Below are 57,671 nucleotides of genomic sequence, written 5' to 3' on the forward strand. Positions count from 1 at the left end.
TTCTTATAACTAACTGATTTATATGAGATATTTCATAAACAACCAAAACAACCCACAAAATCCACCAAAAATACCCGGAATCCAACAGCCAAAATCTTTCCCAAACGGGTAAAATTGCCAATTGCACGGTTGGTGTATGAAAGGCGCATAAAGCACCGTCACGGAACGGTGCGCCGAAGATGCCGGCAGCGGCGGAAAATTCGACCATTACCGCTGGACGGTTGGCCGCGCCCATTACCGGCCTGCTCGACAATTCCAACCTGCGCGATACACTCTCAGCCAATTCTGCGGCGATGAAAAATGCTGCCGACGTGGCGACAGCCAACAAGGCGATACTTGATCCGATTTGAAGAAGGACGGCGACATGCAGGACAGGCTTTACATCGACGGCGCGTGGGTAAGGCCCGAGAAGGGCGGCACTCTGGATGTCATCGATCCCGCCACCGAACAGGTCATTCACAAGGCCCCCGCCGGGACCAGCGGCGATATCGACAAGGCCGTCAAAGCTGCCCGCTACGCATTCGATTCCGGCCCGTGGCCAAAATTCACCGGCACCGAGCGCGCCGCCTACCTGCGCGCCATCGCCGCCAGGATCACCAAAAAGCGCGAGTTCCTGGCGAAACTCGAAGTCGCCGACAATGGCAAGCCATTACCAGAAGCCCTGTGGGATATCGACGACGTCGCCGGCTGTTTTACCTATTATGCCGGTCTCGCTGAAGAACTGGATCAGCATCCGGAGGAAACGATCCCGCTCAGCGAGCCGCGCTTTTCCTCGCGGGTGGTGCACGAACCGCTCGGCGTCGTCGGCGCCATCACGCCGTGGAATTATCCGCTCTTGATGGCCTCCTGGAAAGTTGCGCCGGCCCTTGCCGCCGGTTGCACAATGGTGCTGAAGCCCTCGGAACTCACACCGCTTACCGCGCTTGAACTCGGCGTGATTGCCGAGGAAGTAGATCTCCCGGCCGGCGTGCTCAACATCGTCACCGGCACGGGCCTTCAGGCCGGTGAGCCGCTGACTGAGCATCCGCTGGTCGACAAGCTTGCCTTTACCGGCTCGGTCGCCACCGGCCGCAAGGTGATGATGGCCGGTGCGCAGGACATCAAGACCGTCAGCCTCGAACTTGGCGGCAAATCGCCCTTTGTCATCTTTGCCGACAGCGATATCGAAAAGGCCGTCGAATGGATCATGTTCGGCATTTTCTGGAACCAGGGCCAGGTCTGTTCTGCCACCTCGCGCGTACTGGTCGAGGCGGAAATCTATGATGCCGTCGTTTCGCGCCTGTGCGAGGAAGCAGCCAGGATCAAGATCGGCAACGGCATGGAGGGTGGAACGCTACTCGGGCCGATTGTCTCCAAGGGCCAATATGACAAGATCGTCTCGGCCATAGACCGCGCCCGTATCGATGGCGCCACGGTTGCCTATGGCGGCGCCCGGCCGGCGGGTCTCAACAGCGGTTATTTCCTTGAGCCGACGGTGCTGACCGACATGAGCGAAGACAGCTATGTCTGGAAGGAGGAGATTTTCGGGCCGGTCGTCTGCGTCAAGCCGTTCAAGGACGAGGACGACGCCATCCGCATGGCCAATGACAGCCGCTTCGGGCTTGCCGCTGCGGTGATGTCGAAGGATGTCATCCGCGCCGAACGCGTCGCCGAAGCCTTTCACGCCGGTATCGTCTGGGTCAACTGTTCTCAGCCGACCTTCGTCGAAGCCCCTTGGGGCGGCTACAAACAATCCGGCATCGGCCGCGAGCTCGGCCATTGGGGACTGTCGAACTATCTTGAAACCAAGCAGATCACCCGTTTCAACAGCGATGAGCCGTGGGGCTGGTACATCAAGGAATGAGGTGCTCGCCGTCCAGATACGGACGCGGGATTTGCAAATCGGCAGGGCTATTGCAAGCCCTGCCCTTCGCTGAGCTGATTAACCGCTTCAACCTGCACTAGTATGGCGATATGCATTGACGCCGGCTACCGTTATACGGCTGGAACGTATTGTCATAAGCCCGATACGAGCGATAGCGCGCATAACACCAATCTGCGTGCGAACCGCCGGTCCGATAATAGCGCCGCCCACCGTCATAGTATCTCGGTTGTGCGAGAATGCCGCCGATAATCGCCCCGGCAGCCAGACCACCAAACGCTGCGCCGAAGTTGTCGTCATAGTCATGGTAGCGCCGATAATTGCCGTAGTCACGGTAATAGCGCCGATTTCCATAGTAGCCACCATTGCGGTAGTGGCGCCGGATGTAGGGGCCGCGATTGCCGCCATAGCGGCCGATACCCCACGAACTACGGTAGGATTCGACCTGTTGAACATCCGAAACCTGGATCTTCGGGCGTTCAGCGGATGGGAATGCCTGTGCCGGCACAACGCTTGAAAAGGCGGTGGCCAGCGACAGACCAATGATTGCGAACATCTTCATTTGAATCACCATTTTGCCTTTCCAAGAGGAAACGTTTCAAACAGTGCTTTTGTGCCATACCTAGAACAAAAAAATAATAGCGCGATGATTACGCCCACACGAGAGGCCTTTTTTCTTCAGCGTTTCAATCAAGACGCTTGAATGTCCATTTCACGGTATACTCGCCGCTACGCTTCATCTTGGCCTTGGTCCGCACCCGCACCGGGCCACCAAGTGCAATCTCCGCGTCTTCAAATGCCTGGCGCGCCTCCGCCATTGCCCGAAGATAGGCGCTGTTGTCGCGCTTCGGGCTATCGGCAATCGCCTTGAGAAGGGCAATCGTATCAAGTTTGTCCTTGGCCATGAACTCTTACCACTCCTTCTGCTGCTGGCTGTGCCGGACGCGCCGGTTCAATACACCCGACAGACCACCTATCTCAAGTCAAGCCCGTGGATCAGGGCAGGATAGCAGATGCCACCCTGCCCGGCCGATTAAACCGGCGTTTGCTGGTGGCGAAGTCGTGCCAGCGCAGCCAAGACGACTGTAGCCGTGAGCGAGGAATAGGCCACAAGCGGCCATGCTGTATCGCCTTGCAGCGCCACGACCGCCAGCGTTCCGGCAATGCCGGTGATCAGGCTCTGGATGCAGAAATAGACGGCAACGGCCGAACCGGCGATATCATCAAAGCCTTTCAGCGCGCCGTTTGCAGTCACGGAAACCGCAAAAACGATACCGATCGCCATGACCCACATCGGCACGATGAAGGTCAAAAAGGATGCGGAACCGAAAATTTGACCAATACTCAACAGGAACGCGCCCAACAGCAGCATCCCCATGCCTCTTGCGAGGCTACCGGGATTACCCCATTTCGCCACGAATTGCCCGGCGAAGCGCGAGGTGATGATCATCGCGCATGCCGCAGTCGCGAAAGCCAGACTGAATGTTAGCTCAGTAAAGCCCGCACCGTCGATCAGCACTCGAGGGGCGATGGAGAAGAACACGAAGAACGTGCCCATCGCCGCGCTAAACCCGAGCGTATAGGTCCAGAACGCAAAACTCTTGAAAATCGGCCCGATCGAGCGGCGCGAGGGTGCCGAAGAGGCCGGCCGCGTTTCGTGCCAGCGAAAGACCGCATGGACGAGTGCCAAGAGGGCGCCTGCACCAAGCGCAGCGAAGATCGCCCGCCATCCCAATCCATCGGCGATCACGGCGCCTGCGATCGGGCCAAGAGCCGGCACGAAGGACAGCATGGCGCTGAAAAGACCGTAGATGACGGCGCTTTCCGGGCGGTCGGCATAGACATCGCGAACAGTCGCAAACGTGGCCACAAGAGCTGCCGACGCACCGGCAGCCTGAAGGAACCGGAAGAGGACGAACACGCCTGCCGTCGACGATGCTGCCAGGCAGAGCGACGCGGCAGCAAACAGCAGCGCGCCGCCGATCAGCACCGGGCGCCGGCCGATGCGATCGGAGACCGGCCCGAACAGGATCTGCCCGACGCCGAGCATGACCATGTAAAGGCTGAGAGTCAGCTGAATGACCGCCGGGCTGGTGTTGAGGATGCCGGGCATTGCAGGAACGACTGGGAGATAGATATCCATCGCCAGAGAGGCGAGAATATCGAAAGGGGCCATCAGCAGCAGCGTTGCTGGCAGGGAATAGGCCCAGATACGGGGTTTTGTAGACATGGGAAAACATCCGCTCAAATGAGGTACATTTGGCGGCGTCTGCCTGTCAGCTTCAGCTGGAATTGGTTCGACAGACCGCCGCAACAACATGAAAAAGTTGTTGCGGCTTACTTATCTGCGGATTTTGCGGTCCCCATGCCGATGCTCCAAGATCCGGAATTCGAAGAACGCTCCTATATCAAAACAGGAGCGGCCAAACAATGTCCCGGAAAAGCGACATCTATTCCGCCGCCTCAACCCTCGGCGCAGGGACATAGTTCAGGATCGGCCCGAGCCAGCGTTCGACTTCGCTAATCGGCATGTCCTTGCGGTCGGCATAGTCTTCGACCTGATCGCGCTCGACCTTGGCGACGCCGAAATAGTAGGATTCCGGGTGAGCGATGTAGATGCCGGAGACGGAGGAGCCGGGCCACATGGCAAAGCTTTCGGTCAGCGTCACACCGATTTCCTCTTCAGCCTTCAGCAGATCGAACAGTGTTGCCTTTTCCGTGTGATCCGGTTGCGCCGGATAGCCGGGCGCCGGGCGGATACCCGCATAGGGTTCGGCGGCGAGTTCACTGGGATCGAAGGCCTCATCGGCCGCATAGCCCCAGAGCTCCTTGCGCACATATTCGTGCATGCGCTCCGCAAAAGCTTCGGCAAACCGGTCGGCCAACGCTTTCACCATGATCGACGAATAGTCGTCATTCGCCCGTTCGAAGCGTTCGGCGATTGCCACTTCCTCGATACCGGCCGTGACGACGAAGCCGCCGAGATAGTCCTGCCTGCCGCTATCGACCGGAGCAACGAAATCCGACAGCGCCACGTTCGGGCGGCCGTCGCGCTTGGTCATCTGCTGGCGCAGGGTATAGAAAGTCGCGCGTTCCTTCGCCCGGCTTTCGTCGGTGAACAAGCGGATATCGTCACCGACCACGCCGGCCGGCCAGAAGCCGACGACCGCTTTTGGGGCGAACCATTTTTCCGCAATAACCTTGGCCAGCATCGCCTGCGCATCGGCAAACAGTGCACGGGCAGCTTCGCCCTGACGTTCGTCGTCGAGGATCTTTGGATAGACGCCCTTCAACTCCCAGGTCTGGAAGAACGGGGTCCAGTCGATATAATCGGCCAGTTCAGCGAGATCCCAGCTCTGGAAGACCCGGGTGCCGAGGAACGATGGCGTCTTCGGCTGATAGGCATCCCAATCGACTTTCTGGGCATTGGCGCGGGCTTTGGCCAGCGGCAGGCGCTGCTTTTCCAGTTCGTTGCGGGCATGCGCATCCGCGACCTTTTTGTACTCAGCCTTGACGGTATCGATGTAACCGCCCTTCATTTCTGGCGACAGCAGGCTGGAAACCACGCCGACGGCGCGGCTGGCGTCGGTGACATAGATCGCCTGACCCTGATTGTAGCGCGGATGGATTTTCACCGCAGTATGAACACGGCTGGTGGTCGCGCCGCCGATCAACAGCGGGATGTCAAATCCCTCGCGCTCCATTTCGGCCGCCACATGCGCCATCTCATCGAGCGACGGCGTGATCAGACCGGAAAGGCCGATGATATCGACGTTCTTTTCGCGGGCGATCTCGAGGATTTTTGCCGCGGGCACCATGACGCCGAGGTCGATGATTTCATAGTCGTTGCAGGCGAGCACGACGCCGACGATATTCTTGCCGATATCGTGCACATCGCCCTTCACCGTCGCCATCAGCACCTTGCCGGCGCTCTTGCGCTCGCCCAAGCCGCCACCGGCCAGCCGTTCGGCCTCCATGTAGGGCAGCAGGACGGCAACAGCCTGTTTCATGACACGGGCAGACTTCACCACCTGCGGCAGGAACATTTTTCCTGCGCCGAACAGATCCCCAACGACATTCATGCCGGCCATCAGCGGGCCTTCGATGACATGCAGCGGCCGCTCGGCATTCTCCCGGGCTTCTTCCGTGTCGGCCTCGATGAATTCGGTGATGCCATTGACCAGCGCGTGCTCCAGCCGCTTTTCAACAGCCCATTCGCGCCATTTCAGGTCCCGCTCCTTGGCTTCCTTGCCTGCCGTACCCTTGAAACGTTCGGCAAGCTCCAGCATGCGCTCGGTCGAATCAGCGCGGCGGTTGAGGACGACGTCCTCGCAGGCTTCCTTCAATTCGGGCTCGATCTGGTCGTAAACCGCCAGCTGACCGGCATTGACGATACCCATGTCCATTCCCGCCTGAATGGCGTGGTAGAGAAACACGGCATGCATCGCCTCGCGCACCGGCTCGTTGCCGCGGAAGGAGAAGGACAGGTTGGAGACGCCACCTGAAATATGCACATGCGGCAGGGTATCGATGATCTCGCGCGTCGCCTCGATGAAATCAACGCCGTAATTGTTGTGCTCCTCGATACCGGTCGCGACCGCAAAGACGTTCGGGTCGAAAATAATGTCTTCCGGCGCAAAACCTGCCTGCTCGGTCAGCAGCTTGTAGGCGCGGGTGCAAATCTCGACCTTGCGGGCCCGTGTATCCGCCTGCCCCTGTTCGTCGAAAGCCATGACCACGACGGCGGCGCCATAGGCGCGGCAAAGCCGGGCGTGATGCAGAAAGGCATCTTCGCCTTCCTTCATCGAGATGGAGTTGACCAGGGGCTTGCCCTGCACGCATTTCAGGCCGGCCTCGATGATCTCCCATTTTGACGAGTCGATCATCACCGGAACGCGGGCAATATCCGGCTCGGCGGCGATCAGATTGAGAAACTCGACCATCGCCTCCTTCGAATCGATCAGGCCCTCGTCCATGTTGATGTCGATGATCTGGGCACCATTGGCCACCTGATCGCGGGCGACATCAAGCGCCTCGGCATAGTTTCCGGCGGTGATCAACTTGCGGAACTTGGCCGAGCCGGTGACGTTGGTGCGTTCGCCGACATTGACGAAAGGAATGTCCTTGGTCAGTGTGAACGGCTCCAGACCGGAGAGTTTCATCAGTCGCGGCACGTCGGGGATTTCACGGGGCGCATGTTTTGCGACGGCCTGTGCGATCGCCCGGATATGGGCCGGCGTCGAACCACAGCAGCCTCCGACGATATTGACCAGGCCTTCGCGGGCAAAGCCTTCGATCTGGGCCGCCATTTCATCCGGCGTTTCATCATACTGGCCAAATTCGTTGGGCAGGCCGGCATTCGGATAGGCGCAGACGAAGGTATCGGCGACGCTGGAAATCTCGGCCAAATGGGCGCGCATGGCATTGGCCCCGAGCGCGCAGTTTAGACCGATGGTGAAGGGATCGGCATGGCGCACCGAGTGCCAGAAGGCTGTTGGTGTCTGGCCCGACAGTGTGCGGCCGGAAAGATCGGTGATCGTGCCGGAAATCATCACCGGCAGGCGGATACCTCTCTCGAGGAAGACTTCTTCCGTCGCGAAGATCGCCGCCTTGGCATTCAGCGTATCGAAGATGGTTTCGATCAGAACGATATCCGTGCCGCCATCGATTAGACCGCGCAGCTGCTCGGCATAGGCGATGCGCAGGTCATCGAACGAAACAGCGCGGTACCCTGGGTTATTCACATCAGGGGAGATCGACGCCGTCCGGTTAGTCGGCCCCAAGGCGCCAGCGACGAAACGGCGCTTTCCATCAACCTGTTGCGCGCGCAAACCGGCGCGCCGGGCAAGACGCGCTCCATCGCGGTTGAGCTCATAGACCATCGCTTCCATGCCGTAATCGGCCTGAGCAATCGAGGTGGAAGAGAACGTGTTGGTCTCAAGGATATCAGCGCCGGCAATGGCGTAGTTGTAGTGAATTTCCTCGATCGCGCCCGGCTGTGTCAGCGTCAAAAGGTCGTTATTGCCCTGCAGATGACACTCGCAGCTAACAAAGCGATCACCGCGAAAATGATCTTCGCCAAGGCCAAGCTGCTGGATTTCCGTGCCCATTGCGCCATCCATGATCAGGATGCGTTCACGTGCCGCCGCTTTCAGCGCGGCCATGACCTCGGATCCATCCGGTTGGGGTGAAACGGCGCCGAAAAGGGCATCGATGGCGGACATGGGAAATCTCCCGTTCTGAAAACGACATTAAACTGAAAATCAGAGATCACATAAAGATATCTTTATGTCAATATATCAGTTGGAAATTTGATTGCCCCGAAATTGAAACGGCCCGCCTCTGCTTGAGACGGGCCGCTTGAAAAAATCGTGCAGATATCTTGGCTTAGAGTCGTTTCAGGCAATCGTCCAGTTCATAGACCGCGCACAGAATGTGATAGAAGCTGCTGGCCGGCGCAGGTTCGTCGACAAAGCTGCCGTCGGCCTTCTGCTTGTCACGCCAAAGCCCCTCGACCGGCGTATCGAGAAAGCCTTGCAACGCTGTAGCGGCGCGAACGGCAGACCGCAGATACCGCTCACGCTCCTCGCCCTGTGTCAGCGCCGCAAAACGAACAGCGGCCTTCAGCCACTCCGTTTGCGGCCAAAGCCGCGCAATCGGATCGGCGACGGAGAAATCGTCCAGCAGCGTCATGACAGCGACGTCGCGTGGCTGGGCAATGCCATATTGTTCGCCAATTTCGAACAACCGCCGCGCCTTCACCAGTGCATCGGCATTGCCGCGCCGCTCGGCCCAACGCAGCAAGAGCCAGGCCCATTCGAACTGGTGGCCGGGCTCGACGATACGGCCCTTGTCACCAGGCATTGGCGCCCAGTCCTGATCGAAGAATTCACGCAGCGCGCCGGTTTCCCGGTCGATGAAATGCTCCATGCAGAGAAAGGCGATTTCATCTGCCAGATTGGTCCAGGCCACGGTGTCGAAGCCCTCCACCGTCTCGCTGGCAAGGCATGCCTCGAACAGGTGCATATGCGGGTTGGAGCAAAGCGGCAGGCGTGATGGATTGTCTTCTTCAAACCCTGCCGACGGATGCTTGCAATGCGCTTCCAACCTGCCGTGCAGCGCATTGCTACGGTCGATCATCTCCGCCTTGCGATCAGGAAAGACCTGCGCCAGATAGGCGAAGGACAGAAGCGCAAAAGCCTGATTGTAGAGATCGAATGACGCGTCGATCAGAGTGCCATCGGCGTCGGCAAGAGCGCCATAAAAACCGCTTGGCTGCAGATAGACCCTATCGAAATAGGCGATGCCATCGCTGGCCACCGTCTGCCAATCGCCGGACCAACCACGTCGCCCGGCTTCCGCGAAGCAATAGACCTGACGAGGCTGGACGCGCGAACGGCGATTGGCCCGCGTCGGCTGCCCGGACATGTCGATCGTCTCGACAAAGCCGCCGCCGACACCATCAAAACCCTTGTCCCGCCAGAGCGGCAAGGCTTTTTCGGAAAGCCACGCGTTCAGTTTTGCGGAAAAACCGGCAATATCCATTGTCATCAATCCGTTCAATCTTATTCGCTCAGCTGCAACTCACCAAGATTTTTACCGAGAAGTTTGGCCAGCGCTTCGATGACCATGGTGTGATCATCACGCTGCGGCAAGCCCGAAACAGTCACCGCGCCGATACAACCAGTACCCTTGACGACGATCGGGAAGCTACCGCCATGCGGCGCAAATTCCGCATCCGGCAAGCCGAACTTGGTGGTGATATCGGTGCCTTGCTTGGCGAGCGACAAGCCCACCGCATAGCTGCTCTTCAGGAACCGGAAGACGCAGTTTCGCTTGCGGCGCACCCAATTCGGATTGTCGGGCGTCGAGCCTTCCAGCGCCGTGTAGAATACCGGCATGGAAAACAGCGTCACATCGATGACGACGCCGAGCTTGCGCTCCACCGCCATCTCGCGCAGCAGCGAACCCAGCGCCCAGCCGGTTTCCAGGCTGAAACTGTCGAACTGAAGTTCGCGTTCCTGCAGTGCAATCTGCTCCAGATCCGCCTCGATAATCATCGTAATCCCTCCATCAATCCTTCCAGAGCCAGGCGGCACCGCGCACGCCGGAACTGTCGCCATGCACCGCCTTGCGGATCGGTGTTTCGAAGCTGTCGCCGAAGATGTATTTGACGATCAGGTCCGGCAATTCGTCGTAGATCTCATCGACATTCGACATGCCGCCACCCAGCACGAACACATCCGGATCGACGATATTGGTCAGAAGCGCCAGGCTGCGGGCAAGCCGGTCGACGAAACGCTCGTAGACGGCGGCCGCTACCGGCTCGCCGTTGCGCTTGTCGGCAATGATATCGCGACCGCGCCGGTCGGTACCCGTGGTCAAGCGATAGTCCAGCTCTACCCCGGTACCGCACGCATACATGTCGAGACAGCCATGTTTGCCGCACCAGCATTTGTGGCCGGGATATTCGTCCCTGGTCATCCAGGGCAGCGGATAATGGCCAATTTCAGCGGCAATGCCCTGATAACCGGCATGTACGTGCTTGTTAATCGCCAGCCCGCCGCCATGGCCGGTCCCGACAATCACGCCAAAGACTGTATGCGCATCCTTGCCGGCACCGTCGACAGCTTCCGAGATCGCCAAGCAATTGGCGTCGTTGGCAAGCCGGACCTCACGGCCGAGTGCGGCGCCAAGATCGCGCCCCAGCGGCTGGCCATTGAGAAGCACCGCGTTGGAATTGCGTACTATGCCGGTGCGCGGATTGAGGCTTCCGGGAATACCAATACCGATCGTTCCCGTTTCGCCAGCGCTCTGCTCGGCGGCTGCGACAAGCTCCTGTACCGCGCGGATACAGGCATCATAGCCGCTGGTCGGCGTGGCGATGCGATGCCTTGCCCGTGTTGCGCCATCGCGATCGAGCGCGATGACTTCCATTTTCGTGCCGCCCCAATCAATTCCGATGAACATGCTGGATCAAACTCTATGGGTGTCATTGTCAAAGGCGGCGCCATCGCGGCCGGGTCTCCTCCCCGTTTCGCCGCACCCTGCTTATCATCGGAAAACCGTTCCGCGCCAGCCCCGGCCTGCATCACACACGTTAGAAAACCCAGTTCGCAGAAAACCACTCAAACCACACCGGAAACACTTGGCTTCCACGCCCACCTTTTGTAAGGGTTCTTCAGGTTGGTCCCATAGCTCAGCAGGATAGAGCGCAAGATTCCTAATCTTGAGGCCACTGGTTCGAATCCAGTTGGGATCACCACTTTTGTCCTGCCCAATACTTGGGGAAAACGCGGACACGACCACCAGCATTGCCTTGGACGATATCGAACCGGCTGGAACTTCGCCGTGGCCGATCAACCTGTTTCCGCCCGCATCAAGGATTTCCATGAACTCGGCGTGAAGAACCGTTCAGAACGGCTACTCTGTGTTTCTGACGATGGCAACGCCGCTGAACAGCCCAAAAAAGAGCACGCCGGAATGAGTGCGGCGATAATCCAGACAGGGGTGCAGCAAGCCCGCCGTAAAGTTTCAGCTGGCGCGCACACAGGAAAACCTTGTTCAACGCCGCCGCATCAACTGTCATGCACGGCTTGCAGGGGCATCCACAATGCCCCTGCAAGCCGTCACCTCAAAAAACGTCAGTAACCGATGCGCACGCCACCGGCATCAGAGGGACCGAGGTCCGGTATCGGTCCATAGCCCTGGTATTGCGCGTAGGTCGTGTTATTCGCGCCGGTGCTGGCGCATCCCGAAAGCGCCAAAAGCGCCAGCGCCGCAACGGCCATCAGAGATTTAAGGGACATAATTTTCTCCTGTCGAGGGGATTGGCCAGCAGGCCGGACGGCCATGGCAAATGTTCGTCTATATCATCGGCAATGACAAGTGGGATCATCCCCGCGAAAGGCGAGATACAAACGACAGCGTAAACACACCTTGAAAGGCAAACCAGACGGCGGGAAATCCGCAAGCATCCGGACAAAGAAAAAGGCCGGGTGAAAACCCGACCTCTCCGACCCGTCTCGACAGCGATTGCCAGTACATCCGTGGTCAACCGCTGGAAACGAATTCCGTATGCCCAATATGGCAAGGGAATGTAACCGTTTCAAGACAAAGCGAAAAATAAGAAAAAAACGGGGCTCTCTGTCAGGCTGCATCCAGCGCAATCGTCAGGTCGGCGATCAGATCATCCGGATGCTCGATACCGATCGAAAGCCGGATAGTCGATTCCAGCACGCCGATCCGCTGGCGGACCTCCAGCGGCACGCCGGAATGGGTCATCGTGGCCGGATGACTGGCCAGCGATTCCGTGCCACCGAGACTGACGGCGAGCTTGAAGATCTGCAGCGCATTGAGAAACTTGAAGGATGCAGGCTGGCCACCGCGGATATCGAAGGAAAAGGTCGAGCCAGCGCCGGTACACTGCGCAGCAAATGTCTTGCCAAGTGGCGACTGCGGGTCATGATAGGGCAGATAATGAATGCCCTCGACCTTGGGGTGATCGCGCAGGAAATTGGCAACCTCGAGTGCATTGTTGTTGGCCTTTTCCATGCGAATCGACAATGTCTCAAGAGACCGGCCAAGCATCCAGCAGGAATGCGGATCGAGTTGCGTGCCGATGGCGCCGCGCAGTGCCTTGACCTGTTTCATCACCGCCTTGGCACCGAGAGCCGCACCCGCGATCAGGTCCGAATGACCACCGACATATTTGGTCAGCGAATAAAGCGAGATATCGGCGCCATGTTCGATTGGCCGCTGGAAGACCGGGCCAAGCAGGGTATTGTCGCAGGCGACGATCGGCGTATGCCCCTGCTTGCGGCCGATCGCATCGGCAATCCGGCGGATCATCGCGACATCGACAAGGCTGTTGGTGGGGTTGGCCGGCGTTTCGATCAGGATCATCGAGACCCGGCCTTTGGTCATCGCCTCTTCAGCCGCCGATTGCACCGACGCCTCGTTGACGCCATCGGCAAATCCAACCGCAGCAACACCCATGTTGAGAAAGGTTTTTGCCAGCAGCGTTTCGGTTCCACCGTAGAGCGGCTGGGAATGAAGAATGGCGTCGCCCGGCCGTACGAACGCCAGAAGCGTCGTTGCAATCGCTGACATGCCGGAGGAAAACAGCGCGCAGCTTTCCGTCCGCTCGTAAACGGCGAGACGGTCCTCAACAATCTCGCTGTTGGGATGATTGAAGCGGGAATAGACCAGCCCCGCCCCGGTCCCCGCAGGCGGCTCGCGGCGGCCGGAAACGAAATCGAAGAAATCGCGCCCTTCTTCGGCCGACTTGAACACGAATGTAGACGTCAGAAAGACCGGTGGCTTGACCGCGCCCTCGGAGAGCTCCGGGTCATAACCGTAATTCAGCATCAGGGTTTCGGGATGCAGTTTGTGATTGCCGATATGAGTCTTGGAGGGATGTGGAGCAGTCATGACGGTCTCCGGGATTTGCGGCCAATGACGCAGTCTACATCAATTTTCGACACCGCTTCTTGCCATTCTTCGGGTTTTTTCATCCGAAAATTGCGCTACAGCGATGGATGACCGGAAAAACCGGATAGTGCAGCACTGGCCCGTCGTCTGCGAGGCCAACGTTTCGCAATCAATCCACCGCACCGCTCTTGAGACTGCCAGGAACATTCATCTTCTTACGCTCACGGGCCATGTCGCTGACGGCGGCACGCAGCCGCGGGTGCCGGGCCATGAAGATATTGAAATCGCGCCGGTCGAGTTTCAGGAACTGGCAGAAATCCACAGCGATCACGTCGGCGGTGCGCAATCCGCCGCTGAGAAGTGCCATCTCGCCGAAAAATGCGCCGGCTTCCAGCATGATGGCATTGCCCGGCAAGCGGACCTCGGCAGCACCGGCCGAGATGAAATACATGGCATCGCCACGCTCCCCAACCCGGATGACCTTGTCGCCCGGTGAGGCCGAGGCCGGACGGAACAGGAGGAGAAGCTCCTCGAGCGCATGCTCGTTGACTTCGGAAAACAGCGGGAAAGTGTGAACCAGCTGCTGTTTCTTCAGCTGCTGTTGGCTTTCCTTTTCCTCCGTCCGCGCCTTGATGATGTCGAGCTCGCGGCTCAGTGTTGCAAATTTCCGCTGGCCATAGTTCGGCATGGCGCCGCTCAGCGCCGTCTTCAGCTTTGCCGCAGCCCAGAAAATCAGTGCGTTGAGGGTAATCGACAGGATGGCGCCTGCCAGGATGAGGTCATATCCCTCCTGTGACATCAAGCCCAGGGAGACGCCGAGACCGGCGACGATGAAGGAAAATTCACCGATTTGCGCCAGGCTCGCCGCCACGGTCAACGCCATCGACAGGGGATAGCGCAGCATGAGCACGAAGGCGGCGGCAATCAGCGATTTTCCAAGCGTGATCAACGCCACAATGGCGAGGACTGCAAGCGGCTGATTGATGAGGATCATCGGGCTGAACAACATCCCGACGGACACGAAGAACAACACCGAAAAGGCATTCTGCAACGGCAGCGAATCGGCTGCCGCCCTGTGGCTGAGATGTGATTCGCTCATGACCACGCCGGCAAAAAATGCGCCGAGCGCAAACGAAACACCAAAAAGCGTGGCCGAACCAAAGGCGATGCCCAACGCAATGGCAAGAACCGTCAGCGTGAACAATTCGCGCGATCCGGTGCGGGCAACCAGCGTCAGAAGCCAGGGAACGATTCGTGGCCCAAGAACAATGGCAAGAACAGCGAATGCACCAAGCTTGACCAGGGTCAGCACGATCGTCAGCGCAACCGGCGTAGAGCTCGCTTCTGCTCCGTGCGCCGCGGCACCTTGAGCGCCCAGAACCTCCGCGACGATCGGCAGTAAAACGAGTGCCAGCACCATCGCCAGGTCCTCGACGATCAGCCACCCGATGGCCACCCGCCCATTCGGCGAGTTGACCAGATTTCGCTCCTCCAGCGCCTTGAGCAGAACGACAGTACTGGCAACCGAGATGCTCAAGCCAAAGACCAGTCCGGCGCCGAGGTTCCAACCCCAGAGTGTGCTGAGACCAATTCCCAGAAGCGTTGCCAGGGCAATCTGCCCGATGGCGCCGGGGATGGCCACGCCGCGAACGGCGATAAGATCGGCAGCAGAGAAATGCAGGCCGACACCGAACATCAGAAGGATGACGCCGATCTCGGCCAATTGGGTGGCAAGGCCGGCATCCGCCGTAAACCCGGGCGTAAAGGGTCCCATCAGAATACCGGCAACGAGATATCCGACCAATGGCGGCAGGCGGAGCCGATCCGCGACATAACCGCAGCCCGCAGCCAGCACGAAGCTGATTGCGACGGTTGCTACCAACGCCATATCGTGATGCACGCACTACCCCCCGGCTGCCTTCATTCCATTCATCTGATGTATTTGCATCGGAAGCCTCCGGCAAGCGCTCGGCCAAGTATCAAATGGGGGAAGGATGATTTATCGTTTTCCAGGTGCCAGGAGGGTTGATGCCCGCATCAGGACCAACCTTGCGGCCGCCGCTTTTGGAACAAGCCTTCGATCCACACGTTTGCGGGCAAGCTTAAACAGGAAAAAGCACAATGCAAATGACCATGCGCGCCGTTGTCTTCGTTATCGTCGGATCGATCCTCAGCATTCTTGTCATCAAATATGCCGACAACGATCTCAATGCGGCCGTGCCGATGATGGACCCGGCCGCAGAAGCAGCGCCTGTCTGATCCACAACGATAAAAAACCGCCACAATCAACCGTCACTCGTATCGCTCAAGGGCGCGCAGCAACTCTGAACGCGGCGTAAGCCTTGTTGCAGTCCGGCATTGGCAGGTCCGCCTTAGCTGGCACCAGGAGACGAAGCATGACGAAATGGCGCAATGAACCAATGCTCCCCAACCATGTGCAGTTGTGCCAGCGTGTCTTCGACAAAGCAAAGTCGGCCCGCAATATCGCCCCTGACAGCGACGCCAACGACCCGGTGGCGGCGCTGGTGCTGACATTGTACCGCCACGGCGTTCGCGGCGAAGAAGAATTGTTGACCCGTGTTCTCCTAGCACTGGACGAGAAGTCCTGACCGCGATCAACGCCTGCCTCACCATGCTTAAGGCTTGACCGCCGAATAATATTGATAAAAACTATAGACTATCAAACGGCTCGACGGTGAGGTGTGATGAACCAGTTGATCGTCAACCCGATGACATTATCCGGCACCGCTGCCAGCGAAGCGCCGGTGGGATCGCAACGGCCAGTCGTCGCCATTATCGGCGGCGGCGTGTCGGGTGCGGCAACGGCCTTTCATCTCGCGTCGTCAAACCAGACCTGCGCGCCGCAAATCATCGTCTTCGAACCGCGCGAATGTCTTGGCAAGGGCCTTGCCTATGATACGACCGAACCTGCCCATCGTATCAACGTGCCAGCCGCGCGCATGAGCCTCTTGAGCGACGAACCGGATCATTTTCTGCGCTGGATTGCGGCGAATTCGGCAACAGCCGGCGATGTCGATGCCCTGCGGCCGGATGGCGCTCTGTTTCCACGCCGCAGCGTGTTTGGCGATTACGTCAATGCCATGCTGCAGCCACTCGTTGCCAGCGGTGCCATCCAGCATCGACGCAACGCCGTCGCCCATGTCCTGCGCGAGGATGCGCACTGGTGGATCAGCGGCGACGATGGCACGCAGACCAAGGCCGACATTGTCGTCATCGCCACCAGCCACCCGCCACCGGTGGCGCCGGGCCGGCTTCACGCCCTGCTGAAAGACCATCCCCGTTTCGTTCCCGACCCAACCAGTGCGAATGCGCTTGCGGCCATCCGGCCATCAGACCGGGTGCTTATCGTTGGCAACGGCCTCACCTCCGCCGACGTCATCGCAGCTCTCGCGCTGAAGGGTCACACCGGCCCGATTACCGCGATTTCACGGCGTGGACTGCGCTCGCGCGGCCATGCGCCGGTGGCGCAGGACCCCACCGGCGACTTTCTCACGGAACCGGCCTTTACGGCGCGGGCATTGCTCAAAAATATCCGCCGCACAATTTGGCAGGCCGGTCTGGGGGGCCGGACTTGGCACGGCGTCATCGATCAGGTCCGCGCACAGGGACAGGCACTGTGGCAGGTTTTGCCGATGCAAGAACGACAGCGCATCGTCCGGCATTTGCGGCCGTTCTGGGACGTGCACCGGTTCCGCGTCGCGCCGCAGGTGGAAGCAGCACTTGATACGGCGATCGCTGAAGGGCGCCTTGAAATCCTCGCAGGCTCGGTTGCGGCAAGCCGGATTGAAGCGGATGTGATTCATTGCGCGCTACACCTGCGGCGCTGTCCCGGCACCATCGAGAAGAGTTATGACGCCGTGGTCGTCACCACCGGCCCCGGCCATGGCGGCATTCTCGCCAGCCAGCCTTTCCTCGTCGAGCTTTCGCACAACGGTTACCTCGAACTCGACCCGACCGGCCTTGGGCTCTCCTGCACGCGTAACTCGGAAGCCATTGGTCCGGCGGCGGGCGTGACATCGTCCCTGCTGATCGCCGGACCCCTGGCACGCGGCACGTTCGGCGAGTTGATGGGCCTGCCACAGGTGACCGACCATGCCGTGTTTGTTGCCACGAAGATTGCCGAATTCTTGTCGGCGCAAAGGCCAAAGGCGGCGCAAAAACCGCTTTAAGAAAAGACTTTTCTTAGTATAGTGGATCTATAGAAATTATAATCTTATCTTTCCGCCCGACTTCTTCCACCCATGGTCCGTACAAAAAATGGAGCGTGCGATGGAAACCATCCTGCAGTATCAGCCAATCGTCAAACAAACGGCCGGTCGCCTCCGCAGCGATTTCGAAGCCATCGAAACTGCCCGGGCACTGGCCGCCGATTTCGCCACCCGAGCCGCCGATCGCGATGCCAACCGCACCCTGCCCTACGACGAACTCGAGGCGATCGCCGAGTCCGGGCTTCTAGCGATTACCGTTCCCGCCGAATATGGCGGGCTGGATGTGTCCAATGCGGTGCTGGCGGAAGTGACTGCCATCCTGTCCGAAGCGGATGCATCGATCGGCCAAATTCCGCAAAACCATTTCTACATTCTGGAAGCCTTGCGGGTGGACGGCAGCGAGGAACAGAAGCGCTACTTCTTCGGCCGTGCGCTGGCGGGCGACCGTTTCGGCAACGCACTTTCCGAACGCGGCACCAAGACGGTGGCCGATTACAATACCCGCATCACGCCGGAGGGACCGGGCTACCGCGTCAACGGTGAAAAATTCTATTCGACCGGCGTCCTTTTCGCCGACTGGATCACCGTGTTCGCACTCGATCCCGAGGATCGGCTAACCATGTCCTTCGTCGCCAAGGGCACCGAGGGTATCGAGATCATCGACGATTGGGATGGCTTTGGCCAGCGCACCACCGGCAGCGGCACCACCGTCTTCAAGAATGTCTATGTCAATGCCGATGTCATTGTCTTCCATCACAAAGGCTTTGAGCGGCCGACCACCATCGGTTCGGTCGGCCAGATCATCCATGCCGGTGTCGATCTCGGTATCGCGCGTGCCGCCTTTGCGGAGACGCTGGATTTCGTCCGCACGCAGAGCCGTCCGTGGAAAGATTCCGGCGTCGAGCGCGCCACAGACGATCCGCTGACCATCGCCAAGATCGGCGAGATCGCAATCAAGATCGAGGCCGCTACAGGGCTGATCGAGCGGGCTGGCCGCAAGGTCGATGTCGCCCAAATGGACGCGACCGAAGCCAATGTCATCGACGCTACACTCTCGGTCGCCGCGGCAAAAGTCCTGACGACCGAAGTCGCGCTCTCAGCGTCCACGACGCTGTTCGAACTCGCAGGAACATCGGCCACCCGCATCGGCCTCAATCTCGACCGCCACTGGCGCAATGCCCGCACGCACACCCTGCACGACCCGGTGCGCTGGAAGGCCCATGTCGTGGGCAATTATCACTTGAACGGCGTCGTACCACCGAAGAACGGGGCGTTGTGAGACAGACAATTGCGGCGGTGAAATTCTGCGGCCGCAAACGGCTAGGAGACCCGAAAGCGATAGACTGATGAGGACCGCCCCTCACTCCCTGTCATGCTCTCCTCAGGTTTCAACTTGAGGACCTGTGGCGGGCATCCAACGATCCAACGTCCGCCCGGTTAAAGACTCTTCCACTCGAAGACCTAAACGGCACCCCGAATCGGCAGGGCTATCGCATATGGAAGGAGGCAGTCTGGGAACGATCCTATCTTCTCCCCAGCGGGCAGAAGTGCCGAGCGGATGCGAGGCGATGAGGGGGCTTCGGCGAAGCCGGAGCCGGACAAAGGTGGCCTTCGGCCCCTCATCCGGCGCTTCGCACCACCTTCTCCCCGCTGGGGAGAAGAGGGAGGGCGCCGCCAATGGCACATGCGACGGCCCTGCCCACATTCGGGGATACCGCATCGCTCACGCCGCATCCCAGCTGAAAATTGCGATTTCCCTTCACGCTGCTCAGCTGTGCAAACTCACCACCGGGATTTTATCGTTCAGCACGAACTCGCCGACCTCCTTCGCCTTGTAGAACACCGGATCGTGCAGCGTGTGGGTGCGCACATTGCGCCAGAAGCGGTCGAACCGGTATTTTTCCGCCGTCGACCGAGCTCCGGTCACCTCAAAAACGCGCGCGGTGATATCGAGGGCGACATGGGTGGTGTGAACCTTGGCAGCGTAGGCCTCGGCCGCCGCCTCGCCGCGTTCGCGCGCGGTCACATCCCGTCCCTTCGAAAGGGCGGTTTGCACCGCCAGCGCTGCACCGTCCGCAAGAGCCACGGATGCCTTCAGCGCGGCCGTGAACTCACCCACGCGCTCGAGAATATACGGATCGTCCGAGGCGCGTTCGACACCCGACGTCACCCAGGGACGGGTCGTGGTGCGGACATAATCGACGGCGGCGGCCAGCGCGCCTTCAGCGGCGCCCAGATAAAAATTGACGAAGACCAGCTGAATCAGCGGCGTATTGAACGTTGCCAGAGCCGGTGGCGGCGCATTTTCATCGGCAGGTGCTGCGACGAAATCTTCGTCGTAGACCGGAAAGTCGTGGAACTCGACGCTTCCGGAGTCGGAGAGCCGCTGGCCGATATTCTCCCAGTCGTCATTCGCGACATAGCCAGGCCGATCGGTTGGCACGGCGAAGTTGGCGATCTTGCCATCCAGCGTCGCGCTGGCATTGATATAGTCGGAAACCCGGGCGGCGGTGGAGAAGGATTTACGGCCGTTCAGCACGTAACCGGTGCCACGGCGCGTCAATGTCAGGCCGGCGTCGCGGGGGTTGACCGCCGCACCCCAGTAAAGGTTCTGTGCCACGGTCTCAGCGCCCAGCACCTGCGCGCGCGCCTGATCCGCAAAAGACCAGTAGATCGACTGGCTGTTGACATAGTGGTAGCCGAGCAACTGGCCGACAGAGCTTTCGCCGCGTGCCAGGATGCGAACGAGCTTCAGCCCATCGACCCAATTCAGCCCACCGCCACCAACCTCACGCGCATGCAGGGCATTGAGCAGGCCCGATTTCTTCAGTTTGACGATCTCGCCGATCGGCGGGCGCCCTTCCCTGTCGAGGTCTGCCGCGCGCAGCGACAGGTCGTGGGAGATTTCGGCGGCACTGGCAAACAGGCTATCGCGGGTGACGCCGAGACCGGCGGCATAGACGACATTGGATTGGCTCATGGGAAAAGCTCCAGTTCTTTAACGAGGAAGAACGGCGGAACCGTCGGCGGCTCCGCCATCGCGATGCAAAAGCTCAGAACAGCTTGGCCGGAATCCAGTTTGCCGTAACCGCATCGCTGGCGCTGAAAGCCGGGATCTTGGCGGCGAGTTCCTCGATGGTTTTGACGCCGGCGTCTCTCAGGCTTTTCTGGGTCAGCAGCGTCGGCTCGACGGTGATCTGGCGAGGAACGTCCTGTCCGGCAATTTCAAGCGCAGCCGCGCGGATCGAAACGGCGCCAACCACGGCCGGATTGGTTGCGACCGTTGCGACCCAGGGACTGCCTTCCTCGACAATCTCCTGGATATCGGCAGTGGAAACATCCGCCGAATAAATCTTCAGCTTGTCGGCGATGCCGAGATCGGCCGCCGCCAGCTTCACCCCACGGGCAAATTCGTCATAGGGCGCGAAAACCACGGTAATATCCGGATTGGCCCGCAGTGCCGCTTTCGCCTGATCGGCCGTGGTTGTCGCTGTCGTGTCGCTGACATTGCCGAAACGCGCCTTCTCGACGACCCCCTTATTCTCCGCCTTGAACGCATCCCAGACCTCGTTTCGGCGATCGAGCGGCGCAAAGCCGGCGACATAGACGTAACCGGCATTGAAGCTGGTGCCGTTATCCTTGACCGCCTGTTCGAGAGCCTGTTTTGCCAACGCGTGATCGCTTTGCTCGACTTGAGGCACTTTCGGATTGTTGAGATTGACATCAAAGGCGACGACCTTGATGCCCTTGTCCAGCGCCTGCTGCACGACATCGGCGAGCGATTCGGGAACACCGTGATCGATAACGATGCCTTCGACGCCGAGATTGATCGCCTGCAGAATCTGCTCGCGCTGTTCCGCCGCGTTCTGGCGTCCAGGGAACACCCGCAGATCGACGCCGAGCGCCTTCGCCTGTGCCTCAGCACCGGCCTGATAGGCCTGGAAAAAATCACCGGTGGAAATGTAGCTGATCAATGCCAGCTTGACGCCGCCCTTGTCGAACGGCGCCGGTGCGCCTGCAACACCATCGGCCTTGGCAGCAGAGACGAACAGGAAGGGAATGAAGGCGGCGGTTGCCGCCAGACGGAGAATGGTTTTCATAAAAAGCGTTCCTTCTGAAGACAATCGGAGACGTCACCGGCAGCAGCCTTCTCGGGACGCAACATCTATTAAATATTCAATCAATAAATTTAATAGACTAATTAGTGCCAATTTTCTGGATTGATAGAGAAACGTGTTTCACGGAAACCGAGCTCACCGGCAAAGTCCTACCGGCATCGCGCCGCTCGACAGCCGCTGCCCGCGCGGCGCGAACTTTCTGCCGCACTCCGTCCCTCAGCAAAGAAATTACCGGCTCAGACGGTACTTCGCAAAGCTGTTCCGCCAGCCCGGCTGTCACCAGCAGGAAATATATGACAAATTATATAGATAATAAAGATATCAGGATTCCCATTCATGCCATTGCTTCACATCGATGCGCTCAACCGCAGCTTTCAGTCCACGCGCGCCCTCGTAAACGCAATGCTGAAGATCGATGCCGGAGAGATCGTGGCATTGATGGGGGCAAACGGTGCCGGAAAATCGACACTGGTGAAGATCCTCTCCGGAGTGTTGCCCGCCGATAGCGGCGTAATCACGCTGAACGGCCGGCCCTATGTCCCGCGCACGCCCGCACAGGCCGCCGCTGCAGGCATCGTCACCGTCCATCAATCAACTGATCTGGTGGGCGCGGCAGGCCTCACCGTTGCAGATACGCTGCTGCTGACGCAGTTCAGCCAGCGCGGCCAACCTTTCTTCATCTCCCGCGCCAGCGTCAGACGGCAAGCACAGGCAATTCTCGACGCCGCCGGGTTCGATCTGCCGCTGGACCGCGACTTCGCCGATCTCACGGCAGCCGACCGGCAACTGGTGGCCATTGCCCGCGCACTGGCCAACCGGGCGGACCTCTTGATCCTCGACGAGCCGACAGCCAGTCTTTCCCTTGCCGAAAGCCAGCGCCTGTTTAACATTCTCAAGCGCTTGCGCGATGGCGGCCTTGCCATTCTCTACATTTCGCATCGGACCGCCGATCTCCAGGCAATTGCCGACAGGGTGCTCGTCATGTGCGGCGGGGCGATCGCTGGCGTCTTCGAACGTCCGATCGATTTTGCCGCAGCGATCGAGGCAATGATCGGCCGCAAGCTGCAATCGGCGCGGCCCGGCATTCGCCCGCCTGAAGGGCAGCCGGTCTTTGAGATGCGCGACGCGCGGCTGTTGCCCGGCTCCCTTCCTTTCGATCTCGCCGTCCACACCGACGAGGTGGTGGCGATCACCGGTGTGCTGGGGGCCGGCAAGAGCCGCCTGCTCTCCGCGATCTTCGGCAACGGCCGCCTTGCTGCCGGAGAGATGTATCTGGACAGCCGCCGGCACCGGCCGAAAACACCGGCAGAGGCGATTGCCGCCGGTGTCGCCATGGCCGCAGAAGACCGGCACCGCTCTTCCTTGATGCCAGCCGATTGGCCAGGAAGTTCACTGGCAGCCACCATCAGCCTGCCGCATCTTTCCAAATGGTATCCGCACGGCCTGCTGTTTGGCGGCCGTGAACGGCGCGAGGCGGAACAGGCAATCGACCGCCTGCGCATCAAGGCATCCGGACCACTGGCCCCGATAACCTCGCTTTCCGGCGGCAACCAGCAAAAGGTGGTTCTGGCCCGCTGGGAAGCCGAACCGAGCCGGCTTCTGCTGCTCGACGAACCCTTTCAAGGCGTCGATGTCGGCGCCCGTCACGATATCATCCAGGCGATCCGCAGCCGCAGCGACCGTGCCACCCTGATCGCCACCTCCGACCCGGAAGAAGCCTACGAGGTTGCCGACCGCATTCTGATCATCGACCACCACAGCCTTGCCGCAGCGCCCGGCGGCGCGCGCGGCGGTCTTTCCGAGGAAATCCACGCATGACATCGACCATTGACGAAGCCGCTCCGGTACAACGCAACGCAAACCGGGTTGGCTGGCTTGCAGACCTCGGTACGGCCTTGCGATCGAGCGCCGTCTTCATTCTTCTGGCAGCGCTGCTTTTAGGCTTCTCTGCCGCCGAGCCCGCCTTCGCCAATCTCGGCAACCTGATGAGCATCCTGCAGGCCGTGGCCGTCGTCGCCATTCTCGGTGCGGGCGTCACAGTGACGCTCGCCGTTGGCGGCTTCGATCTGTCGATCGGCGCGATAGCCGCCTCCAGCGTCATGGCCGCCAGCTATGCGATGATCGTCTGGGGGCTCGGTGCCATTGCCACCGTGCTGCTGGTGCTTGCCTTCGGTGCGCTGATCGGCCTTGTCAACGCCTTCCTCATCGTCCGGCTGAAGGTTCCCGATCTCTTGGCCACGCTGTCGATGATGTTTCTGCTCTCCGGCCTGCAGCTGATCCCGACCGCCGGCCGCTCGATCTCCGCCGGACTGATCCTGCCGAACGGCACAACCGCCACCGGCGTCTACGATCCCGCCTTTCTCCTGATCGGCCGCGCCAACCTGGCCGGCATCGTCCCGGTTTCCGTCGTGCTGATGGCCCTCGTCGCCATCGCCCTGTTCGTGCTGACGGAGCGGACCCGCATCGGCCGCCTGCTGTTTGCCACCGGCGGCAACGCGGTAGCGACGCGGCTGGCGGGTGCATCAACGGCGCGGCTGAAGATGCTTGCCTATGTGATCTCCGGCACGCTTGCCTCGCTCGGCGGTATCGTCATTGCTGCCCGCGTCGGGCGCGGCGACGTCTCCTCCGGCGGCTCATTGCTGATGGATGCTGTCGCTGCCGCCCTGATCGGCTTCGCAGTGCTGGGCAAGCGGCGGCCGAATGTTCTCGGCACCATTGTCGGTGCCGTCTTCGTCGGCGTTCTGCTCAACGGCCTGACCATGCTCAACGCGCCCTATTACACGCAGGATTTCGTCAAGGGCGCCGTCCTCGTCGGCGCCTTGGCGCTGACCTACGGAACTGTTCGCAGTCCCTCCCCCTGACATGACCCCGCCGGCCGGGATTTCGCCCGGCTGCGTAACTTCCCAGCCCAAGTTTTCCGGCCGCTGTTCCATCTTTGGAAATTTCTTCCTCGGCAAGCCGCATAATACACTTATTCTATAGATATTATTTAAACGGGGATTGACCATGACACAGGATAAAGCGGTACAGGGCGTCGGCCGGCGTGACCTTTTGAAACTCTCGGCAGTCGCCGGTGCGGCCATTGCCGGAGCCAGCCTTATCGGCAGCCGGACAGCGGCGGCGGAAGGTGAACTCTCACTGAAAGGCAAGCGCATCGCCATCAGCGCCACCGGCACTGATCACTTCTTCGACCTTCAGGCCTACAATGCCCAGATCGAGGAAGTGAAGCGCCTCGGTGGTGAGCCGATTGCTGTGGATGCAGGGCGGAACGACGGCAAGCTCGTATCGCAACTGCAGACGCTGATTGCCCAGAAGCCGGACGCCATCGTCCAGATTCTTGGAACGCTCAGCGTCATTGATCCCTGGCTGAAAAAGGCGCGCGACGCGGGCATTCCGGTCCTGACCGTCGATGTCGGTTCGACCAATTCGATCAACAACACCACTTCCGACAATTGGGGCATCGGCAAGGACCTGGCGCTGCAGCTGGTTTCCGATATCGGCGGTGAAGGCAATATCGTCGTCTTCAACGGCTTTTACGGCGTCACGCCCTGCGCCATCCGCTACGACCAGCTGGTCAATGTCGTCAAATATTTCCCCAAGGTCAAAATCCTTGAGCCGGAATTGCGCGACGTCATCCCGAACACGGTTCAGGACGCCTTCACGCAGATCACCGCGCTTCTCAACAAATACCCGGAGAAAGGCTCGATCAAGGCGATCTGGTCGGCCTGGGATATCCCGCAGCTCGGTGCCACCCAGGCGGTGGCCGCCGCCGGCCGTACCGAGATTCTGACCTACGGCGTCGATGGCAGCCCTGAAGTGCTGCAGCTCGTTGCCGATCCGAATTCGCCAGCCGGTGCCGATGTCGCCCAGCAGCCGGCCGAAATCGGCCGCACGGCAATCCAGAATGTCGCTAGGCTGCTCGCCGGCCAGACACTGCCGCGTGAAACCTACGTGCCAGCGCTGATCGCCAACAAGGCAAACGTCAACGAAGTCAGCAAAAAGCTCGGTATCGGCTGACATCAGCATGTCTTCGGGGCGATCCGGACCGATACCGGATCGCCCATTCCATAAGGGTCGATCAGCAGGACGGTCATGCCATGAGCACAGCTTCACCAGACGAAACCGGCGATGCCATTCATCTCGACGGGATCGTCAAGCGCTTTGATGGCGCACTGGCGCTGAACCACGCCTCGTTGCGCGTCCGGCGCGGTACCGTTCACGGCCTCGTCGGCCAGAACGGCGCCGGCAAATCGACCCTGATCAAGCTGCTCGCCGGCCTGCATCAGCCGGACGAAGGCCGTATCAAGATCGATGGCGAGGCTTACGACAGACTGACGCCGCACCGGGTCGAGGAACTCGGTATCCATTTCATCCATCAGGACCGGCTGCTCGTTCCGACCTTCACGGTCGATGAAGCCCTGTTTCTCGGACGCGAACCGCGCATCGCCGGTACGCCCTTTCTCGACCGGCGGCTGATGCAACGCCGAGCCAGCGAAATCCTCGACGATTATTTCGGCATCAAGCTGCCCAACAGCGCGCTGATCAGCGAGCTTTCCACCGCCGAAAAACAGATCGTCCAGATCACCCGTGCGCTGCTAGACCAGCCGAAAGTCCTCGTCTTCGACGAGCCGACGGCGGCTCTTGTGCGCCGCGAGGCGGATATTCTCTTCCGCCTGATCCGCCGCCTGCGCGACGAGGGGGTGACGATCATCTACATCTCGCATTATCTCAACGAGATCGAAGAGCTCTGCGACACCGTCACGGTGCTGCGCAATGGCGAAGACGTCGCCACCTTGCCGCTTGGCGAAACGTCTGCTGCGGCCATCGCCCGGCTGATGGTGGCGCGCGACATCGCCGACCTCTACCCGAAACGCGACGTGACGCCCGGCAAGGACATCCTGACGCTCGAACGGCTGTCGGCACATGGAAAATATCAGGATGTCTCCCTGACACTGCGGCGCGGCGAAGTGCTCGGCCTGACTGGCCTTCTCGGCTCCGGCGCCAAGGACCTGATCCGTACACTGTTCGGCCTGGAAAGTGCCTCATCGGGGCAGATCACCATCAATGGCAAACCGGTGCGCTCAGTCAATCCCGCCCAAGCCGTCGACCGGCACCTTGCGCTCGTCCCGGAAGACCGGCGCGGCAACGGCGTGGCGCTTGATCTCAGCGTCAAGGAAAACATCACGCTATCCTCGTTGAAGCGCTTCACTCGCCTCGGCTTCCTTGATTTCAACAGCGAACGGCGCGAAGCGGATGATCTTATCCGTCGCCTCGAGATCAAGACATCGGGGTGCAATGCCCTTGTGCGCACGCTCTCGGGCGGCAACCAGCAGAAGGTGGCGATCGCCAAATGGCTGAGCCGCCACTCCGAAATCTACCTGCTGGACGAGCCGACGGTCGGCGTCGATATCGGCTCCAAGGTCGAGATTTACAACCTCATCGGCGATCTCGCCGCCCGCGGGGCCGGTATCATCGTGCTGTCATCGGATCTGCCGGAACTGATCGGCATTACCGATCGCATCCTCGTCCTCTTCCGCGGCAGTATCATCAGCGAATTCACCTCTTCGCAAACATCTCCGGACGACGTGCTTGCCGCATCCACCGGCTCCTCAGAGGTTCTCCGCCATGTCGGTTGATATCCAGCTCGCACCCGTCATCCATTTTGAACCGGGCTTATCGACGTCCAAGCCGAGCCGGGGTGGAAATCTCGCCGCCGGTGCACTCCGTGCCGGATCGCTGGTAGCCTTCGTTACCATCCTGCTCGTCTTTTCACTGACGGCACCTTACTTTCTCAGCGTTGGCAATATCGGCAACGTGCTTGGCCAGTCGGCGATATCAGGCGTTCTGGCCATCGGCCTGACCATCGTGCTGATCGCCGGCGGTTCCAACGTCGTCACCGGCGGCATCGACCTGTCGCTTGCCGCCAATATGGGCCTGAGCGCCGCCGTCTATGCGACGGCAGCCCAACTCGGCTATGGTGATGCAACGGCGGTTGCAGGCGCCCTCCTCACCGGCCTCCTGATCGGCGCGATCAATGCCATCGCCGTGGTCGGCGCAGGCATCGTGCCGCTGCTTGCAACGCTTGCCGTAATGAACATCGTCGCCGGCCTCGAACTGGTGCTGACGCAAAACACCGTCATTCCCGCCTCGACACCGCTGCTGACGGATCTGTCCTCATCCGGCCCGCTGGGCATTCCGGCGCTCGCCTATGTGCTGCTGGTCTTCACGCTGATTGCTGCAGCCATCGTGCAACATACCCCGGCCGGACTTCGTCTCTACGCCGTCGGCGAGTTTCCCGATGCAGCCCGCGCCGCCGGCCTGCCGGTTCGCCGGCTGGTCGCAGGCGCCTTCATGGCCAGCGGCTTTTGTGGTGGGGTCGCCGGTGTTCTGTCGGTGTCCAATCTCAGCGGCAGCACCACGGGCTCCGGCGAAATGCTGCTGCCGGTGGTGGTTACGGCCCTGCTCGGCTCCGTCTTCTCGCGGCGGCTGGTGCCCACTGTCATCGGCACGCTGTTATCCACCCTGTTCGTCGGTTTCCTCGTCAACGGTTTCCAGCTTCTCAACATTTCAAGCGTGCTGGTGAGCGGCGTCCAGGGTCTGCTGATCCTGCTCGTCGTTTCGGCAACGACATTGCTGCGCAGGCAGGAGGCCTGATCATGACCCTGCAGACCTCCGCAATCGAACCGTCCGTCCCCCGCGCCCTCATCGGCGTGGTCGTCGATAACGCACTCGTGCTGGCGCTCGTCACGGTGTTTGCGATCTTCTCCTTCGCGACCCCGACGTTTCTGACCATCGCCAACCTGCAGAGCATTCTCGTCAACAATTTTACGCTGCTCGCCATCGCCGCCATTGCCATGACCTCTGCCGTCTCGGTTGGCGGCATTGATCTGTCAGTCGGTACAGCCATCGATTTCGCCAGCTTCGCCTTTGTTTCCCTGGTCCTCGCAGGCCAGCCCGTCGCGATCGCCGCCTTGGCAGGTCTTGGCGCCGGCGCAGCGGTCGGCGCCTTCAATGCGGTGCTGATTTCGGGCATCGGCATATCGCCCTTTCTCGCCACGCTTGGCACGCTCTTCATCGGCCGCAGCATCCAGCAGCTCCTGACCAATGGCGGCAACCCCGTTTACCTGCCGCCATCAGGCATTCCCGAAACCTTCCGCTTTCTCGGGCGCGGCGCGATCGGTGGCATTCCGGTTCCGCTCATCATCACCGCCATCATCATCGTTGCTGCAACCGTAATCCTCACCCGCGCCCGCTTCGGCCGTGTCGCGCTCGCCATCGGCATTCAGCCGAGCGTCGTGCGCTATTCCGGCATCGCAGCGCGAATTCATGTGGCGATGGCCTTCATTCTGGCGGGCCTTATCGCTGCAGTCGCGGGGCTGATACTGTCGGCGACGGTCACCGTCTACATCCCCTCCTCCGGCAGCGCCTTCCTGCTCAATGCCATCGGCGCTACGTTCATCGGCACGACTCTGTCGCGCCTTGGCCGCCCCAATATCCCGGGCACCGTACTTGGTGTGCTTTTGCTTGGCATCGTCGCCAATGGCCTGCTGCTCACCGGGCTGAATTTCTACTGGCAACAGGTCGGCACCGGCCTGCTGATCTTCGCCGTGCTGGCCCTGAGCTTCATCACCCGGCGCAAGGCTTCGGCCTGACATCAAAGACAGAGGTTCCTACTCTCGACGGCCGGGAAATACGCATCGCGGCTACGAATTAGAACCAAAAGAAAATCCGCCGGCATCGACCGCCGGCGCGCTTGGCTCATCCCACTTTCGAGCAGGTGACGCCCGGGGCGTTTTCGCCCTTCATGGTATCGATCAGCGTCGCCTCGTCGCCTTTCGTCCACCAGATATATTGCCCGCCTGTATATTTGGCGCCCGATGCCGACAGCACGTTTGCGGCGACCACGAACTCGCTGCCGATCGTCAAGGTGACCAGGGAAACAGGACCAGCATTGATATATTCCGCAGCGATCGATTGGCCGGCGCAGTCGTACCGCAAAGCTTGCCGGTCAACCGTCCGGGCGCCGGGGATATTGATGAGAACGTCTGACGATACGGTGTGCGGGGCAAGCCGCAGAGCAGTTTTCGAATCGGCCTTTGTGAGGACCAGCTTCGTTTCTTCGATCTTCCAGGACAGGCCAGTCTTCAAAGCCGCGAAAAACTTCGTCTCCTGATCCATCACCGCCGGTACGCACATCTTGCGTGTCGACCCGGCAGGACCGAAGGCGATTTCTCCGCCCTGCAGGTCGAAGGTGCCTGTGTAATTGTTACAGCCAGCAAAACCGGAATAGGTGCCGTCATCGTTGATTTCCAGCGTCGTCTGCAGATAATCGATGACGCCGCCGCCGCCGATATCCTCGGCCAGCCATGTCCCCACAAGCTCGCGGGGGACTGATTCGGCAGCAATCGTGGAGACAGATGTCGCATCGATCAACACGCAGGAGCAGGAAAGAAACAGCGCAAGTTTCAGCATTAGATACACCCTTTCCGGCGAACGGCAGATCCCGGCCGGCCCGCCAAGGCCGGTGATTCGCAACATCTGCGACCCTATCGCCACCACCCGGAGCGAAGCTACCCTTGTTGGCACCCGCTTTCACCTGTAGAGCCTAACATGAAAAAACAAAAACAACGGGACTTGGCCATGACCTCCGGCGCGCAAGGCAAACGCCGCTTGACCATTTTGGGCTCGACGGGCTCGATCGGCACCAACACGCTCGACGTCATCCGCCAACTTGGCGGACGCGATGCGTTCGATATTGCCGCATTGACCGGTAACGGCAATGTCGCGCTGCTTGCAGAACAGGCGATAGCAACGGGCGCCGAACTCGCCGTCACAGCGGACGAGGGCCAATATGAAAACCTCAAGGCGGCCCTTGCCGGCACCGGCATCGAAGCCGCGGCCGGTCGCAACGGCCTGATCGAGGCGGCGCAGCGTGATGCGGATTGGGTGATGGCCGCCATCGTCGGCACGGCGGGTCTTGCCCCCACTCTGGCCGCCGCACGCCGCGGCGCCGACATTGCCCTTGCCAACAAGGAATGCCTGGTTTCCGCCGGTGATCTCTTCGTGGCCGCCGTCCATGCCGGCGGTGGCAAGCTGCTGCCGGTCGATAGCGAACACAATGCCATTTATCAGGTGCTGGAAGAGCACCAGCGCCACGCAGTCGAGCGCATTATCCTCACCGCGTCCGGCGGCCCGTTCCGCCGTTCAACGCTGGCCGAAATGCGCGATGTCACCGCCGCAACGGCCCGCGCCCACCCTAACTGGTCGATGGGCCTGAAGATCTCGATCGACAGCGCCTCGATGTTCAACAAGGCGCTTGAGATGATCGAGGCCAAGCATCTGTTCGGCATGAGGCCAGACCAGATCGAAGTCATCGTCCATCCGCAATCGGTCATCCATTCGATGGTCGGCTATAGCGACGGTTCGGTGCTGGCGCAGCTCGGCTGCCCGGACATGCGCACCGCCATCGGTTACGCCCTGTCGCACCCGGCACGGCCAGCGCTCGATGTCGAGCGGCTGGATTTCGCAAAACTGTCGCGGCTCGATTTCGAAGCACCGGACGAAGAGCGCTTCCCGGCTCTGCGCCTCGCCCGGCTGGCGATGGAACGCGGCGGCATGCAGAGCGCTGTTCTGAACGCTGCCAAGGAAGTGGCGCTGGAGGCGTTTATCAGTGGGCACATCGGCTTCCTGCAGATGGCCGAGATCACTGAAACGGTCATGGAGGCGATGACCGCTATACCGGCGGCATCCAGCATGGATGAGGTGTTTGCCCTGGACGGCGAAGCCCGGCGCATCGCCAAAACGATCGTCGAACGCGAGGTTGCGGCCTGAGATCCCACCACCCGTTGCCAGAAGACGCGGCGGCGCTCCCGTCTGTCATTCGCGAACGGCAGGCAGCGTCACCCCACCATTTGATTCCTCGGTAGTTAGCCCGCCCCAATTTCGGTATCCGATGGGTTGCATCCTGGGTAGACCTCCCCTTTTGCAGGACAACCCAGTCGGGTCTTATGCCAAAGGATGTACACCTATTTGATCGGTGGCCTATTCCGAAGCCGAAGTGGCACAATCCCGCCAAATGGAGGGAATTGCCCGCGTGGTGGAGAAGAGAGAGACGAGAGGTTTAATTCTGATCGCCGCTGCACTTTTAGCGATGATCACACTGACCGCGGTAGCACCTTGGACCGGTAAACCACTGGCCGTGGCCGGGCTTACTCCGATGGCAGACGCTACCGATGTCGACCTCGGCGCAGCAATCATGGTCACCTTCACCGAGGACGTCGATCCAGCCACAATTGGGCCGAACTCGCTCCAACTCTCCGAAATGGGCATACCGGTGAAGGCGAGCGTCTCTTACGATACCTGGACCAACTCCGCAGTGCTCACAACCAAGATGCCGCTGAAAAGTGGCGCAAGATACACCGCGACCCTTGCCGCAGGCCCAAGGGACAAGGCCGGCAATACGCTGGAGACCAGTCAGAGCTGGTCGTTCACAACGCGGCGCGATTTCGAGCACGGTTTCGGCGGGCCAGTCTTGATCATTCACTCATCCGACTTGCCATTCAGCAAATATCTCAGCGAGATTCTGCGGGCAGAGGGTATCGGGTCGTTCGAAAGCGCCGATATTTCCAGCGTCACTGCAAAACTGCTCGACCGTTTCGACCTTATCCTGATTGGCGAAGTACCACTGGACGACGCCCAAGCCACACTGTTTTCGCGATGGGTCGAGGCCGGTGGCGATCTGATTGCCATGCGCCCCGACAAGAAACTCGCCAGTCTCCTCGGATTGCAGGACAAGGGCGAATCGCTGACCGAAGGTTATCTGCTGATCGACACGGTGTCGGCTCCCGGACGCGGCATTACCGGCCAGACGATTCAGTATCACGGATCGGCCGACCTCTACACGCTGAACGAAGGCACGACCGAGATAGCCCGGCTCTACAGCAACGTGTCGAACGCTACGCCAAACCCGGCTATCTCGATCCGCAATGTTGGAGATGCCGGTGGACAGGCGGCCGCATTCACATACGATCTCGCCCGGTCCGTCATTTACACGCGGCAGGGTAATCCCGCCTGGGCAGGAGACGAACGCGACGGCAATTCCGTCATCCGGCCCAATGACCTGTTCTTCGGGGCCAAGGAAGGCGATGAGCAACCCGATTGGAACGACTTCAATCGGATCGCCATTCCAGTGGCGGATGAGCAACAGCGGCTGCTCGTCAACCTGATGAACTTCATGCTCGAAGGCAAGGCGCCGTTACCAAGGCTCTGGTATTTCCCAAAAGGACACAAAGCGGTTCTCGTGATGGCCAGCGACGATCACGGAACACGAAGCGGAACGGAGGACTCGTTTGAGCGGCTGAAGGCCGTTGAACCGGAAGGATGTTCACTGGCCGACTGGGAGTGCTTTCGCGCCACGTCATGGATTTACACGAGCAGCGGTTTATCAGCCGAGGAAGCCCGCACATACGCTTCAGAGGGCTTTGACATCGGCGTGCACGTCAATACGGGCTGCAGCAATTCACCTCCAATGGACTTTGCGCGGATGTTTAGCCACGATCTCTACGCTTTCCGCATGAGATATCCTGACTTGCCGGCCCAGACCGGAAGCCGCACACATTGCCTGGCATGGAGCGACTGGGCCTCGACGCCGAAGGCAGAGGCGCGCTACGGCGTCCGCATCGATCTCAGCTATTACTATTGGCCCGGCCCGTGGATTAAGGGCCGCCCCGGCTTCAAGACCGGCTCCGGCCTGCCGATGCGCTATGCCGATGTCGATGGAAGCATGATCAATGTCTATCAAGTGGCGTCTCATCTGGTGAACGAAAGCGGGATGAGCTTTCCATCGGCCATCGACACACAGCTTGATCGCGCTCTTGGACCAGAGGGGTATTTCGGTGCGTTCGGAACACATTACGACTTCAGCGACGGCTTCGACCTCCAGTTGACCGCTGCGGCAGTGGCGCGTGGCGTGCCGTTGGTGTCAGCGCAGCAACTGCTAGATTGGACGGAGGGCCGCAACAATTCCCATTTTGCCCATATCGAATTGAGCCAAGAAGCGCTCACTTTCGACGCGTTCACAGACAGACGAACCGGGACGATGCTTCGTGGAATGATCCCGGCGGAAATCAGTGGCAAAGACATACTCACGATCAGCCGCGACGGCTTGCCGGTCAACTTCGAGAAGACGATCATCAAGGGAATTGCCTACGCCATGTTTCCTGTCGAAACGGGCGTTTATCGTGTGAGCTTTCCTACCGATGATCAGCGGGTGGAATTGACCGAATGATTCCATTCTGCACGTCATCAAGCGCCATGCAGAGATCAGCATCGGCTCCAGCGGCGATTGGAAATCGCGGTTTGCGGACGAAGCAGCCACTGCACCTCGTCTAAGCCTTCCCAAAGGAAGGGCATAAAAAATGCGGATCGCCCTTCGACAATCCGCATTGTAACGCCAAGCGACCAACAGTTTTCAGGCGACGGCCCTTGCGAGCGCGCAACGCGACCAGAGCTGGTGCAGCGCGCCGACCAGATGATCGAGATCGGCATCCGAATGCAGCGGCGTCGGCGTGATGCGCAGACGCTCGGTCTTCTTCGGCACCGTCGGATAGTTGATCGGCTGAACGTAGACGCCGCAATTGTCGAGAAGCAGATCGGAGATCCACTTGCACTTCGACGCGTCGCCAACAATCACCGGCACGATATGGCTCGGATTGTTGAGGTGCGGAATGCCGTTCTTGTCGAGCAGATTGCGCAGACGACGGACACGTTCCTGATGGGCGAAGCGTTCGACTTGGCTTTCCTTCAGATGCCGGATCGAGGCGACCGCACCGGCAGCCAATGCCGGCGGCAGCGCCGTCGTGAAGATGAAACCGGATGCGAAGGAGCGGATGAAATCGCACAGCGCCGTCGATGCAGCGATGTAACCGCCCATGACGCCAAACGCCTTGCCGAGTGTGCCTTCGATCACCGTCAGGCGGTGCATCAGGCCTTCGCGCTCAGCGATACCGCCGCCACGTGCGCCGTACATGCCGACAGCGTGCACTTCATCGAGATACGTCATCGCGCCATACTTGTCGGCGAGATCGCAGATTTCCTTGATCGGGGCGATATCGCCATCCATCGAGTAAACCGATTCAAACGCGATGATCTTCGGCGCGCGCGGATCGGCGGCCTGCAGCTTCGCTTCGAGATCCGTCAGCGAGTTATGCTTGAAGATCACCCGCTCGCACTTGGAGTAGCGGATGCCTTCGATCATCGATGCGTGATTCCCGGCGTCCGAAAAGACGATCACACCGGGAATCTTCGAACAGAGCGYGGCCCAGTTGGACACGTAGCCCGAGGTAAACAGCAGCGCCGATTCCTTGCCATGCAGATCAGCAAGTTCGCGCTCAAGAAGAACGTGATAGTGGTTGGTGCCTGAAATATTCCGGGTGCCCCCAGCACCCGCGCCACACTGGTCGATGGCGAGTTTCATCGCCTCCGTAACCTTGGGATGTTGGCCCATGCCGAGATAGTCGTTGGAACACCAGACGGTGACATCCTGCTTCTCGCCGGCCGAATTGTAACGGGTTGCCTTGGGGAATTGTCCGCTCTGGCGCTCCAGATCGGCAAAAACGCGGTAGCGGCCTTCCTGATGCAGGCCGTCCAACTCACCTTTAAAGAAACTCTCGAAATCCATCATTGTCTCCAGAACCTTGCCGTCTTTTTGATCCAAAGCGTGGCGGCGTCAACCTCTGCGAGGGTTATCGCGGCCGAGTGCGGCAAAAGGCCCCTAATTTTGAACAGTTCCAAACTATCCATCGTGAATTTAATTCCACCTAACCTTGATCTGAGTCAAGACCATGCAAAAAGGACGGGGCATCCCGTCCTTATATTCTGTTTCAAGGAAATCAGCGGTAATTCCTCAAGAGGCCGCTGCAACGGCGCGTTTGGCCATGACCTTCACCAGATTGGCGCGATACTCCGAACTGGCATGGATATCCGCCATAAGGTCCGACGGATCGACCGTGATAGCGGCAAGCGCATCCGGCGACCAGTTGGCGGCAAGAGCTGCCTCCATGCCGGAATGCCGAAAGACCCCATCCGCACCGGCACCGGTCACCGCCACCCGCACATCGCCATTGTCCCGGCGGGCAACGAACACGCCGGTCATGGCATAACGCGACGCCGGATTGCGGAACTTCGCATAAGCGGCCTTGGCCGGTGCATCAAACGTGATGGCGACGATCATCTCGCCGTCCTCCAGCGCGGTCTCGAACAGGCCGGTGAAGAAGTCTGCCGCCTTGATCTCGCGGGCATTGGTGACAACGATAGCATCGAGCGCCAGAAGGGCTGACGGATAATCCGCCGCCGGATCGTTGTTGGCCACCGAACCGCCGATCGTGCCCATATGGCGCACATGCGGATCGCCGATATGATGGGCGAGATCGCAGATTGCCGGACAGACGGCCTTCAGGTCCGCGGACGAGGCAACATCGAAATGCGTCGTCGCAGCGCCGATCCGCACGGATTTCCCGTTGACGGAAATGCCCTTCAGATCGGGGATATGCCGGAGATCGACGAGATCGCTCGGCGACGCCAGCCGCTGCTTCATCGTCGCGATCAGCGTCATGCCGCCGGACAGATATTTGCCTTCGTCAGCGCCTGATTTCAGTTTCACCGCATCCTGAACAGAGGATGCGCGATGGTAATTGGTCGCATACATATCGTCTCCTCCTCAATTGGCCGCGTTGAGTGCAGCCCAGACCTTTTGCGGGGTCGCGGGCATCGTCAGGTTATTGTTTCCGATCGCATCGGTAATGGCGTTCATCAGCGCCGGTGGCGAACCGATCGCACCCGCCTCGCCACAGCCCTTGATCCCCAACGGATTGGACGGACACGGCGTGTTCTGGTGCGACAGCTTGAACGACGGCAGGTCGTCGGCGCGCGGCATGGCATAATCCATGTAGCTCGCCGTGATCAGCTGACCGTTCTGCGGATCGTAATGGACGTTTTCGAGCAGTGCCTGACCGATCCCTTGCGCGATCCCGCCATGCACCTGGCCCTCGACGATCATCGGGTTGATGATATTGCCGAAATCGTCGGCCGCAACGAACTGGATGATGTCGGTCACGCCCGTTTCCGGATCGACCTCGACCTCGCAGATATAGCATCCGGCCGGGAAGGTGAAATTGGACGGATCGTAGAACGCGCCCTCCTTCAATCCCGGCTCCATGCCGGCTGGCAGGTTGTGGGCGGTGTAGGCGGCCAGCGCCACCTGGAACCAGGGCAGCGTCTTGTCGGTACCCGCCACCTTCACTTCGCCATTCTCGATGACGATATCGCTTTCGTCCGCCTCCATCAGGTGGGCGGCGATCTTCTTGGCCTTGGCCTCCACCTTGTCGAGCGCCTTGACCACCGCCGACATCCCCACGGCGCCGGAGCGGGAGCCATAGGTCCCCATGCCCATCTGCACCTTGTCGGTATCGCCGTGGACGATGTTGACACTATCGATCGGAACGCCGAGACGGTCGGCGACCAGCTGGGCAAAGGTGGTCTCGTGCCCCTGGCCATGACTGTGCGACCCGGTCATCACCTCGATCGTCCCGACGGCATTGACCCGGACCTCGGCCGATTCCCACAGTCCGACACCAGCCCCAAGCGAGCCGACCGCCGCCGACGGCGCAATACCACAGGCTTCGATATAACAGCTCATGCCGATGCCGCGCTTCTTGCCGTGCCGGGCAGCTTCCGCCTTGCGGGCGGCAAACCCGTTCCAGTCGGCCGATGCCATCGCCGCTTCGAGCGACGCCTCGTAGTCGCCGGCGTCATAATTCATGATCAACGGCGTCTGGTAGGGGAAAGTCCGCACGAAATTCTGGCGGCGAAGCTCTGCCGGCGAAACGCCCAGTTCCCGCGCTGCGGTCTCCATCGTCCGCTCCAGCAGATAGGTCGCCTCCGGCCGCCCGGCACCGCGATAGGCATCGACCGGCACGGTATTGGTATAGACTGTGCGGACATTGGCATGGATGGCCGGAATGGCATATTGGCCGGACAACAGGGTGGCATAGAGATAGGTCGGCACGGCGGATGAAAACAGCGACATGTAGGCGCCGAGATTGGCGATCGTATCGACCTTCAGGCCGATGATTCGGTTGTCCTTGTCGAACGCCATCTTCACCGTCGAAACATGGTCGCGGCCATGCGCGTCGGTGAGGAACGCTTCCGTGCGGTCGCATGTCCATTTCACTGGCACGCCGGTCTTCTTCGACGCCCAGAGACAGACGATCTCCTCCGGATAAATATAGATCTTCGAACCGAAACCACCGCCGACATCCGGCGCAATCACCCGCAGCTTGTTTTCCGGCGCGACATTGTAGAAGGCGCTCATCACCAGCCGGGCGACGTGCGGATTCTGGCTTGTCGTGTAACAGGTATAGTGATCCTCGGCGCTGTCATAGATGCCGAGCGTTGCGCGCGGCTCCATCGGGTTTGGCGCAAGCCGGTTGTTGCGAAGGGTGATTTCGGTCACATGTGCGGCTTCCGCGATCGCCTTCTCCGTTGCGGCGCCGTCACCGATCTGCCAGTCAAAGATCAGATTGTTTGGCGCTTCCGGATGCAATTGCGGTTGCCCCGGCTCAAGTGCCTTCACCGCCTCGGTGACCGCCGGAAGAACCTCGTAGTCAACCACCACCGCCTCGGCCGCATCGCGGGCCTCGCCCAGACTCTCGGCAACGACGATGGCAACCGCATCGCCGACATAGCGCACGGTTTCGTGCGCCAGGGGCCGCCACACACCCATGTTCATCGGCGAACCATCCTTGGAATGGATCATCCAGCCGCAAATGATGTTGCCGATCGCATCGACCTGCAGCTGCTTGCCTTCCAGGATGCCGATGACGCCCGGCATGTCCTTGGCCGCTGACATGTCAATGTTCTTGATCCGGGCATGGGCATAGGGGCTGCGCACGAAGAACGCATATTTCATGCCCGGGACGCTCATGTCGTCTGTGTACCGGCCCTTGCCGGTCAAAAACCGCTTGTCTTCTTTTCGCGCAACGCTTGCGCCAATGCCTTCAACACCCATGCTTCATCTCCTCCCGAGATATTTCTGCGTGGTCAGGTCGTGGCAGACGTTGGAAGCAATCGCGAAATGACGACACTACGGGGAGCGCGTTCATTCCGTATCCACCGGCTACCTCAGTCTGCGACCGCTGCTTATTCGGCTGCCTGCTGCGCACCGGCCATTTCGGCGGCGGCAGCGAGGATCGACTTGACGATATTATGGTAGCCGGTGCATCGACAGATATTGCCGTCGAGTTCCGCGCGCACCGTCGCCTCATCCAGATTGGCACCATGCCTGCGGATCATATCGACGGCGGTCATCACCATGCCGGGCGTACAGAAGCCGCACTGCAGACCGTGATTGGCCTTGAAGGCTGCCTGCACGGGGTGCAGTTCGCCGTTTGCGGCCAGTCCCTCGATCGTCGTGATTGTCGAGCCCGCTGCCTGCGCAGCCAGGATGGTACAACTCTTCACCGAACGGCCGTCCATATGGACGACACAGGCGCCGCATTGCGTGGTGTCGCAACCGACATGCGTTCCGGTCAGAGCCAGATTGTCTCGTAAAAAATGCACCAGAAGGGTGCGGTCTTCGCAGTCACTGCCGACCTGCCGGCCGTTGACCGTCATTTTCACTTTTGCCATCTCGCTCCTCCGAGGTTGGTCTTGCCAACACGAGCGGCTGTCGGGCAGATAAACTCGTTCCCGCGACAGAACCGCGTCAACTCTCATGCCTGGACCGCAGGCTTTCTCCTCAAAGCGTTACGGCATTCGTATCATTTGTTTTTTTTTGATCGGCCGCAACCGCTACTTTCAATCCTGCCGAAAATTCTGCCGGACAGAAAATACCCAAGCTGCCACGCCCAAACCTGTCACGAAAGGAACAGCCTTCAGCTTCCGTTCAGGTTGAATAGCATTACTTGCGCCAAGGGGATTTTGCAGGATATCTGTAGACTTTCACAGGCAGGCATTTATCTTTTAAAGGTGCAAGTTCGACCGGAGGGGGACCTTACGTCCATCTTCCATCCCTGGGGAGAAACGGACGGCCGGGAACTTGGGTCTCGCGTCCAGATTTTGGAGAAATAAATGAAGAAGGCCATCGTGCTTGTCCTGCTCGCGCTATCCGTTGTGAGCTGCACGCAGACTGAAAAGGGTGCCGGTATCGGGGCGGTTTCCGGCGCAATTATCGGCGGAGCAATCACCGGCGATGTTCGCGGCGCAGCCGTTGGCGCTGCAATCGGTGGCGTTTCGGGCGCCGTTATCGGCCACGTGACTGAGCAGCCCGGCCAGTGCTACTACCGTGACCGCTACGGCCGCCGCTACATCGACAGCTGCCCGCGTTGATCGCAGGCTTCATAAAAAGGCGGCGCATTACACCGCTTTTTCTCTCAGCCCCGGAGAAATCCGGGGCTTTTTGTTTCCCTCATGCCACACCGGCAGGGGTTTTCCACAAAAAGACGGCCAAAAGTCTTCATCACCCGGTCAATGCTGTGTAGGGTCATCATTAACAAACGGCAAACCTTGTCATGCGATTGTACTCCTGCCGTGATGGCAGGCAGGTGTTCGAAGTGGCCTGAACAGCGGAATGCGGAAATTATGCGTTTGCCGACTATGAGTTTTGCGTATCGGAAGGTTGGTGCTGCTTTTGCGGTCGCGGCTCTGGCTATCTGCGGGCCTCTGTCGGTCGGTGACGCCTATGCCTTCAAGATTTTCGGCATGCGGTTTTTCGAAAAAGAAGAAGAACCCAACGACATCGTCGATCCCGTCAATTTTAGCCTCACACTGAATGAATCCTCCGGCGACGAGGATCTGAAGTCGGCGCTGGAAAACAGTTCCCGTCTGTTTCAGGACAAGGACAAGCCGGTTTCGGGCGATCTTGGCCTCGCCATCAAGGCCCGCGACGACCGCGACCGCCTGCTGGCGGCTCTTTACGAACAGGCCCGCTACGGTGGCGTTGTGGCCGTTAAGGTGAATGGTCAGGACATCGATACACTGCCGCCCGATCCGGTGTTTCCGGACGGTGCCCCGGTGCCTGTCGAAATCACGGTAACCCCTGGCCCAGTGTTCACGCTCGGCGACATTGTTCTAAAAGGTGACGCCATCGGACGCCGGCCGGACGAGTATCTGAAGCCCGGCGCACGCGCGGATTCGACCCTGATCATCAAGGCTGGCGAAAAAGTCGTTGAAGATCTCAAGGAAGAAGGCCGGCCACTCGCCAAGTTGACGGAACGTAGCGTGGTTGCCGATCACGCAACGAATACCGTCGATGTGACGATCGCAGCGCAGGGCGGTCCCGTCGCACCGGTGGGCGCCGTCACCGTCAGCGGCACCAAGACCGTCGACCCGTCCTTCGTTGTCGATTACTCCCGCCTGAACGGCGGCAAGCCCTATTCTCCAGAAGCCCTGCGCAAAGCCTCCGACCGGCTTCGGCAGCTGGGCGTGTTCTCCAGCATCACCATCAAGCAGGCCAATGAACTGGCCCCCGACGGCACCATCCCAATGACCATCGAGGTTTCGGAAGGCAAGCAGCGCTATTTCGGTGCAGGCGCCCAGTATTCCACCACCGACGGCTTCGGCCTCCAGGGCTACTGGGGCCATCGCAACCTGTTCGGCCGGGCCGAATCGCTGCGGCTTGAGGGCTCGGTCAGCCGCATCGGTGAAACCACCGATATCGGCGATCTCGACTATTCGGCTGGCCTGCTGTTTGCCAAGCCGGGCGCATTTGGGCCCACCTCCACCTTCAACGCCAGCCTGAAGGCGCAGCTGCTCGATCCAGACGCCTACAAGGCAACGATCTTTACGGCGGCGGCGGGCGCCACGTTCGAACTGTCCGACACCGACACGGTGTCTGCCGGCGGCGAGCTCGCCTGGGCCGATGTCGATGATGCGTTCGGCAAGAACGAATATCTGACGGCCGCAATCCCGATCGAATATGTCCGCGATACGCGCGACAACAAGCTCAATCCCGTCTCGGGATATCGCGCTTCAATCAATGCCAAGCCGAGCTATGAGATCAACGGCCAGAGCTTCTTCAGCTCGTTCGAGGGATCGGCAGCCGCCTATGTCGGCTTCGGCGCGGAGAACCGCTTCGTTCTGGCCGGAAGGCTTGGCGCCGGTGTGATTGCCGGTGGCGACGGATTGGCCTCAATTCCCGCAAACCGGCGTTTCTATCTCGGCGGCGGCGGCACCGTGCGTGGCTATTCATATCAGGAGATCAGCCCGCGCAACGGCGACAACGAAATCCTCGGCGGCCGCTCCTATGTCAACGCCACGGTGGAAGCCCGCATCGGCATTACCGATACGATCGGCATCGTTCCCTTCATCGATGCGGGAACGGTGTCGTCAAAGACGGCCCCGGATTTTTCCGATATCCGCGCTGGTGCCGGTATCGGCCTGCGCTACAACACACCGTTCGGACCGATTCGGCTGGATGTCGCCGTGCCGCTGAATGCCTATCCGGGCGGCACCAAATACGGAATTTACGCCGGGATCGGCCAATCCTTCTGATTGCGTGAGGGCAGTCACCACGGCCTGAACCCGGTTTGAAAGATTGGGTTTCAGGGAGAAGCAATTTCACCGCAACGCGACTTGCGCTATGGATGAATCATGAATCGTTTGCCCCGTTTTCTGAAGATCGCGCTGCGTTGGCTGGCTTATGGCACAGGCTTTGCCCTGTTCGCCCTCGTGCTCCTGGTGCTTTTCGCAGGCTTTACCGCGCCCGGTGCGCGCTTTGTCGCCGCGATGATCGAGAAATATGCCTCGACGCCGGACCAGATCGTTCGCATCAACGACCCGAGTGCACTGCTCACCGGTGATTTCAAGGCTTCGAGTGTAACGCTGTTCGACAGCAAGGGCGTCTATGCGGAAATCCGCGAGGTCGCCATCGACTGGTCCCCCACCGCCCTTTTCTCCAAACGCTTCGATGCCGCAAAACTGTCGGCCGGATCCGTTCGCCTCGAACGACTGCCGATCCCTTCGCAGGAAACCAAGGAAGTCCGCAAGACCTTTGCCCTGCCGCTCGAGGTCAAGATCGACGCGTTCGATTTTGAGGAAATCATCATCGGCAAGGAGATTGCCGGCGCCGATCAGTTCCTCAATGCGCAGGGTAAGCTGAACGCCACCAATGCCAGCATTGCCGCTGCCCTTGCCATTGCACAACGCGACCGTCCGGACGCCAAGGCGATCGCCGATATCATCTTCAATCCGGCAAACGACGAACTGAAGCTGGAAACCACCATCGAGGAACCGAAGGGCGGGCTGCTTGCCAAAGCCATGCACCTGCCCGGCGAACCGGCGGTCAGCATTTCGGTCACCGGCAACGGTCCACTGACGAAATGGACTGGCACGGCAACCGCAGCCCTTGATGGCAATCAGGTGCTGAAAGTGGACGGTGAGCACACGCTTGCGCCGGATGGCTTTCGCACCATGGCGCTCAAGGGTGGCGGCACGTTCCGCGACCTCCTGCCTGCTGTCTTCCGGCCGCTTTTCGAAGGCACCACCGACATCGACCTTTCTGCGGCGCTCGACGGCACGACCATGCGCATCCAGCGCGGTAAATTTACGACCGCGGCTTTCGCGTTTGCTGCCTCTGGAACCTATAGCACGCTGGGCCAGAACGACCTGCAGGCAAGCCTCACCGGCACCAATGGCCCGATCGACTTCCGGCTACCGCTGGCAAAGGGCGAGGCGCAGCTATCAATCAACAATGCCAGCGTTTCGCTGATCGGCGAGGCCCAGGCAGCCGTGCTCGACATCGGTGCCGATATTGGCAAGGCAACGCTGCCACAGGGCGAGATCGAGGCAATCAGCCTGCACGCCTTTAGCGATGGTTTCAACCTCTCGACGAAGACAGGCCCCCTGAAGACGACGATCGAAACCGGTGCAACCCGCTTCATCAGCGCCGATATCGACCGCCTCGTCAAGGGACCGGTGAAGATCGACGGCACACTATCGGTGACCCCTGAAACCGTCTCTTTCGATCCGCTGACTCTCGAAAGTGCCAGCATTGGCGGTACGCTGACCGGTTCCTATACCATTGCCGAGAACACGCTCGCTACTGGGTTCAAGCTCTTTGCCCTACCGGCTGTCCTGCCCCCTGCCCTCGCGGAAAAATTCGACACGACCATTGCTATCACCGGCAATCTTGGTACTGGCTCCAACGGCAGCCTCACCGTCAACGATCTCGCCCTCAAGTCCGGAACGATCGAGGCGGCCGGATCGGCAGCGCTCGAAACCGGAAACCTGACAGCAGCGGTCAGCGGCGCCGTTCCCGAAATCGGCAAATTCCTCGCAAACGCCAAAGGCGCCGCCAACTTCAAGGCAGATGCCAGTGGTCCGCTCGACGCTCTTGCCATCAAGGCTGAAGTAACGGCAAACGGCGCAACGCTTGCCGGACGCACGCTCAATGATCTCGCCGTCAACGCCGACGCCACCGTCGGTCAGAACGGCCCGAATGCGACGGTAACCGCCACCGGCTCGCTGGACGGGCAGAAAATCGACGCCAAGGCCGAGATCGCCTCCGCCAAGGGTGCGACCAGCCTTCCTTCGATCGAGGCAACGATCGGCCAGAACACACTAACCGGCGCGCTCGACCTGAGGGAAGATTTCCAGCCGAACGGTTCGCTCACGTTCAATCTTCCCGATCTCGGGCTGCTCGCCGCCATGGCTGGGCAGACCGCGTCCGGCGATCTTGCCGGAACAGCCAGCATCACGTCTGAAAATGGCGTGACGTCGGTTGTCGTCAAGGCCAATGGTTCCGGCATAACCCGCGGCGACCTGGTGATCAGCAAGCCCGCCGCCGATATCACGATTGCCGATCTGAAGGCACTCGCGATCAAGGGTGCAGTGACGGTGGAAGAGGTCAAACAGGGCGACACCCGCCTTGCCGGCCTCAAACTCGGCTTCGAACAACAGGGACCGAAAACCAATTTCGCGCTCGACGGCACCTATGACGACGCACCGCTGACGGCACGCGGCGACCTGCAGAGTGCTGGCGGCCAAACGACGATCAATCTCCAGTCGTTCGCCGCCGCACCGAAGAAAATCCCGCTGCAACTCGCAGCGCCGACGACGATTACGATCGAAAACGGCGCGGTCAATCTGCAACAACTGGCAATCGCTGTATCCGGCGGCACCGTCACTCTGAACGGTAGCGCCGGCGAGAAGCTTGATGTGACCGCGACGCTGGCGGGGATCGATACCCGGCTGCCGCTCGAAAATGGCGAAGCGCACGTCGTGCTCGACACCGGAACCGCGTCCATCACCGGTGGCATGCAGTCAGCCATCATCAACGTCCAGGCAAGCGTCGGTCAACTGGCCCTGCCGCAGGGCCGTATCGACGCAATCAAGCTGACGGCCCAGAGCGATGCCTTCAACCTATCGACCCAGACCGGCCTGATCAAAACCCGTATCGAAACCGGCGATACACAACTGACAAGCGCCGACCTCGACAGGCTGGTCAAGGGACCGGTGAAGGTTGAGACCATCCTGGACGTATCGCCGGAACGGATCGGTTTTGATCCCGTCACCATTGACAGCAATAACCTCGGCGGCACGATCAACGGCGCATTCGAGATTGCCGCAAAGGCTTTGAACGCAGGATTCAATCTGTCCGTGCTTCCGGCTGGCCTACCAACGTCCCTTTCCGCCAAGTTCGATACGCCGGTCACGTTATCCGGCATGGTGACCACCGGCGCCGACGGTGCGGTTGATATCAGCAGGCTCGCCGTCGGTTCCGGAACGATTCAGGCCGCAGGCTCCCTCGGTCTCAAGGACGGAGCCCTGACGGCTGCCCTCACCGGCACACTGCCCGATCTCGGCAAGGTGCTGGCGGATGCCAGTGGGATCGCCGACTTCAAGGTCGATGCCACCGGCCCGCTCGACAATCTCGGCATCAAGGCCGAAGTCACCTCCAGCGGTGCAACGTTGGCAGGCCGCACACTCAGTGACCTCCAACTGACCGCAGACGCGACAGCCAATCCGAAAAACCCGCAGGCCAAGATCAAGGCCACCGGTGCTCTTGGCGGCCAGGCCATCAACGTCAATGCCGACCTGATATCCGAAGAGGGACGCACCAGCCTTCCGGTTCTTCAGGTTCAGGTCGGCGACAACCGATTGAACGGCAAGATCCAGTTCACCACCGATTTCCTGCCGCAGGGCAATGTCGACTTCGCCTTCCCCGATGTCGGCTTGCTGGCTGCAATGGCGGGTGAAAAGGCGTCGGGCGACATTGCCGGATCAGCTTCGATCAACAGCACCGGCGGCAAGACCTCGATTGCACTGAAGGCGAGCGGCTCGGGTATCAAGCGCGGCGATCTCGTCATCACCAAGCCGGTTGCTGATATCACCATCGCCGACCTCAAAGCCTTGGCGGTCAAGGGCAATCTCTCCGTCGACGCCTTCGCGCAGGGTGAGAACCGCGTCAACGGCCTGAAGCTCGACTTCGCCCAGCAGGCCGGAAAGACCGATGTGACACTTGATGGCCAGTACGACGGAGCACCGCTCAGCCTGCGCGCCGGTATCGAAACGGCAAATGGCAAGACGACCGTCAACCTCGCCTCCTTCACTGCTACACCACGCAGGATCCCGGTAAAGCTGTCGGCACCAACGACGATCACCATCGAAAACGGAAAGGTCAGTCTGCAGAAGCTGACGATCGGCGCTTCAGGCGGCACAATCGCCGTCACTGGCTCGGCGGGTGAAAAACTCGACCTTAATGTCAATCTCAACGCCTTGCCGGCCAGCCTCGCCAATACATTCGTGCCGTCGCTCGGCGCGGACGGCGCCATCAGCGGCAAGGTCGATGTCACCGGCACCGCGGCTGCACCCGTCGTGGCCTATGATATGCGCTGGGCAAACGCCGCAGTCGCGCAGGCCAAGTCCGCTGGCGTCGGTGCGCTCGATATCGCGGCGAAGGGGCAATTTGCCAACAATGTCGTGACGCTCGACACAACGCTCAACGGGGCAGGCGGCCTTGCGTTCAAAGGCAATGGCAAGGTTGGCATTACCGGCAACAAGCCGATCGACGTCAAAGCGTCCGGCAACCTGCCGTTCGCTCTCGCAGCCAATCTTCTGGCCGAGCAGGGATTCACCCTGACTGGTGCCGCCAATGTCGATCTTTCCATCACCGGCGCCGCAACAGCGCCCCAGGTGACCGGCACGATCTCCACGTCGGGCGCGCGCTTCGTTGATGTCCGCCGTAATCTGGCTATCACCGACCTCACGGCCCATGTTGCGCTTGATGGCAAGCAGGCGAATATCCAGAAGCTTTCCGGCAAGCTCGCCAGCGGCGGCACGCTGGATGTCACCGGCACGGTTGGCATCGCGCCCGGTTCCGGATTCCCGGCCGACATCGCCATCCGCCTTGCCAATGCGACCTATGTCGATGGCAGCCTGTTCACAGCCAGCATCGACGGCGCGATGACCCTCAAGGGCTCTCTGACCGCAACACCCGTTCTGGGCGGCAAGGTCACCATCCACAAGGCGTCGATCACCATTCCGGAAAAGCTGCCGGCGTCGCTGTCCGAGATCAACATCAAGCACAAGAACGCCCCGGCCAAGGTCAGGCAGATGCAGGCGGATGTCAGCAAAGACACGGGCAGCGGCGGCAGCACCAAGAGCGGCGGCATTGCCTTTGATCTGACTGTCAGCGCGCCCAGCAAACTGTTCGTCCGTGGCCGCGGTATCGATGCCGAGCTTGGTGGTGACCTGACCATTCGCGGAACAGCGGTCGAACCCGCCGTTTCCGGCGGTTTCGAAATGCGCCGTGGGCGGCTGGAAATCCTCGGCAAGCGCCTCGACTTCGCCGATGGCACAATCACTTTTGGCGGCAACCTCGTTCCCACCCTTGACCTCGACGCAACCTCCAGCGCCGGGGCAACGACGATCACTGTCAACGTCGCAGGCCCTGCCAACAACCCGGCCATCACGTTCTCATCGTCACCTGCTTTGCCACAGGACGAAATCCTGGCGCAGCTGATCTTCAACCGGTCGCTGTCCAACCTGTCGGCCCTGCAGATCGCCCAGTTGGCCAGCGCCGTCAGCGAACTGGCCGGCGGCGGCTCAAATTCGCTCTTGAGCGGCCTGCGCAACAAGCTGGGTGTCGATGATCTCGACGTTTCGACGGATGCGACCGGCGGCGCGACGGTGACGGCCGGAAAGTATCTCAACGACCGGACCTATCTGGAACTGCAATCCGGCTCGGAGGCAGGCGGCGGCAAAGCGATCATCAATCTCGATGTCGGCCGCGGCGTCAAGCTGCGCGGCGAAGCCGGCGCCAGCGGCGCAGGTGGCGGGATTTTCTATGAGAAGGAATATTGAGCGAAGCTGCTTCGGCTCGCTCAATACCGTCTGGTTTAAACCGCCGCCGAAATCTTGCTGGTCTTCAAAAGGATGTTCGTCTCGGTGAGGTTGATGCCGTCAATCAGCCGGATCAGCCGCAGCGTTTCGTCGAAGGTGCCGAGATCCTTGTCCTCCAATTCGGCAATGAAATCCCAGCGGCCATTGGTCGAATGAAGGGCGCGCACCTGCGGCATGCCGCGCAGCTGCGTGGCGACGCGATCCGCCATCTTGCCGTGAATTTCGATCATGACGATGGCACGCACGCCGCTGCCGGAAAGCTCCGCTCCCGTGCGGATCGTGAAGGCGGCAATCGTTCCGGATGCGACCAGCCGGTCGATGCGGGCGGCAACGGTCGCACGCGACGCGCCGGTGGTGACGGCGAGAGCTGAGACGGGCGTGCGGGCATTGTGGCGCAGCGCGCTGATCAGGGAATGGTCAAGATCGTCGAGACTTATCATTTTGCCTATCCGCACTTCTCATAGTGTCAATTATTGCAATCTATTTGCCAGTTTTCCATCTATTTGCCAACAAACAAACCCGTATAATCCGCGCACAAACCGGGCAAACCGGCATCACGCGAACTTGCGGGGAAGACCATGGCTGAATCCAAGAAGAACATCGTACTCATCGGCGCACCGCTCGAAGAAGGCTCCGGCCGCCGTGGCGCTGCAATGGGTCCTGCGGCCCTGCGCATTGCAGGTCTCGACACAATGCTGGCCGGCCTTGGCCACAGCGTCACCGACGACGGTGACCTGAAGCCGCTGCCTGCACGCGACCTGCCGAACCACCCGAAAGCCAACAATTTGCAGATCGTCGCGGCGATCACCCGCGCGCTCGACGAATCGGTGCATCAGTCAGCCCGCGCCGGCAATTTCCCGGTCATCCTCGGTGGCGACCACGCCCTGTCGATGGGCTCGGTCTCCGGCATGGCGCGCTATGCCCAGGAACAGAACCGCCCGCTCTTCGTGCTCTGGCTCGATGCCCATGCCGATTTCAATTCGCCTGCGACTTCCCCTTCAGGCAATATGCACGGCATGCCGGTGGCCTTTTTCTGTGGCCAGGCCGAGTTCGCCCCGATCCTCGACAAGGACCGCCCGATGGTCGATCCGAAAAACGTTTTCCAGGTTGGCATCCGCTCCGTCGATGACCGCGAACGCGAGGAAATCGCCGAACATGGCGTCAATGTCTATGACATGCGTGCCATCGACGAGACCGGCATGGCCCATATCATGCACGAGATCATCGCCAAGATTAAAGCCGCCAACGGCCTGTTGCATGTCAGCCTCGACGTCGATTTCCTCGATCCGGAACTGGCGCCCGGCGTCGGCACCACGGTTCCCGGCGGCGCGACCTTCCGCGAAGCGCATCTGATCATGGAAATGCTTTGCGACAGCGGCCTCGTCTCATCGCTCGATCTTGTCGAGCTCAACCCCTTCCTCGACGACCGCGGCAAGAGCGCCCGCATTCTCGTCGAGTTGACCGCAAGCCTGTTTGGCCGCCGCATTCTCGACCGGCCGACACGCAGCGCCTGAGCCAATAACAAAAGCCACTGGAGGACCCATGAATACGACAAACGCACTGATCGAAACCGAATACCGGCTGGGCGCGCATAACTACAAGCCGATTGATGTCGTGCTTTCGCGCGGTGAAGGTGTCTATGTCTGGGACCTTGACGGCAATCGTTACCTCGATTGCCTGTCGGCCTATTCCGCTGTCAACCAGGGCCATTGCCACCCCAAAATCCTGGCGGCGATGATGGAGCAGGCGCAAAAGCTGACGCTCACCTCGCGCGCCTTCCGCAACGACCAACTGGCGCATTTCTACGAGGAACTGGCAACGCTCACCGGCAGCCACAAGATCCTGCCGATGAACTCAGGCGCCGAAGCCGTCGAAACCGCCGTCAAGGCGGTGCGCAAATGGGGCTACGAGGTCAAGGGCGTCGCGGAAAACAAGGCCGAGATCATCGTCTGCTCCAACAACTTCCATGGCCGCACCATGGGCATAGTCGGTTTCTCGACCGATCCGGACGCCCGCTCCGGCTTCGGCCCGTTCGCGCCGGGCTTCAAGACCGTTCCGTTCGGCGATATCGAAGCGTTTCGCGCCGCGATCAACGAGAACACCGTCGCCTTCCTGATCGAACCAATCCAGGGCGAAGCCGGCGTCATGATCCCGCCGCAGGGCTATTTCCCGGGAGTCCGTGCGCTGTGCTCCAAGCATGGCATCACGCTGATCCTCGACGAGATACAGACTGGCCTCGGCCGCACCGGCAAGCTGCTCGCCGAAGAGCATGAAGGCATCGAAGCCGACGTGACCCTGATCGGCAAGGCACTGTCCGGCGGCTTCTATCCGGTCTCGGCCGTTCTTTCGAATTCCGAAGTGCTCGGCGTCCTGCAGCCCGGCCAGCATGGCTCGACCTTCGGTGGCAATCCGCTGGCCTGCGCCATCGCCCGCGCGTCGTTGAAGGCCCTGACCGAAGAAGACATGATCGGTAACTCGGCCCGCATGGGCGAGCGTTTCCAGGCTGGTCTCAAGGACATCCGTTCGAACATCATCAAGGACGTTCGCGGCCGGGGCCTGATGCTGGCCGTCGAACTGGTTCCCGAAGCCGGCGGCGCCCGCAAATATTGCGAAGCGCTGAAGGAGCGCGGCATCCTTGCCAAGGACACCCATGGCGACACGATCCGCATCGCTCCGCCGCTGGTGATCACGGCTGATCAGGTCGATTGGGCCGTCGAGCAGTTCGCCGGCGTTTTGACGGCGCAGTAAGCGGCAAGCATGGGTTTCTGCAACCCCATAATGTACCTATAATACGAACCAATACCCGGCGTTGCGCCGGGTATTGTCATTTGTCATATTTATGCCGGCAGGCGTTCGAAACTCGGCAAATCTTAAATATCTATTGAAGTTTTAGCCCCTAGATATTGCCGTCGCGACCGGTCTGAACCGGGGCATGAAGCTTTCGCGAAAAGCCGGTCATCCGGCATGACCTGACGACGCCGTGCAAAGCGCCGGTATCGTTTGCCAGCCGTCCACATTCCTACTCAGAAAAACCGCCCGATCGCGCGGCACTCAGCCGCGCGCGTTGCAAACCCGCGTGCACAAGGACCGATAGTCATGACCCGTTTTTCGTCACCGTTCCGCAGCGACGCCAAGGCAATCCTGTCTGCGATGCAACGATCTCAGGCAATTATTGAATTCGACCTGCAGGGAAACATCCTGACGGCCAATGAAAACTTCTGCAAAACTGTAGGATACGATCTGGCGGAAATCGTCGGCCAGCACCACCGCATGTTTGTAGATCCGGCCGACGCAGCAAGCAGGGACTATCGTGACTTCTGGGCGCGGCTTGCCCGCGGCGAGTTCGATCGCCGCCAGTACAAGCGGATCGGCAAGGGTGGCAGGGAAATCTGGATCGAAGCATCGTACAATCCCATTTTCCGGGGCTCGAAACCCTATAAAGTGGTCAAGTTTGCCACTGACATAACGGCCGTGAAACTGAGAAGTGCAGAAGATGCCGGCAAGATCGCTGCGATCTCCCGCGCCCAGGCCGTTATCGAGTTCACGCCGGACGGCGACATTCTGACCGCCAACGGGAACTTTCTGTCGACGCTCGGTTATCAACTTGGCGATATTCAAGGCAAGCACCACAGCATGTTCTGCGAGCCCGCCTACGGCAGCAGCGAAGAATACCGGGACTTCTGGGCCAGGCTGCGCAATGGTCAGTTCATCGCCGATGAATTCAAGCGGATCGGCAATGGCGGCAGAGAGGTCTGGATCCAGGCCAGCTACAATCCGATCTTCGATTTGAATGGGTCGGTGAAGAAGGTGGTAAAGTTCGCAACCGACATTACCGGTCGCGTCAATAACAGCCGGGAGCTGGCGGCAGCAATGCGGGAATTGGCCAATGGTAATCTCGATCAGCATCTGGACAGGCCATTCATCCCGGCACTGGAAGCGCTCCGCCTCAGCTTCAACGGTACCATCGACAAGCTGAAAGAGACGATGCGTGCCGTCGGCGCCAATGCGCAAGCAATCGCAGCCGGCTCAGGCGAAATCAGCAGTGCGGCTCAGGACCTTTCAAAGCGTACCGAGCAACAGGCCGCGTCGGTTGAAGAGACAGCGGCAGCACTGGAGCAGATCACCACGACCGTGGCCGATAGCAGCCGCCGCGCCGCGGAAGCAGGCACACTGGTTGCCCAGACCAAGCTCGACGCCGAACGTTCCAGCGAAGTGGTGAGAAACGCCGTCCACGCGATGGGCGAGATCGAGAACTCGTCGCGCGAGATTTCCAGCATCATCGGCGTCATCGACCAGATCGCCTTCCAGACCAACCTGCTTGCCCTCAACGCAGGCGTCGAAGCGGCGCGGGCGGGCGATGCCGGCAAAGGGTTTGCCGTGGTAGCCCAGGAAGTGCGCGAACTCGCCCAGCGTTCGGCAACAGCGGCAAAGGAGATCAAGAGCCTGATCACCACATCCAGCGATCAGGTCAAGGACGGCGTCTCTCTCGTTGGCCAGGCCGGCAAGGCGCTGGAGGAAATCCTGAGCCAGGTGGACCAGATCAACACCAATGTGTCCGCTATTGTAGAAGGTGCAAAAGAACAGGCGACAGGTTTGAAAGAAATTAACCAGGCTGTGAATACAATGGACCAAGGTACACAGCAGAATGCAGCAATGGTCGAGCAATCCACGGCTGCCAGCCACGCCTTGGAAAAGCAAGCAGACGGTCTTTTCAGTCTTCTCAGCCAGTTCAAGGTCGGTGAGGCATCGCAGGGTCGCTTGGCGGCAGCGCGGCAGGACGCAAAACCGGTCGCTTCCCCGGCCCGGGTCATGGCCAGCCGGGTAGCGAAGGCCTTTAGTTCAAACATGGCAGTTGCCGCCAATCGGGATAGCTGGGAAGAATTTTGATGAACAACACGATCTCTACAGGTACCTTCGGTCACGAAACGCTCGAGATCATCGCTTTCCGTCTGCACGATCAGGAGTTCTGCGTGAAGACTACGACGATCCGCGAAATCCGTGGCTGGGCACCTTCGACACCGATTCCGCATTCGCCTGCCGACGTTCTCGGCGTGATGAACCTGCGCGGCACCGTCATCCCGATCATTGACCTTGCCCACAAGCTCGGCATGAAGAGCACGGTTGCCAACGAACGCAGCGCCATCGTGGTTGCCGAAGTGCACAATATGGTCATCGGCCTCGTCGTTGACCGCGTCTCCGATATCCTGACGGTGCGTGGCGACCAGGTTCAGCCGGTTCCGGAAATCACCACATCCTTCGACAAGAGCTATGCAGAAGGCATCATCGCCAACGAAACCGGCATGATCTGCTTCCTCAACCTCGCCCGCATGTTCAAGGAACGCGAAATGGAAGACGTCGCAGCCTGATCGCTGCCCATGCTTACCTCATAGAAGAGCGGCTCCGGCCGCTCTTTTTTGTGTCCAGACTGCATCGCATCCGTTGCGGCAGACCCCGCCAGCGGAACAAAACTTCGCCCGTACGGTTATCAGCGTAACGCAACCACGGAGGCGACAGTCATGGAAGTAATCGGCACGCAAGTCCACCCGCAGTCTTCGGCAGGGCTGATGACGGTGGAGTTCGTCGGTGAAGGCGGTGATGTGATTTCGGTTCAGATGCACCATACCGAATCTGATGGCTTGAACCGGCTGAACGCGATCGCAAGGGCCAAGGCGATGATGTTGCAGGTGGCGGCGTTCGAACAGCCCGAAAATGGTGAAGCAGCTGATGGTTCCGGTTCCGGCAATGATACCTCCGGCGAATCTCCGGCCGTTATGTCATTGCGAAGTGCGCGGGCCGCAGGCGATACCGGAACGCTGGAAGAACAGCTCGATGAAGGGCTGGAATCGTCTTTTCCTGCCAGCGATCCGGTTTCCGTGACCACCAGCACGATTCCAAGCGGCCGTGCTGATACTGAAGAAGCCAAGAAGCAGTAGTGTATCGAGTAGACAGGATCGTTCGCGCGGCCGATCCTGTCATTTCAAGCCATGCTATGGGCAGGCTAAGGATTGGCTACAGCCGCCAGCCTGCGATCAAATCCGTCCAAAATCCGCTTGACCAGCGCCGGATAATCCTCGTCGAAATGATGGCCACCATCGATGGCAATGACTTCGACACCCGTATCCTTCAGCGTCGGGCAGACATCGTCGTCCTCATCTGTCCCGTAGATGCACTGCACGAGAGCCGGTTTCATCTTGGTGATATCGTCGGCCGGGTCGCCGGCGCCGTCCGCCGCCGCGGCACCCAACCAGCCGAGAACGGAAATCTTGTAATCCACCTGATGCGACACGGCGAGCAGCGACACCTGCGCCACGCGATCCCGGTCTGCTTGCGGCAGCAAATTGTAGGTCCGGGGCAGGATATCGGCACCGAAGGAATATCCAATCAGCAGGATATGCTTGACGTTCCAGCGCTTGCCGTAAAACGCGATGATGCGGTGCAGGTCATCGGCGGTCTCCTGCGGCTGACGCTCCGACCAGAAGTAGCGCAGAGAATCGATGCCGACCACCGGCATGCCCTGTTGCTGGAGAACATCGCCGACTTCCTTGTCTATATCGCGCCAGCCGCCATCGCCCGAATAGACGATTGCCATCGTGTCGCGTGTCGGCTTGGTTTCAAGCACGGTCAGGGGCAGTCCCAGCGGATTGTCCTCGCCTGCGGAGGCGGTCACGAGCGCCGACAGCGCATCGTAAAAAGCCGTCCACATGTCGTCATCCGTTTCAGTGATCTCGATGTCGCTATGCTTGGCAGTCAACTCGGTGACATGGGCGCGGCCGTCTGCGGGCGCATCCGGCGTGAACAGCACGGTGACCGGATCGGGCAGCGGCCCATCGGTCAAACCGTAGACCATCCGGTCGCCCACCTTTTTCTTGTCGGCAGGCGTGCAGAGCTGTTTGCTCAGTGTGATGCCGGCCTCGGGATTGATGGCCAGCGTTTGCCCAATTGTCGCCGCCGGCGTCTGCGCCGCAATGGCAAGAGCCAGCGCGCCACCCGCCCCGGCACCGGCAATGATCGGCAGCCGATAATCGTTGTTTTTCGCCGCCCGCTGAACTTGCTGGCTCAGCGCTTCGATGTCGGACACCATGTAGATGCAGTCGCCCTCGTCCTTCGCCAGCGATGCAAGATAGCTTGGAAGATCGATACCGATGACCAAGGCTCCGCCATCGGTCAGGCTTTTGGCGAGCGTATCCTCCTTGTCAGACCATCCGGCCTTATCGGAAATAAGCACAACCGCGGCCGCCACATCGCCGGTGGGCAAGAGGATATGTGGCGACGGGATCATGCCCGTATCAAAAGCAGCCGGATCCTCCGAACGCGCCGGAAATGCTGCAAAAAACAGGCTGGCGGCAAAAGCGGCCTGATAGAATCTCTTCAAGATCATTTTTTCACAATTCCCTTCACGCCGCCGCCAATCAGGAATGTTGCATCCATCAGTGCCAGAACGGGATTGATACCACCACCCGCCGCCATATACCGAGGCTGCCAGTGCGGATGGAATTTCGACTTGAAGGCCTTCAGGCCCTTGAAGTTATAGAAGCGTTCGCCGTGTTCGAAAACCGTGCGACCCACCTTGTCCCAAACGGGCGAGGAACGGCGGCCGGAAAGACCGGCCAGAGGCGCCATGCCAAGGTTGAACCGCTTGAATCCCTTGTCACGCAGATATTCCATCAATGACACAAAGAGAAAGTCCATCGACCCTTTCGGTGCCTCCGGCAGGAAGCGCATGAGGTCGATAGTCCCTTCCTCGCAGGCATCCGTCACGAGGATATTGGCGAACGCAACGATTTTTCCGTTCAACCGCAAAATCCCAACCGGTTGGGCGGTAATGTAATCCGTATTGAATGCCCCCAACGAAAAGCCCTTTTCCCTGGCACGATGATGCGCCAGCCAGGCATCGGACACGGCTACGAGATCGCCCATGATCGCCGGGACATCCTCGGGTTCGACAACGGCGAATTCCAGCCCGTCGCGCTGCGCCCGGCTGACCGTCTGGCGCAGGGTGGCCCACTTGCCGCCCTTCAGTTCGAACGTCGTGAGGTCCGCCGTGGCCAGTTCGCCGAGACGGAAGGCCCGCAAGCCGGCATCCGCATAGTAGGAGAGCCCCGCAGGCGAGACCTGATAGAAAACCGGCCGGCAGCCGCAGGAACGGGCCTCCTCAATGAACTGCCAGATCAGATCCGGCCATGCATCACGCGGACCGACCGGATCGAACAGGGCAATCCAGGAACGAGCCTGACGGCCATACATGATGAACGCACGCCCGTCGGAGGAAAACATCAGGCTCTTATCGCCCATCCGCACGAGATTGGCGTCCGACATATCCTGCGCGTTGGCAATGGCGATCGCTTTTTCGATGTCGGCGGCAGAAGACGCTTCCCTTGGGCCTTTGGCGGGCCGCAGCAGGCTCCACAACGCAGCAGCGCCAGAGAAGATCGTCAGACCGAGCACGGCGCGAAGGCCGCGCGGCGCTTCCTCCGACAGTTCGAACTGCCACCAGAGCGTATTGCTGTATTCCACGTCACGATAAACGAACAACAGGACGATCACCGCAAAGGCACAGAGCGCCAGCATTGCCGTCAGCCATGGCAACGTCAACCGCTCGTTCGACAGGTTTGCTGGCCGGTCGAACAGCCGGTGCGTGGCAAGCAGGCTGACGATGAAGAAGGCGAGAAGGCTCGCCTCGATCAGGGCCACCGCCTTGAGGAGAGAAAACAACAGCGCGATAACGGCAACGACAAGCGCCGCCCACCAGGCGCTATCCAACCGTCTTGCCAAGCCGCGCGCGACAATGACGAGAACCAGACCCAGCAGGCTTGCGAGAAAATGCGTGCCTTCGATGATCGGTAATGGCACGTAATCGGCAAGAAAAGCCAGATTGTCGTCCGGCGTCGGCGTGACACTGGAAAATACCAGCATGGCGGCCAAGATAAGTGCAAGCGTCGCCAAGAGAAGCGGTGTCAACCGACCGGCCACGCGGCGCAGGCTGGAACCGACAGGCTTGCGGTAGAGGCTGCGCAGTTCGGCACCAATGACAAAGATGACTGCCAGAAGCAGCGGCAGGACGTGGTAGATCAGCCGATAAAGGACGAGCGCGCCCAGGACTGTGTCGACATCCACCGCCTGGCCCAGCGCCGCGACGATGACGGTTTCAAAGACACCAAGACCGGCCGGGACATGGCTGAGAACGCCAAGTCCGACAGCCACCGCATAAATCGCCAGAAACGCCGGCCAGCCGATCACCCCTTCAGGCAGCAGCACGTAGAGGACGGAAGCCGAGGCGGCCAGATCCAGAACGGTCACAAGGAACTGACGCGATGCCGTGCGTGAATCCGGAACCCGCAGCGAAAAACGCCCCAACTGCAACGCCCGGCCATCGCGGCCCGCCACCATCAAAGTCAGCAGGACGGTCAGGATCAACACAGCGATCGCACGCAGCGCCGGTGAACTCATTCCCACGAGTGGCGCCACTTCCGGCGCGATCATCAACAGGCTGAGAGCCGCGACACTTGCAAGCCCGAGCCCGAAGGCAAGGGTGACAAAGGCGATAACGCCGCCGATTTCTTCCGGCCTCAGCCCGAGGCGGGAATAGGCGCGATAGCGGATGGCGCCGCCACTCAACGGGCCGAAACCTGCGGT

General features: G+C 60.2%; 43 protein-coding genes and 1 tRNA gene (1 of these 44 running past the window's edge). 23 read left to right on the top strand and 21 right to left on the bottom strand.

What is annotated here, in order from left to right; all coding sequences use genetic code 11:
• Positions 1-328 (bottom strand): hypothetical protein (locus ASD36_RS31185; protein WP_210173795.1); only part of this gene is annotated, 328 nt, incomplete at its 3' end.
• 36 nt (positions 329-364) lie between these two features.
• Here ASD36_RS31185 and ASD36_RS24955 point away from each other — a divergent pair.
• Entirely contained in the window at positions 365-1,843 is a 1,479-nt protein-coding gene (locus tag ASD36_RS24955) for an aldehyde dehydrogenase family protein (protein ID WP_060502886.1), read from the top strand.
• Positions 1,844-1,940: 97 nt separating this feature from the next.
• Here ASD36_RS24955 and ASD36_RS24960 read toward each other — a convergent pair whose 3' ends face one another.
• The 7 genes from ASD36_RS24960 to ASD36_RS24990 all read right to left on the bottom strand — a co-directional run bounded on the left by ASD36_RS24960 (position 1,941) and on the right by ASD36_RS24990 (position 10,831).
• Positions 1,941-2,423 carry a BA14K family protein gene (locus tag ASD36_RS24960; RefSeq protein WP_060502885.1) on the bottom strand — a complete coding sequence of 161 codons (483 nt, stop codon included), beginning with the start codon at positions 2,421-2,423 and terminating at the stop codon, positions 1,941-1,943.
• 124 nt (positions 2,424-2,547) lie between these two features.
• A complete protein-coding gene (locus ASD36_RS24965) occupies positions 2,548-2,766 on the bottom strand; it encodes a hypothetical protein (RefSeq protein ID WP_060502821.1) in 219 nt (72 codons plus the stop codon).
• Between the two features lie 128 nt (positions 2,767-2,894).
• A complete protein-coding gene (gene cml / locus ASD36_RS24970) occupies positions 2,895-4,091 on the bottom strand; it encodes a CmlA/FloR family chloramphenicol efflux MFS transporter (protein WP_060502820.1) in 1,197 nt (398 codons plus the stop codon).
• Positions 4,092-4,311: 220 nt separating this feature from the next.
• Positions 4,312-8,085 carry a methionine synthase gene (gene metH / locus ASD36_RS24975; RefSeq protein ID WP_060502819.1) on the bottom strand — a complete coding sequence of 1,258 codons (3,774 nt, stop codon included), beginning with the start codon at positions 8,083-8,085 and terminating at the stop codon, positions 4,312-4,314.
• Positions 8,086-8,248: 163 nt separating this feature from the next.
• Positions 8,249-9,406, bottom strand: coding sequence for an AGE family epimerase/isomerase (locus ASD36_RS24980; protein WP_060502884.1), 1,158 nt, complete (start codon positions 9,404-9,406; stop codon positions 8,249-8,251).
• A 20-nt stretch (positions 9,407-9,426) separates the two neighbouring features.
• On the bottom strand, positions 9,427-9,921 hold the full coding sequence (locus tag ASD36_RS24985) for a heme-degrading domain-containing protein (protein ID WP_060502818.1): 495 nt from the start codon (positions 9,919-9,921) through the stop codon (positions 9,427-9,429).
• A 13-nt stretch (positions 9,922-9,934) separates the two neighbouring features.
• Positions 9,935-10,831, bottom strand: coding sequence for an ROK family protein (locus tag ASD36_RS24990; RefSeq protein WP_060502817.1), 897 nt, complete (start codon positions 10,829-10,831; stop codon positions 9,935-9,937).
• A gap of 218 nt (positions 10,832-11,049) precedes the next feature.
• Here ASD36_RS24990 and ASD36_RS24995 point away from each other — a divergent pair.
• Positions 11,050-11,126, top strand: a tRNA-Arg gene (locus tag ASD36_RS24995).
• 86 nt (positions 11,127-11,212) lie between these two features.
• Positions 11,213-11,512 (top strand): hypothetical protein, encoded by a 300-nt coding sequence (locus ASD36_RS30820; protein ID WP_156393918.1) that lies wholly within the window; start codon positions 11,213-11,215, stop codon positions 11,510-11,512.
• Here ASD36_RS30820 and ASD36_RS31065 read toward each other — a convergent pair.
• The 3 genes from ASD36_RS31065 to ASD36_RS25005 all read right to left on the bottom strand — a co-directional run bounded on the left by ASD36_RS31065 (position 11,506) and on the right by ASD36_RS25005 (position 15,194).
• Positions 11,506-11,670 carry a hypothetical protein gene (locus ASD36_RS31065; protein ID WP_164491974.1) on the bottom strand — a complete coding sequence of 55 codons (165 nt, stop codon included), beginning with the start codon at positions 11,668-11,670 and terminating at the stop codon, positions 11,506-11,508. The two genes, ASD36_RS30820 and ASD36_RS31065, sit on opposite strands and share 7 nt — an antisense overlap.
• A gap of 340 nt (positions 11,671-12,010) precedes the next feature.
• Positions 12,011-13,294 carry a cystathionine gamma-synthase family protein gene (locus tag ASD36_RS25000; protein ID WP_060502816.1) on the bottom strand — a complete coding sequence of 428 codons (1,284 nt, stop codon included), beginning with the start codon at positions 13,292-13,294 and terminating at the stop codon, positions 12,011-12,013.
• 169 nt (positions 13,295-13,463) lie between these two features.
• Entirely contained in the window at positions 13,464-15,194 is a 1,731-nt protein-coding gene (locus ASD36_RS25005) for a cation:proton antiporter (RefSeq protein WP_060512019.1), read from the bottom strand.
• Between the two features lie 221 nt (positions 15,195-15,415).
• Between ASD36_RS25005 and ASD36_RS30825 the strand changes: the two genes are divergently transcribed.
• From ASD36_RS30825 to ASD36_RS25020, 4 genes are all read left to right on the top strand, one after another.
• Positions 15,416-15,553 carry a hypothetical protein gene (locus ASD36_RS30825; protein ID WP_156393919.1) on the top strand — a complete coding sequence of 46 codons (138 nt, stop codon included), beginning with the start codon at positions 15,416-15,418 and terminating at the stop codon, positions 15,551-15,553.
• Between the two features lie 137 nt (positions 15,554-15,690).
• Positions 15,691-15,903 carry a hypothetical protein gene (locus ASD36_RS25010; RefSeq protein WP_060502814.1) on the top strand — a complete coding sequence of 71 codons (213 nt, stop codon included), beginning with the start codon at positions 15,691-15,693 and terminating at the stop codon, positions 15,901-15,903.
• Between the two features lie 120 nt (positions 15,904-16,023).
• Positions 16,024-17,484: an FAD/NAD(P)-binding protein gene (locus tag ASD36_RS25015; protein ID WP_060502883.1), complete on the top strand. Its 1,461-nt coding sequence runs from the start codon at positions 16,024-16,026 to the stop codon at positions 17,482-17,484.
• 100 nt (positions 17,485-17,584) lie between these two features.
• Positions 17,585-18,802 (top strand): SfnB family sulfur acquisition oxidoreductase, encoded by a 1,218-nt coding sequence (locus ASD36_RS25020; RefSeq protein ID WP_060502813.1) that lies wholly within the window; start codon positions 17,585-17,587, stop codon positions 18,800-18,802.
• A 489-nt stretch (positions 18,803-19,291) separates the two neighbouring features.
• Here ASD36_RS25020 and ASD36_RS25025 read toward each other — a convergent pair whose 3' ends face one another.
• On the bottom strand, positions 19,292-20,503 hold the full coding sequence (locus tag ASD36_RS25025) for an acyl-CoA dehydrogenase family protein (protein ID WP_060512021.1): 1,212 nt from the start codon (positions 20,501-20,503) through the stop codon (positions 19,292-19,294).
• Between the two features lie 73 nt (positions 20,504-20,576).
• A complete protein-coding gene (locus ASD36_RS25030; RefSeq protein WP_060502811.1) occupies positions 20,577-21,623 on the bottom strand; it encodes a substrate-binding domain-containing protein in 1,047 nt (348 codons plus the stop codon).
• Between the two features lie 354 nt (positions 21,624-21,977).
• On the opposite strand from ASD36_RS25030, the gene ASD36_RS25035 reads away from it, so the two are divergent.
• The 6 genes from ASD36_RS25035 (at position 21,978) to ASD36_RS25060 (ending at position 29,293) form a co-directional block, all read left to right on the top strand.
• Positions 21,978-23,459, top strand: a complete 1,482-nt coding sequence (locus ASD36_RS25035) for a sugar ABC transporter ATP-binding protein (protein ID WP_060502810.1) — start codon at positions 21,978-21,980, stop codon at positions 23,457-23,459.
• The gene (locus tag ASD36_RS25040; RefSeq protein ID WP_060502809.1) at positions 23,456-24,502 is read left to right on the top strand and encodes an ABC transporter permease; all 1,047 of its coding nucleotides are present in this window, start codon (positions 23,456-23,458) and stop codon (positions 24,500-24,502) included. Before ASD36_RS25035 ends, ASD36_RS25040 begins: the two co-directional genes overlap by 4 nt.
• Positions 24,503-24,647: 145 nt before the next feature.
• Positions 24,648-25,658: a sugar ABC transporter substrate-binding protein gene (locus ASD36_RS25045; RefSeq protein ID WP_060502808.1), complete on the top strand. Its 1,011-nt coding sequence runs from the start codon at positions 24,648-24,650 to the stop codon at positions 25,656-25,658.
• An 80-nt stretch (positions 25,659-25,738) separates the two neighbouring features.
• Entirely contained in the window at positions 25,739-27,277 is a 1,539-nt protein-coding gene (locus tag ASD36_RS25050) for a sugar ABC transporter ATP-binding protein (RefSeq protein ID WP_060502807.1), read from the top strand.
• On the top strand, positions 27,267-28,295 hold the full coding sequence (locus ASD36_RS25055) for an ABC transporter permease (RefSeq protein ID WP_060502806.1): 1,029 nt from the start codon (positions 27,267-27,269) through the stop codon (positions 28,293-28,295). Before ASD36_RS25050 ends, ASD36_RS25055 begins: the two co-directional genes overlap by 11 nt.
• Before the next feature lie 2 nt (positions 28,296-28,297).
• Positions 28,298-29,293 (top strand): ABC transporter permease, encoded by a 996-nt coding sequence (locus tag ASD36_RS25060; protein WP_060502805.1) that lies wholly within the window; start codon positions 28,298-28,300, stop codon positions 29,291-29,293.
• 106 nt (positions 29,294-29,399) lie between these two features.
• On the opposite strand, the gene ASD36_RS25065 is transcribed toward ASD36_RS25060, so the two are convergent.
• Positions 29,400-30,113: an META domain-containing protein gene (locus ASD36_RS25065; protein ID WP_060502804.1), complete on the bottom strand. Its 714-nt coding sequence runs from the start codon at positions 30,111-30,113 to the stop codon at positions 29,400-29,402.
• A gap of 168 nt (positions 30,114-30,281) precedes the next feature.
• On the opposite strand from ASD36_RS25065, the gene dxr reads away from it, so the two are divergent.
• Positions 30,282-31,472 carry a 1-deoxy-D-xylulose-5-phosphate reductoisomerase gene (dxr, locus tag ASD36_RS25070; protein WP_060502803.1) on the top strand — a complete coding sequence of 397 codons (1,191 nt, stop codon included), beginning with the start codon at positions 30,282-30,284 and terminating at the stop codon, positions 31,470-31,472.
• 319 nt (positions 31,473-31,791) lie between these two features.
• Entirely contained in the window at positions 31,792-33,927 is a 2,136-nt protein-coding gene (locus ASD36_RS25075) for an Ig-like domain-containing protein (RefSeq protein ID WP_244481960.1), read from the top strand.
• 183 nt (positions 33,928-34,110) lie between these two features.
• Here ASD36_RS25075 and hemA read toward each other — a convergent pair whose 3' ends face one another.
• The 4 genes from hemA to ASD36_RS25095 form a co-directional block, all read right to left on the bottom strand.
• On the bottom strand, positions 34,111-35,319 hold the full coding sequence (gene hemA / locus ASD36_RS25080) for a 5-aminolevulinate synthase (RefSeq protein WP_060641752.1): 1,209 nt from the start codon (positions 35,317-35,319) through the stop codon (positions 34,111-34,113).
• A gap of 225 nt (positions 35,320-35,544) precedes the next feature.
• Positions 35,545-36,345, bottom strand: a complete 801-nt coding sequence (locus tag ASD36_RS25085) for a xanthine dehydrogenase family protein subunit M (RefSeq protein ID WP_060502802.1) — start codon at positions 36,343-36,345, stop codon at positions 35,545-35,547.
• A 12-nt stretch (positions 36,346-36,357) separates the two neighbouring features.
• Complete coding sequence (locus ASD36_RS25090; protein WP_060502801.1) at positions 36,358-38,706, bottom strand: xanthine dehydrogenase family protein molybdopterin-binding subunit; 2,349 nt, start codon at positions 38,704-38,706, stop codon at positions 36,358-36,360.
• Positions 38,707-38,837: 131 nt separating this feature from the next.
• Positions 38,838-39,326: a (2Fe-2S)-binding protein gene (locus ASD36_RS25095; RefSeq protein ID WP_060502800.1), complete on the bottom strand. Its 489-nt coding sequence runs from the start codon at positions 39,324-39,326 to the stop codon at positions 38,838-38,840.
• A 441-nt stretch (positions 39,327-39,767) separates the two neighbouring features.
• On the opposite strand from ASD36_RS25095, the gene ASD36_RS25100 reads away from it, so the two are divergent.
• The 3 genes from ASD36_RS25100 to ASD36_RS25110 all read left to right on the top strand — a co-directional run bounded on the left by ASD36_RS25100 (position 39,768) and on the right by ASD36_RS25110 (position 47,999).
• Complete coding sequence (locus ASD36_RS25100; protein ID WP_060502799.1) at positions 39,768-40,025, top strand: glycine zipper domain-containing protein; 258 nt, start codon at positions 39,768-39,770, stop codon at positions 40,023-40,025.
• Between the two features lie 252 nt (positions 40,026-40,277).
• Entirely contained in the window at positions 40,278-42,188 is a 1,911-nt protein-coding gene (locus ASD36_RS25105) for an autotransporter assembly complex family protein (protein WP_060502798.1), read from the top strand.
• 99 nt (positions 42,189-42,287) lie between these two features.
• Positions 42,288-47,999, top strand: coding sequence for a translocation/assembly module TamB domain-containing protein (locus ASD36_RS25110; protein WP_060502797.1), 5,712 nt, complete (start codon positions 42,288-42,290; stop codon positions 47,997-47,999).
• A gap of 35 nt (positions 48,000-48,034) precedes the next feature.
• On the opposite strand, the gene ASD36_RS25115 is transcribed toward ASD36_RS25110, so the two are convergent.
• Positions 48,035-48,478 (bottom strand): Lrp/AsnC family transcriptional regulator, encoded by a 444-nt coding sequence (locus tag ASD36_RS25115; protein ID WP_060502796.1) that lies wholly within the window; start codon positions 48,476-48,478, stop codon positions 48,035-48,037.
• Between the two features lie 138 nt (positions 48,479-48,616).
• Between ASD36_RS25115 and rocF the strand changes: the two genes are divergently transcribed.
• The 5 genes from rocF to ASD36_RS25140 all read left to right on the top strand — a co-directional run bounded on the left by rocF (position 48,617) and on the right by ASD36_RS25140 (position 53,971).
• Entirely contained in the window at positions 48,617-49,552 is a 936-nt protein-coding gene (rocF, locus tag ASD36_RS25120) for an arginase (RefSeq protein WP_060502795.1), read from the top strand.
• A gap of 28 nt (positions 49,553-49,580) precedes the next feature.
• Entirely contained in the window at positions 49,581-50,786 is a 1,206-nt protein-coding gene (gene rocD, locus ASD36_RS25125) for an ornithine--oxo-acid transaminase (protein WP_060502794.1), read from the top strand.
• Between the two features lie 348 nt (positions 50,787-51,134).
• Complete coding sequence (locus tag ASD36_RS25130) at positions 51,135-52,925, top strand: methyl-accepting chemotaxis protein (protein WP_060502793.1); 1,791 nt, start codon at positions 51,135-51,137, stop codon at positions 52,923-52,925.
• Positions 52,925-53,404, top strand: a complete 480-nt coding sequence (locus tag ASD36_RS25135; RefSeq protein ID WP_037097448.1) for a chemotaxis protein CheW — start codon at positions 52,925-52,927, stop codon at positions 53,402-53,404. The genes ASD36_RS25130 and ASD36_RS25135 overlap by 1 nt, the downstream gene beginning before the upstream one ends.
• A gap of 150 nt (positions 53,405-53,554) precedes the next feature.
• Positions 53,555-53,971 carry a hypothetical protein gene (locus tag ASD36_RS25140; protein WP_060502792.1) on the top strand — a complete coding sequence of 139 codons (417 nt, stop codon included), beginning with the start codon at positions 53,555-53,557 and terminating at the stop codon, positions 53,969-53,971.
• A gap of 65 nt (positions 53,972-54,036) precedes the next feature.
• Here the strand turns inward: ASD36_RS25140 and ASD36_RS25145 are convergent, their stop codons facing one another.
• Positions 54,037-55,416: an AcvB/VirJ family lysyl-phosphatidylglycerol hydrolase gene (locus ASD36_RS25145; RefSeq protein ID WP_060502791.1), complete on the bottom strand. Its 1,380-nt coding sequence runs from the start codon at positions 55,414-55,416 to the stop codon at positions 54,037-54,039.
• Positions 55,413-57,671 carry the 3' portion of a bifunctional lysylphosphatidylglycerol flippase/synthetase MprF gene (gene mprF, locus ASD36_RS25150; protein ID WP_277996011.1) on the bottom strand. The gene runs 294 nt beyond the window's last position, so 2,259 of the gene's 2,553 nt are visible here — the last part of the coding sequence; its start codon lies off the right edge, out of view — the gene reads right to left on this strand; its stop codon occupies positions 55,413-55,415. Before mprF ends, ASD36_RS25145 begins: the two co-directional genes overlap by 4 nt.

This window comes from Rhizobium sp. Root1334, from assembly GCF_001426665.1.
Classification (GTDB): domain Bacteria; phylum Pseudomonadota; class Alphaproteobacteria; order Rhizobiales; family Rhizobiaceae; genus Pararhizobium.

What these genes read in the sequence shown, in the direction of transcription:
- dxr (WP_060502803.1), top strand. Translation starts at nt 30,282, where the DNA reads ATGACCTCCGGCGCGCAAGGCAAACGCCGCTTGACCATTTTGGGCTCG.
- ASD36_RS25140 (WP_060502792.1), top strand. Translation starts at nt 53,555, where the DNA reads ATGGAAGTAATCGGCACGCAAGTCCACCCGCAGTCTTCGGCAGGGCTG.
- rocF (WP_060502795.1), top strand. Translation starts at nt 48,617, where the DNA reads ATGGCTGAATCCAAGAAGAACATCGTACTCATCGGCGCACCGCTCGAA.
- rocD (WP_060502794.1), top strand. Translation starts at nt 49,581, where the DNA reads ATGAATACGACAAACGCACTGATCGAAACCGAATACCGGCTGGGCGCG.
- ASD36_RS25040 (WP_060502809.1), top strand. Translation starts at nt 23,456, where the DNA reads ATGACATCGACCATTGACGAAGCCGCTCCGGTACAACGCAACGCAAAC.
- ASD36_RS25105 (WP_060502798.1), top strand. Translation starts at nt 40,278, where the DNA reads ATGCGTTTGCCGACTATGAGTTTTGCGTATCGGAAGGTTGGTGCTGCT.
- ASD36_RS25100 (WP_060502799.1), top strand. Translation starts at nt 39,768, where the DNA reads ATGAAGAAGGCCATCGTGCTTGTCCTGCTCGCGCTATCCGTTGTGAGC.
- ASD36_RS24985 (WP_060502818.1), bottom strand. Translation starts at nt 9,921, where the DNA reads ATGATTATCGAGGCGGATCTGGAGCAGATTGCACTGCAGGAACGCGAA.
- ASD36_RS25050 (WP_060502807.1), top strand. Translation starts at nt 25,739, where the DNA reads ATGAGCACAGCTTCACCAGACGAAACCGGCGATGCCATTCATCTCGAC.
- ASD36_RS25075 (WP_244481960.1), top strand. Translation starts at nt 31,792, where the DNA reads ATGATCACACTGACCGCGGTAGCACCTTGGACCGGTAAACCACTGGCC.
- ASD36_RS25145 (WP_060502791.1), bottom strand. Translation starts at nt 55,416, where the DNA reads ATGATCTTGAAGAGATTCTATCAGGCCGCTTTTGCCGCCAGCCTGTTT.
- ASD36_RS25060 (WP_060502805.1), top strand. Translation starts at nt 28,298, where the DNA reads ATGACCCTGCAGACCTCCGCAATCGAACCGTCCGTCCCCCGCGCCCTC.
- ASD36_RS25015 (WP_060502883.1), top strand. Translation starts at nt 16,024, where the DNA reads ATGACATTATCCGGCACCGCTGCCAGCGAAGCGCCGGTGGGATCGCAA.
- ASD36_RS25045 (WP_060502808.1), top strand. Translation starts at nt 24,648, where the DNA reads ATGACACAGGATAAAGCGGTACAGGGCGTCGGCCGGCGTGACCTTTTG.
- ASD36_RS25000 (WP_060502816.1), bottom strand. Translation starts at nt 13,294, where the DNA reads ATGACTGCTCCACATCCCTCCAAGACTCATATCGGCAATCACAAACTG.
- ASD36_RS25085 (WP_060502802.1), bottom strand. Translation starts at nt 36,345, where the DNA reads ATGTATGCGACCAATTACCATCGCGCATCCTCTGTTCAGGATGCGGTG.
- ASD36_RS25025 (WP_060512021.1), bottom strand. Translation starts at nt 20,503, where the DNA reads ATGAGCCAATCCAATGTCGTCTATGCCGCCGGTCTCGGCGTCACCCGC.
- ASD36_RS24960 (WP_060502885.1), bottom strand. Translation starts at nt 2,423, where the DNA reads ATGAAGATGTTCGCAATCATTGGTCTGTCGCTGGCCACCGCCTTTTCA.
- cml (WP_060502820.1), bottom strand. Translation starts at nt 4,091, where the DNA reads ATGTCTACAAAACCCCGTATCTGGGCCTATTCCCTGCCAGCAACGCTG.
- ASD36_RS25030 (WP_060502811.1), bottom strand. Translation starts at nt 21,623, where the DNA reads ATGAAAACCATTCTCCGTCTGGCGGCAACCGCCGCCTTCATTCCCTTC.
- ASD36_RS25020 (WP_060502813.1), top strand. Translation starts at nt 17,585, where the DNA reads ATGGAAACCATCCTGCAGTATCAGCCAATCGTCAAACAAACGGCCGGT.
- ASD36_RS25110 (WP_060502797.1), top strand. Translation starts at nt 42,288, where the DNA reads ATGAATCGTTTGCCCCGTTTTCTGAAGATCGCGCTGCGTTGGCTGGCT.
- ASD36_RS25090 (WP_060502801.1), bottom strand. Translation starts at nt 38,706, where the DNA reads ATGGGTGTTGAAGGCATTGGCGCAAGCGTTGCGCGAAAAGAAGACAAG.
- ASD36_RS25010 (WP_060502814.1), top strand. Translation starts at nt 15,691, where the DNA reads ATGACGAAATGGCGCAATGAACCAATGCTCCCCAACCATGTGCAGTTG.
- ASD36_RS25055 (WP_060502806.1), top strand. Translation starts at nt 27,267, where the DNA reads ATGTCGGTTGATATCCAGCTCGCACCCGTCATCCATTTTGAACCGGGC.
- ASD36_RS24965 (WP_060502821.1), bottom strand. Translation starts at nt 2,766, where the DNA reads ATGGCCAAGGACAAACTTGATACGATTGCCCTTCTCAAGGCGATTGCC.
- ASD36_RS24955 (WP_060502886.1), top strand. Translation starts at nt 365, where the DNA reads ATGCAGGACAGGCTTTACATCGACGGCGCGTGGGTAAGGCCCGAGAAG.
- ASD36_RS24980 (WP_060502884.1), bottom strand. Translation starts at nt 9,406, where the DNA reads ATGGATATTGCCGGTTTTTCCGCAAAACTGAACGCGTGGCTTTCCGAA.
- ASD36_RS24990 (WP_060502817.1), bottom strand. Translation starts at nt 10,831, where the DNA reads ATGTTCATCGGAATTGATTGGGGCGGCACGAAAATGGAAGTCATCGCG.
- ASD36_RS31065 (WP_164491974.1), bottom strand. Translation starts at nt 11,670, where the DNA reads ATGTCCCTTAAATCTCTGATGGCCGTTGCGGCGCTGGCGCTTTTGGCG.
- ASD36_RS25130 (WP_060502793.1), top strand. Translation starts at nt 51,135, where the DNA reads ATGACCCGTTTTTCGTCACCGTTCCGCAGCGACGCCAAGGCAATCCTG.
- metH (WP_060502819.1), bottom strand. Translation starts at nt 8,085, where the DNA reads ATGTCCGCCATCGATGCCCTTTTCGGCGCCGTTTCACCCCAACCGGAT.
- ASD36_RS25065 (WP_060502804.1), bottom strand. Translation starts at nt 30,113, where the DNA reads ATGCTGAAACTTGCGCTGTTTCTTTCCTGCTCCTGCGTGTTGATCGAT.
- ASD36_RS25095 (WP_060502800.1), bottom strand. Translation starts at nt 39,326, where the DNA reads ATGGCAAAAGTGAAAATGACGGTCAACGGCCGGCAGGTCGGCAGTGAC.
- ASD36_RS25115 (WP_060502796.1), bottom strand. Translation starts at nt 48,478, where the DNA reads ATGATAAGTCTCGACGATCTTGACCATTCCCTGATCAGCGCGCTGCGC.
- ASD36_RS30825 (WP_156393919.1), top strand. Translation starts at nt 15,416, where the DNA reads ATGCAAATGACCATGCGCGCCGTTGTCTTCGTTATCGTCGGATCGATC.
- ASD36_RS25035 (WP_060502810.1), top strand. Translation starts at nt 21,978, where the DNA reads ATGCCATTGCTTCACATCGATGCGCTCAACCGCAGCTTTCAGTCCACG.
- ASD36_RS25135 (WP_037097448.1), top strand. Translation starts at nt 52,925, where the DNA reads ATGAACAACACGATCTCTACAGGTACCTTCGGTCACGAAACGCTCGAG.